51 protein-coding genes and 3 pseudogenes (1 of these 54 cut by a window edge) are annotated in these 55,675 nt (G+C 61.5%); 17 read left to right on the top strand and 37 right to left on the bottom strand.

The features are described from left to right. The 6 genes from ACWKV4_RS07455 to ACWKV4_RS07430 form a co-directional block, all read right to left on the bottom strand. Nucleotides 1-1,303 carry the 5' portion of a mannitol dehydrogenase family protein gene (locus ACWKV4_RS07455; protein ID WP_483831429.1) on the bottom strand. Its footprint begins 218 nt before the window's first position, so only the first 1,303 of its 1,521 coding nucleotides appear in the window; it begins with the start codon at nucleotides 1,301-1,303; the stop codon falls past the left edge of the window. A 14-nt stretch (nucleotides 1,304-1,317) separates the two neighbouring features. Next, nucleotides 1,318-2,421: an ABC transporter ATP-binding protein gene (locus ACWKV4_RS07450; RefSeq protein WP_483831428.1), complete on the bottom strand. Its 1,104-nt coding sequence runs from the start codon at nucleotides 2,419-2,421 to the stop codon at nucleotides 1,318-1,320. 49 nt (nucleotides 2,422-2,470) lie between these two features. Continuing rightward, nucleotides 2,471-3,304 (bottom strand): carbohydrate ABC transporter permease, encoded by an 834-nt coding sequence (locus tag ACWKV4_RS07445; protein ID WP_483831427.1) that lies wholly within the window; start codon nucleotides 3,302-3,304, stop codon nucleotides 2,471-2,473. Nucleotides 3,305-3,314: 10 nt separating this feature from the next. After that, entirely contained in the window at nucleotides 3,315-4,241 is a 927-nt protein-coding gene (locus ACWKV4_RS07440) for a carbohydrate ABC transporter permease (RefSeq protein ID WP_483831426.1), read from the bottom strand. A 55-nt stretch (nucleotides 4,242-4,296) separates the two neighbouring features. Continuing rightward, complete coding sequence (locus ACWKV4_RS07435; RefSeq protein WP_483831425.1) at nucleotides 4,297-5,604, bottom strand: ABC transporter substrate-binding protein; 1,308 nt, start codon at nucleotides 5,602-5,604, stop codon at nucleotides 4,297-4,299. Nucleotides 5,605-5,794: 190 nt separating this feature from the next. Further along, nucleotides 5,795-6,730 carry a class I SAM-dependent methyltransferase gene (locus ACWKV4_RS07430; RefSeq protein WP_483831424.1) on the bottom strand — a complete coding sequence of 312 codons (936 nt, stop codon included), beginning with the start codon at nucleotides 6,728-6,730 and terminating at the stop codon, nucleotides 5,795-5,797. 132 nt (nucleotides 6,731-6,862) lie between these two features. On the opposite strand from ACWKV4_RS07430, the gene ACWKV4_RS07425 reads away from it, so the two are divergent. The 4 genes from ACWKV4_RS07425 (at nucleotide 6,863) to ACWKV4_RS07410 (ending at nucleotide 13,047) form a co-directional block, all read left to right on the top strand. Beyond that, a complete protein-coding gene (locus ACWKV4_RS07425; protein WP_483831423.1) occupies nucleotides 6,863-8,656 on the top strand; it encodes a thiamine pyrophosphate-requiring protein in 1,794 nt (597 codons plus the stop codon). Between the two features lie 104 nt (nucleotides 8,657-8,760). Next, nucleotides 8,761-9,504, top strand: a complete 744-nt coding sequence (locus tag ACWKV4_RS07420; RefSeq protein WP_483831422.1) for a FadR/GntR family transcriptional regulator — start codon at nucleotides 8,761-8,763, stop codon at nucleotides 9,502-9,504. A 205-nt stretch (nucleotides 9,505-9,709) separates the two neighbouring features. Beyond that, a complete protein-coding gene (locus ACWKV4_RS07415; protein ID WP_483831421.1) occupies nucleotides 9,710-12,508 on the top strand; it encodes an EAL domain-containing protein in 2,799 nt (932 codons plus the stop codon). A 59-nt stretch (nucleotides 12,509-12,567) separates the two neighbouring features. Next, nucleotides 12,568-13,047, top strand: coding sequence for a sterol desaturase family protein (locus ACWKV4_RS07410; RefSeq protein ID WP_483831420.1), 480 nt, complete (start codon nucleotides 12,568-12,570; stop codon nucleotides 13,045-13,047). 100 nt (nucleotides 13,048-13,147) lie between these two features. Here the strand turns inward: ACWKV4_RS07410 and crtB are convergent, their stop codons facing one another. Genes crtB through fni form a run of 5 tightly spaced genes read right to left on the bottom strand, consistent with a single transcriptional unit; the run spans nucleotide 13,148 to nucleotide 19,050 of the window. Continuing rightward, complete coding sequence (gene crtB / locus ACWKV4_RS07405) at nucleotides 13,148-14,077, bottom strand: 15-cis-phytoene synthase CrtB (RefSeq protein ID WP_483831419.1); 930 nt, start codon at nucleotides 14,075-14,077, stop codon at nucleotides 13,148-13,150. Further along, entirely contained in the window at nucleotides 14,074-15,564 is a 1,491-nt protein-coding gene (locus tag ACWKV4_RS07400) for a phytoene desaturase (protein WP_483831418.1), read from the bottom strand. The genes crtB and ACWKV4_RS07400 overlap by 4 nt, the downstream gene beginning before the upstream one ends. Continuing rightward, nucleotides 15,561-16,730 (bottom strand): lycopene beta-cyclase CrtY, encoded by a 1,170-nt coding sequence (gene crtY / locus ACWKV4_RS07395; protein ID WP_483831417.1) that lies wholly within the window; start codon nucleotides 16,728-16,730, stop codon nucleotides 15,561-15,563. Before crtY ends, ACWKV4_RS07400 begins: the two co-directional genes overlap by 4 nt. Next, complete coding sequence (locus ACWKV4_RS07390; RefSeq protein WP_483831416.1) at nucleotides 16,727-18,010, bottom strand: glycosyltransferase; 1,284 nt, start codon at nucleotides 18,008-18,010, stop codon at nucleotides 16,727-16,729. Before ACWKV4_RS07390 ends, crtY begins: the two co-directional genes overlap by 4 nt. Then, nucleotides 18,007-19,050, bottom strand: coding sequence for a type 2 isopentenyl-diphosphate Delta-isomerase (gene fni, locus ACWKV4_RS07385; RefSeq protein WP_483831415.1), 1,044 nt, complete (start codon nucleotides 19,048-19,050; stop codon nucleotides 18,007-18,009). The genes ACWKV4_RS07390 and fni overlap by 4 nt, the downstream gene beginning before the upstream one ends. 209 nt (nucleotides 19,051-19,259) lie before the next feature. On the opposite strand from fni, the gene ACWKV4_RS07380 reads away from it, so the two are divergent. Then, a complete protein-coding gene (locus ACWKV4_RS07380; RefSeq protein ID WP_483831414.1) occupies nucleotides 19,260-20,162 on the top strand; it encodes a polyprenyl synthetase family protein in 903 nt (300 codons plus the stop codon). A 29-nt stretch (nucleotides 20,163-20,191) separates the two neighbouring features. On the opposite strand, the gene ACWKV4_RS07375 is transcribed toward ACWKV4_RS07380, so the two are convergent. From ACWKV4_RS07375 to ACWKV4_RS07355, 5 genes are all read right to left on the bottom strand, one after another. Continuing rightward, entirely contained in the window at nucleotides 20,192-20,668 is a 477-nt protein-coding gene (locus tag ACWKV4_RS07375; protein ID WP_483831413.1) for a hypothetical protein, read from the bottom strand. A gap of 73 nt (nucleotides 20,669-20,741) precedes the next feature. Continuing rightward, complete coding sequence (gene csrA, locus ACWKV4_RS07370) at nucleotides 20,742-20,930, bottom strand: carbon storage regulator CsrA (protein WP_483831412.1); 189 nt, start codon at nucleotides 20,928-20,930, stop codon at nucleotides 20,742-20,744. Nucleotides 20,931-21,205: 275 nt separating this feature from the next. Beyond that, nucleotides 21,206-21,442 carry a hypothetical protein gene (locus ACWKV4_RS07365; RefSeq protein WP_483831473.1) on the bottom strand — a complete coding sequence of 79 codons (237 nt, stop codon included), beginning with the start codon at nucleotides 21,440-21,442 and terminating at the stop codon, nucleotides 21,206-21,208. A 6-nt stretch (nucleotides 21,443-21,448) separates the two neighbouring features. Then, entirely contained in the window at nucleotides 21,449-23,272 is a 1,824-nt protein-coding gene (locus tag ACWKV4_RS07360; RefSeq protein ID WP_483831411.1) for a glycoside hydrolase family 15 protein, read from the bottom strand. Then, on the bottom strand, nucleotides 23,265-24,065 hold the full coding sequence (locus tag ACWKV4_RS07355) for an SDR family oxidoreductase (RefSeq protein ID WP_483831410.1): 801 nt from the start codon (nucleotides 24,063-24,065) through the stop codon (nucleotides 23,265-23,267). Before ACWKV4_RS07355 ends, ACWKV4_RS07360 begins: the two co-directional genes overlap by 8 nt. Nucleotides 24,066-24,183: 118 nt before the next feature. On the opposite strand from ACWKV4_RS07355, the gene ACWKV4_RS07350 reads away from it, so the two are divergent. Then, nucleotides 24,184-24,336 carry a hypothetical protein gene (locus ACWKV4_RS07350; protein WP_483831409.1) on the top strand — a complete coding sequence of 51 codons (153 nt, stop codon included), beginning with the start codon at nucleotides 24,184-24,186 and terminating at the stop codon, nucleotides 24,334-24,336. Nucleotides 24,337-24,411: 75 nt separating this feature from the next. Here the strand turns inward: ACWKV4_RS07350 and ACWKV4_RS07345 are convergent, their stop codons facing one another. After that, entirely contained in the window at nucleotides 24,412-25,461 is a 1,050-nt protein-coding gene (locus ACWKV4_RS07345; protein WP_483831408.1) for a DNA topoisomerase IB, read from the bottom strand. A gap of 176 nt (nucleotides 25,462-25,637) precedes the next feature. Between ACWKV4_RS07345 and ACWKV4_RS07340 the strand changes: the two genes are divergently transcribed. Both ACWKV4_RS07340 and ACWKV4_RS07335 read left to right on the top strand, forming a co-directional pair. Further along, complete coding sequence (locus ACWKV4_RS07340; RefSeq protein ID WP_483831407.1) at nucleotides 25,638-26,264, top strand: response regulator; 627 nt, start codon at nucleotides 25,638-25,640, stop codon at nucleotides 26,262-26,264. Continuing rightward, nucleotides 26,258-29,929: an ATP-binding protein gene (locus ACWKV4_RS07335; protein WP_483831406.1), complete on the top strand. Its 3,672-nt coding sequence runs from the start codon at nucleotides 26,258-26,260 to the stop codon at nucleotides 29,927-29,929. Before ACWKV4_RS07340 ends, ACWKV4_RS07335 begins: the two co-directional genes overlap by 7 nt. Here the strand turns inward: ACWKV4_RS07335 and ACWKV4_RS07330 are convergent. Together ACWKV4_RS07330 and ACWKV4_RS07325 are read right to left on the bottom strand one after the other, a co-directional pair. After that, complete coding sequence (locus ACWKV4_RS07330) at nucleotides 29,853-30,308, bottom strand: metallophosphoesterase family protein (RefSeq protein WP_483831405.1); 456 nt, start codon at nucleotides 30,306-30,308, stop codon at nucleotides 29,853-29,855. The genes ACWKV4_RS07335 and ACWKV4_RS07330 overlap by 77 nt on opposite strands. A 37-nt stretch (nucleotides 30,309-30,345) precedes the next feature. Further along, the gene (locus ACWKV4_RS07325) at nucleotides 30,346-31,191 is read right to left on the bottom strand and encodes a CopD family protein (protein WP_483831404.1); all 846 of its coding nucleotides are present in this window, start codon (nucleotides 31,189-31,191) and stop codon (nucleotides 30,346-30,348) included. 252 nt (nucleotides 31,192-31,443) lie between these two features. Between ACWKV4_RS07325 and ACWKV4_RS07320 the strand changes: the two genes are divergently transcribed. Then, nucleotides 31,444-32,625, top strand: a complete 1,182-nt coding sequence (locus tag ACWKV4_RS07320) for a glycoside hydrolase family 5 protein (protein ID WP_483831472.1) — start codon at nucleotides 31,444-31,446, stop codon at nucleotides 32,623-32,625. Nucleotides 32,626-32,632: 7 nt separating this feature from the next. Here the strand turns inward: ACWKV4_RS07320 and ACWKV4_RS07315 are convergent, their stop codons facing one another. Beyond that, a complete protein-coding gene (locus ACWKV4_RS07315) occupies nucleotides 32,633-33,301 on the bottom strand; it encodes a class I SAM-dependent methyltransferase (RefSeq protein ID WP_483831403.1) in 669 nt (222 codons plus the stop codon). Between the two features lie 216 nt (nucleotides 33,302-33,517). On the opposite strand from ACWKV4_RS07315, the gene ACWKV4_RS07310 reads away from it, so the two are divergent. The 3 genes from ACWKV4_RS07310 to ACWKV4_RS07300 all read left to right on the top strand — a co-directional run bounded on the left by ACWKV4_RS07310 (nucleotide 33,518) and on the right by ACWKV4_RS07300 (nucleotide 36,552). Next, a complete protein-coding gene (locus tag ACWKV4_RS07310) occupies nucleotides 33,518-34,291 on the top strand; it encodes an ABC transporter ATP-binding protein (RefSeq protein ID WP_483831402.1) in 774 nt (257 codons plus the stop codon). A gap of 162 nt (nucleotides 34,292-34,453) precedes the next feature. Continuing rightward, complete coding sequence (tcuC, locus tag ACWKV4_RS07305) at nucleotides 34,454-35,761, top strand: tricarballylate/proton symporter TcuC (protein WP_483831401.1); 1,308 nt, start codon at nucleotides 34,454-34,456, stop codon at nucleotides 35,759-35,761. A 14-nt stretch (nucleotides 35,762-35,775) separates the two neighbouring features. Next, nucleotides 35,776-36,552, top strand: coding sequence for a substrate-binding domain-containing protein (locus tag ACWKV4_RS07300; RefSeq protein ID WP_483831400.1), 777 nt, complete (start codon nucleotides 35,776-35,778; stop codon nucleotides 36,550-36,552). On the opposite strand, the gene ACWKV4_RS07295 is transcribed toward ACWKV4_RS07300, so the two are convergent. Beyond that, nucleotides 36,538-37,446, bottom strand: coding sequence for a LysR family transcriptional regulator (locus ACWKV4_RS07295; RefSeq protein ID WP_483831399.1), 909 nt, complete (start codon nucleotides 37,444-37,446; stop codon nucleotides 36,538-36,540). The genes ACWKV4_RS07300 and ACWKV4_RS07295 overlap by 15 nt on opposite strands. 155 nt (nucleotides 37,447-37,601) lie before the next feature. Continuing rightward, nucleotides 37,602-38,438, bottom strand: a complete 837-nt coding sequence (gene yghU / locus ACWKV4_RS07290; protein WP_483831398.1) for a glutathione-dependent disulfide-bond oxidoreductase — start codon at nucleotides 38,436-38,438, stop codon at nucleotides 37,602-37,604. 163 nt (nucleotides 38,439-38,601) lie between these two features. On the opposite strand from yghU, the gene ACWKV4_RS07285 reads away from it, so the two are divergent. Beyond that, the gene (locus ACWKV4_RS07285) at nucleotides 38,602-39,711 is read left to right on the top strand and encodes an L-dopachrome tautomerase-related protein (RefSeq protein WP_483831397.1); all 1,110 of its coding nucleotides are present in this window, start codon (nucleotides 38,602-38,604) and stop codon (nucleotides 39,709-39,711) included. Between the two features lie 41 nt (nucleotides 39,712-39,752). On the opposite strand, the gene ACWKV4_RS07280 is transcribed toward ACWKV4_RS07285, so the two are convergent. Next, on the bottom strand, nucleotides 39,753-40,922 hold the full coding sequence (locus ACWKV4_RS07280; protein ID WP_483831396.1) for a PAS domain-containing sensor histidine kinase: 1,170 nt from the start codon (nucleotides 40,920-40,922) through the stop codon (nucleotides 39,753-39,755). 1 nt (nucleotide 40,923) lies between these two features. Then, entirely contained in the window at nucleotides 40,924-41,730 is an 807-nt protein-coding gene (locus tag ACWKV4_RS07275) for an alpha/beta fold hydrolase (protein WP_483831395.1), read from the bottom strand. A 161-nt stretch (nucleotides 41,731-41,891) separates the two neighbouring features. On the opposite strand from ACWKV4_RS07275, the pseudogene ACWKV4_RS07270 reads away from it, so the two are divergent. After that, a pseudogene (locus ACWKV4_RS07270) lies at nucleotides 41,892-42,164 on the top strand (helix-turn-helix transcriptional regulator); the annotation flags it as partial. A 90-nt stretch (nucleotides 42,165-42,254) separates the two neighbouring features. Further along, complete coding sequence (locus ACWKV4_RS07265; RefSeq protein ID WP_483831394.1) at nucleotides 42,255-42,440, top strand: hypothetical protein; 186 nt, start codon at nucleotides 42,255-42,257, stop codon at nucleotides 42,438-42,440. Between the two features lie 11 nt (nucleotides 42,441-42,451). Here the strand turns inward: ACWKV4_RS07265 and ACWKV4_RS07260 are convergent, their stop codons facing one another. From ACWKV4_RS07260 to ACWKV4_RS07230, 7 genes and pseudogenes are all read right to left on the bottom strand, one after another. Then, the gene (locus tag ACWKV4_RS07260) at nucleotides 42,452-43,750 is read right to left on the bottom strand and encodes a tyrosine-type recombinase/integrase (RefSeq protein WP_483831471.1); all 1,299 of its coding nucleotides are present in this window, start codon (nucleotides 43,748-43,750) and stop codon (nucleotides 42,452-42,454) included. 1,759 nt (nucleotides 43,751-45,509) lie between these two features. Then, complete coding sequence (locus ACWKV4_RS07255; protein WP_483831393.1) at nucleotides 45,510-46,715, bottom strand: amino acid deaminase; 1,206 nt, start codon at nucleotides 46,713-46,715, stop codon at nucleotides 45,510-45,512. A gap of 14 nt (nucleotides 46,716-46,729) precedes the next feature. Further along, entirely contained in the window at nucleotides 46,730-47,494 is a 765-nt protein-coding gene (locus ACWKV4_RS07250; protein ID WP_483831392.1) for an IclR family transcriptional regulator, read from the bottom strand. Between the two features lie 31 nt (nucleotides 47,495-47,525). Beyond that, complete coding sequence (locus tag ACWKV4_RS07245; RefSeq protein WP_483831391.1) at nucleotides 47,526-47,924, bottom strand: RidA family protein; 399 nt, start codon at nucleotides 47,922-47,924, stop codon at nucleotides 47,526-47,528. A 16-nt stretch (nucleotides 47,925-47,940) separates the two neighbouring features. Then, on the bottom strand, nucleotides 47,941-48,723 hold the full coding sequence (locus ACWKV4_RS07240) for an amino acid ABC transporter ATP-binding protein (RefSeq protein ID WP_483831390.1): 783 nt from the start codon (nucleotides 48,721-48,723) through the stop codon (nucleotides 47,941-47,943). Beyond that, nucleotides 48,720-49,286 (bottom strand): annotated as a pseudogene (locus tag ACWKV4_RS07235) (amino acid ABC transporter permease); the annotation flags it as partial. The gene ACWKV4_RS07240 and the pseudogene ACWKV4_RS07235, both read right to left, overlap by 4 nt. Further along, nucleotides 49,280-49,882, bottom strand: a pseudogene (locus tag ACWKV4_RS07230) (transporter substrate-binding domain-containing protein); the annotation flags it as partial. The pseudogenes ACWKV4_RS07230 and ACWKV4_RS07235, both read right to left, overlap by 7 nt. A gap of 360 nt (nucleotides 49,883-50,242) precedes the next feature. Here ACWKV4_RS07230 and ACWKV4_RS07225 point away from each other — a divergent pair. Next, a complete protein-coding gene (locus tag ACWKV4_RS07225; protein WP_483831389.1) occupies nucleotides 50,243-50,623 on the top strand; it encodes a RidA family protein in 381 nt (126 codons plus the stop codon). Nucleotides 50,624-50,702: 79 nt separating this feature from the next. Beyond that, the gene (locus tag ACWKV4_RS07220; RefSeq protein WP_483831388.1) at nucleotides 50,703-51,389 is read left to right on the top strand and encodes a dihydrofolate reductase family protein; all 687 of its coding nucleotides are present in this window, start codon (nucleotides 50,703-50,705) and stop codon (nucleotides 51,387-51,389) included. A 110-nt stretch (nucleotides 51,390-51,499) separates the two neighbouring features. Here ACWKV4_RS07220 and ACWKV4_RS07215 read toward each other — a convergent pair whose 3' ends face one another. The 6 genes from ACWKV4_RS07215 to ACWKV4_RS07190 all read right to left on the bottom strand — a co-directional run bounded on the left by ACWKV4_RS07215 (nucleotide 51,500) and on the right by ACWKV4_RS07190 (nucleotide 55,666). Beyond that, entirely contained in the window at nucleotides 51,500-52,111 is a 612-nt protein-coding gene (locus ACWKV4_RS07215) for a nucleoside/nucleotide kinase family protein (protein WP_483831387.1), read from the bottom strand. A gap of 73 nt (nucleotides 52,112-52,184) precedes the next feature. Further along, nucleotides 52,185-52,910 carry a haloacid dehalogenase type II gene (locus tag ACWKV4_RS07210; RefSeq protein ID WP_483831386.1) on the bottom strand — a complete coding sequence of 242 codons (726 nt, stop codon included), beginning with the start codon at nucleotides 52,908-52,910 and terminating at the stop codon, nucleotides 52,185-52,187. A gap of 112 nt (nucleotides 52,911-53,022) precedes the next feature. Beyond that, on the bottom strand, nucleotides 53,023-53,748 hold the full coding sequence (locus tag ACWKV4_RS07205) for an ABC transporter substrate-binding protein (protein WP_483831385.1): 726 nt from the start codon (nucleotides 53,746-53,748) through the stop codon (nucleotides 53,023-53,025). 90 nt (nucleotides 53,749-53,838) lie between these two features. Continuing rightward, a complete protein-coding gene (locus ACWKV4_RS07200; protein WP_483831384.1) occupies nucleotides 53,839-54,696 on the bottom strand; it encodes an oxidoreductase in 858 nt (285 codons plus the stop codon). A 97-nt stretch (nucleotides 54,697-54,793) separates the two neighbouring features. Beyond that, nucleotides 54,794-55,228 carry a hypothetical protein gene (locus ACWKV4_RS07195; RefSeq protein WP_483831383.1) on the bottom strand — a complete coding sequence of 145 codons (435 nt, stop codon included), beginning with the start codon at nucleotides 55,226-55,228 and terminating at the stop codon, nucleotides 54,794-54,796. A gap of 27 nt (nucleotides 55,229-55,255) precedes the next feature. Further along, nucleotides 55,256-55,666, bottom strand: a complete 411-nt coding sequence (locus ACWKV4_RS07190) for a hypothetical protein (RefSeq protein WP_483831382.1) — start codon at nucleotides 55,664-55,666, stop codon at nucleotides 55,256-55,258. Nucleotides 55,667-55,675 lie beyond the last annotated feature (9 nt).

The raw sequence follows: 55,675 nt of genomic DNA, 5'->3' as shown, positions 1-55,675 counted from the left end.
TGCTGTATTGCTGGCCTTTTTCATCCCGCCCGCGCAAATACAGGGCCCAGGCTGCCACCACCAGGGCCGCGCGACGCAGGTCGCCCTGGTCGCGGATCAGCCGGTTCAAGGTGGGTACGGTGAACTTGGGAAACTTCGATGAGCCATCGGAACACACGCGCTCCAGCTGGTCGGCGATAGCCTGGTTAGAGAACCGCTCGATCAACGTGTCTTTGTAGTGAGCCAGGTCGATGCCCGGCACTGGCGCCAGCTGCGGGGTGACATCCAGGTCCATATAGTCGCGAATGTACTGGGTGAACAGAGGGTCGTTCATGGTTTCGTGAACGAACCGGTAGCCCTTGAGGAAGCCCAGGTAAGTCAGGGCCAGGTGGCTGCCGTTGAGCAGCTTGAGTTTCATTTCCTCGTATGGGCTCACGTCATCGGTGAACTGCACGCCCACGTCTTCCCAGGCGGGGCGGCCATTGCAGAATTTGTCTTCCAGTACCCACTGCACAAAGGGCTCGCACACCACCGGCCAGCGGTCGTCGATGCCGTGGCGATCCAGCAATTGCTGGCGATGGGCCGCGCTGGTCATGGGGGTGATACGGTCCACCATGGCATTGGGAAAGCTGACGTGTTGTTCGATCCACTGGGCCAGGCCCGCGCCATAGGCATCACCGGCCAAATCGGCGAAGGCCAGCAGGGCCTTGCGCGCCACTTCGCCGTTGTGGGGCAGGTTATCGCAGCTCATTACCGTAAAGGGCGCGATGCCAGCCTCGCGGCGGCGCTGCAAGGCGGCGCAGATAAACCCGAACACGCTTTTCGGCGCGCTCGGGTTGGCCAGGTCCTGCTGAATCAGCGGCAGGTGGGCCATAAACTCGCCAGTGCTGTCATCGATGCAGTAGCCGCCTTCGGTGATGGTCAGCGACAGGATGCGAATGTTCGGCTGGGCCATGCGTTCGATCAGCGCCTGGGGCGAATCCTCCGCCAGCAGCATATCGCGCAGCGCGCCGATGATACGCACCTCGGTATCCGGGGTGTCACCCAGTTCGAACAGGGTATAGAAAAAGTCCTGGGCGGCGAGGTCGTGCTGGGCCTTGCGGTCCTCGGCGCGAACGCCTGCGCCGCAAATGGCCCAGTCCAAGGCTTTGCCCTGGTTCATCAAGGCGTCGGTGTAATAGGCCTGATGGGCGCGATGAAAGCCGCCTACACCAATGTGCACGATGCCCTGGGTCAGTAGCGCTGGCGGGTAGGCCGGGCGCTTCACGCCTTCGGGCAGGTCGTCCAAGGCTCCGAGGCTCAGTGTGAGAGAAGTAGTGGTCATAAAGGCTCCGAATGTCAGGCCGCGGCGCGCAGCGGGTTGGGCACGGCCAGGCCGTTGGCGTCGAACAGGTGGCAGTGCTGGGCGTCCAGGTGCAGGCTCAGGCGTTGCCCGTATTGGCTGGCCAGGTCACCACGCAGGCGTAGGGTCAGGGGCTCGTCGGAATCAGTGCGTACGTGGCAGAAGGTGTCGCTACCCAGGCGCTCGCTCACGTCCGCGGTTACTGTGAGTTGGGTGTGCCCTGGCTGCGCCAGCTCCAAGTGCTCGGGGCGAATGCCCAGGGTCACTACGTCGCCTTCGGTCAGGCCCGCGCTAACACGGGGTAACTCCAGGCGCGCACCCGCATCGAGTTGGACCTCGCAGCCCTCGGCGTGAACCTTGCCCACACGGCCCTTGAGAAAGCCCATCTTCGGCGTGCCGAGAAAACCTGCCACGAACAGGTTGGCGGGGTGGTGATACAGCTCCAGGGGCGAGCCTACCTGTTCCACCCGGCCGGCATTGAGCACCACCACCTTATCGGCCAAGGTCATGGCCTCTACCTGGTCGTGGGTCACGTAGATCATGGTGGCTTGCAGCTCTTTGTGCAGGCGCGACAGCTCCAAGCGCATCTGCACCCGCAAGGCGGCGTCCAGGTTCGACAACGGCTCGTCGAACAGGAAGATCTTCGGGTTGCGCACGATGGCCCGGCCGATGGCTACCCGCTGGCGCTGGCCACCGGACAACTGCTTTGGCTTGCGCTCCAGCAGCGGCTGCAACTCCAGGATACGGGCAGCTTCGTTGACCTTGCCCTCGATTTCACGTTTATCACGGCCGGCCAGGTCCAGGGCAAAAGAAAGGTTTTTACGCACGGTCATATGGGGGTAGAGCGCGTAGGTCTGGAACACCATGGCCAGGTCGCGCTTGGCCGGGGTTACCTCGGTGATATCGCACCCGTCCAGTTCGATCTGGCCACCGCTCACATCCTCAAGGCCCGCGATCAGCCGCAACAGGGTGGACTTACCACACCCGGACGGCCCCACGAACACCACGAACTCTTTATCCAGCACATCAAGGTCGATGCCCTTGATGATTTGCAGGTCTTCGAAGCCTTTTTTCAGGTTGCGTACTTTTAGCGTAGCCATGGGCGATTCCTTGTGAGCAAGGCTGGCTTGGCCAGCAAACGGGCCTGGGTCATTTCACGGCGCCGAAGGACAGGCCGCGGACCAGTTGTTTCTGGCTGATCCAGCCGAAAATCAGAATAGGGGCGCAAGCCAGGGTAGAAACCGCCGAGAGCTTGGCCCAAAACAGCCCTTCGGGGCTTGAGTAGGACGCGATCAAGGCCGTCAGGGGCGCGGCCTGGGAACTGGTAAGGTTCAGCGACCAGAAGGCTTCGTTCCAGCACAGAATCAGCGATAGCAGCACCGTGGAGGCCAGGCCGCCCTTGCTGATGGGCAGCAGCACGCGAATCATTTCCTGGGCCAGGGTAGCGCCATCGAGTCGGGCTGCTTCAAGAATGTCCCGAGGGATGTCCTTGAAGTAGGTGTACACCATCCACACTACGATCGGCAGGTTGATCAGGGTATAGATGATGATCAGCCCCAAGCGGGTATCGAGCAGCCCGGCGCCCTTGGCCAACAGGTAGATGGGCATCAACACCCCTACCGGCGGCAGCATCTTGGTAGAGAGCATCCACAGCAAGGTGCGCTTGGTGCGCTTGGTCTCGTAGAACGCCATGGAGTAGGCCGCCGGCACCGCGATCAGCATGCTCAGCAGCGTGGCACTGAACGAGATGACTACCGAGTTCCAGGCGAAGTGGAAGTAATCACTGCGCTCCTGAATGTGCAGGTAGTTTTCCAGGGTAGGGGTGAAGATAAACTGCGGGGGCGTGGCGAAGGCGTCCAGCTCCGTCTTGAAGCTGGTGAGTACCATCCAGAAGATCGGGAAGAACACGATCAGGGCGATCAGCCAGGACAGGGTTCCGAGGGCGGCGCTTTGCAGGCGCCGGGAGGTCTTGAGCGTCATCATTCAGTTGGCCTCAGCCCTTGTCGGTCAGGTTTTTGCCGATCATGCGCACCAGCACGATGGCGGCAATATTGGCGATGACCACGGCAATCAAGCCCCCGGCCGAGGCCATGCCTACGTCGAACTGCACTAACGCCTGGTTGTAGATCAGATAAGCCAGGTTGGTAGAGGCGAACCCTGGGCCGCCGTTGGTGGTAGTGAAAATCTCGGCGAACACCGACAGCAGGAAGATCGTCTCGATCATCACCACCACCGCCACTGGCCGCGCCAAGTGGGGCAGGGTCAGGTGCCAGAAGATCGCCAGAGGCCCGGCGCCGTCGAGCCGCGCGGCTTCTTTCTGCTCCTGATCCAGGGACTGCATCGCGGTCATCAGAATCAGGATCGCGAAAGGCAGCCATTGCCAGGCCACGATGATGATGATCGACAACAGTGGGTATTCAGCCAGCCAGTCCACCGGCTGGGCGCCGAACAGCTTCCACAGCGCCGCCAGCACGCCTGACACGGGGTGGAACATCAAGTTTTTGAATACCAGCGCGCCCACCGTAGGCATGATGAAAAACGGCGAGATCAGCAGCACCCGCACCACGCCACGGCCAAAGAACTCGCTCGCTTCCAGCAGGGCCGCGATCAGCACGCCACCCACTACGCTGATGGCCAGCACGCTGAGCACTAGCACCAGGGTGTTCCAGGCGCCGGGCAAAAAGCCGCTATCGGTCAGGAAGTAGGAGAAGTTCTCCAGCCCCACGAACGCATTTTCGCCGGGGTACAACAGGTTGTAGCGAATCAATGAAAAGTACAGGGTCATGGCCAGGGGGATGATCATCCAGGCCAGCAGCAGCACGACCGAGGGGCTGACCAGGAACCAGCCGGGGTTGCGGAACAGGCGTCGGCGCGGCGAGGGGGTACCCGCCAGGCCTGCCTTGAGCGTAGATGCAGTCATAGTTGCATACCTTGAAGAACCGGGAGGGGCCGGTTGCCCCCTCCGGGAAGGGGCCTTACTTCGGATAGCCCGCGCGTTTCATGTCGCGCTCGGTACTGGTTTGAGCAGTGGCCAGAGCCTGCTCGACCGTGGTTTTACCGGTTAGCGCGGCAGAGAAGGTCTGGCCTACGGACGTACCCAGGGCCTGGAATTCCGGAATGGTCACCAGTTGGATGCCCACATAGGGCTTTCCATCCGACGCCTTGGGGTCGGCCATTTTCAAGGATTCGAGGGTCACCTTGGCAAAGGGCGCGGCCTTCATGTACGCATCGTTGTAGGTAGACGCGCGAGTACCTGGCGGTACATTGGCCACGCCGTCTTTTTCTGCCACCAGCTTGGCGTACTCTTCAGAGGTTGCCCAGGTCGCGAAGGTCCGGGCGGCCTCTTGCTTCTTGGAGCTGCTGGGGATAGCCAAGGCCCAGGAATACAACCAGGAGGTGCCTTTCTCCGTGGTTTCGTGGGGCGCAAAGGTAAAGCCTACGCTGTCGGCTACCTTGCTTTGGGCTTTGTCGGTGACGAACGAGCCGGCCACGCTGGCATCGACCCAGATCGCGCACTTGCCGCTGTTAAACAGGGCGAGGTTTTCGTTGAAGCCATTGCTGGACGCGCCTGGCGGGCCCGAGGCTTTCATGTTGTTCACATAGAAGGTCAGGGCTTGCTTCCAGGCATCGGAATCGAACTGGGGTTTCCATTGGCTGTTGAACCAGGTGCCACCGTAGCCGTTGGCCAGGGTGGTGATCAGCGCCATGTTCTCACCCCAGCCCGGCTTGCCTCGCAGGCACAGGCCGTATTGGTCCTTGCTCTTGTCGGTGAGCTTGCTGGCGAATTCGCCGATCTGGGTCCAGGTGGGTTTTTCCGGCATGGTCAGGCCGGCGGCCTTGAACAGGTCGGTGCGGTAGTAGGTGATGGAGCTTTCGGCATAGAAGGGCAAGGCATAGAGCTTGCCGTTGACCGACAGGCCCTCGCGTACCGACGGGAAGACATCATCGAGCGTGTAGTCGGCCGGGAGGTTTTCCATCGGCGCCAGCCAGTTCTTCGAGCCCCAGAGTGAGGCTTCGTACATGCCAATGGTCAGCACGTCGAATTGCCCGCCCTGGGTGGCGATGTCTGTGGTCAAGCGCTGACGCAGTACGTTTTCTTCCAGTACCACCCATTTAAGGTGAATGCCAGGGTTGTGCTCTTCGAAGGTTTTCGACAGTTTCTGCATGCGGATCATGTCACTGTTGTTGACAGTGGCGATGGTCAGCTCGGTGTCTGCGGCCATGGCTGGGCCAGCCAGTACCAGACCCAGGGTCGCCATCAAGGCGGGTGCCGAAGTGCGCATCATGCTCTCCTCTGGCCCGGGCTTATGCCTGAGCCTGGTTATTGTTTTTTTTAGCCGCAAGGAAGCGGTGGCGGGTGCCTGGCAGGGATTACACGCTTGATGGGCAGAAGAAACAACGCCAAGGGCGCACCTGGACTGATACTTTTTTGCAGCGCGGGGCCTTACCCAGCCCTTGGTAGCAACAGCGAGCTTATGCCTGGAACACCAATGCCTTGAGGCCCGCCTCTGGGTCCGCGTCGGTAAACTCCACAGGGTTGGCCAGGCGCTCGACGAAGGCCAACCCAGGTGCCTGCTCGGCCATGGCAGCTTGCAAAAAGGCCGCGGGCAGCGCCGGGTCGTTCAAACAGGCCAGCGCCTGCCCGCCGGGGGAGAGCAAGGCGGGCAGCTTGCGCAGTACCTTAGGGTAATCCCGGCTCAGGATAAAACTGCCGCGCTGGAAGGAGGGCGGGTCCAGGATGATCAGGTCAAAGGGGCCCTGACGGCCGACCTTGCCCCACGACTTGAACAGGTCGTGGGGCAAAAAGCGCACCTTGGACAGGTCATGGCCATTGGCGCGGTGGTTGTCCCGGCCCCGGGCAAGCGCGCTACTGGCCATGTCCAGGTTGACCACGCTCAAGGCGCCGCCCGCCATGGCGGCTACTGAAAAACCGCAGGTATAGGCGAACAGGTTCAGCACGCGCTTACCTTGTGCGTTGGCCCTGACCCAGCGGCGCCCTTCACGCATGTCCAAAAATAACCCGCTGTTCTGCGCCCGCCCAGGCTCGATCAGGTACGCCAAGCCGTCCTCATGAATTCGCCGAGGGCCGCTGGGCGCGCCGGCCAGCCAGGTCGCGGGGCTGCCCTCCAGGTAGCGCTCTTGCACTAACAGGCCCTGCGCGCCCGAAGCCGACCACGCCGGGCTGGCCAGGGTAGCGTTCAACAGGTTCAGCAGGCTAGCGTGGGCGTCTATTGGCAGGGGCTTGAACAAGGTGACCTGCACCAGGCCTTCGAGCCAATCCAGGGTCAGTTGCTCCAAACCAGGCCACAGTCGCCCCCGACCGTGCAACAGACGCCGTGCCTCCACGGGCGGTTCGGCCAGGGTTTGGGCCAGGCAATGTTGGAGATGGGCGAGGGCAGTGGCGTCCATGGTCAGGGGTTCGCGTTGGGCAAAAAAGGGCCGAGAGTTTACCCAAGCTCGCGCTGGCGCAGGAAAAAAATGGAACCCTTGGCTGGCGCGCCGCGGTCTAGACCGGATACCTACCGGTTAAGGGGAACAACCATGACGAGCATGACCGTCGGCGATTTTTTGGTGGAGCGCTTGTACCAATGGGGCGTGCGCCGCATCTTTGGCTACCCGGGTGATGGCATCAACGGGGTGTTCGGCGCCCTGGCACGAACCAAGGGTAAGATCGAGTTCGTGCAGGCGCGTCATGAGGAAATGGCCGCCTTTATGGCTGCCGCCCATGCCAAGTTCACCGGTGAGCTAGGGGTGTGTATCGCCACCTCTGGGCCCGGCGCCAGCCACCTGATCACTGGCCTGTACGACGCACGCATGGACCACATGCCCGTGCTGGCCATCGTGGGCCAGCAGGCGCGCACGGCCTTGGGCGGTCATTACCAGCAAGAGCTAGACCTGGTGTCCATGTTCAAGGATGTGGCCGGAGCATTCGTGCAACAGGCCAGTGCGCCGTCCCAAGTGCGCCACTTGGTAGACCGGGCCATCCGCACCGCGGTGGGCGAGCGTAAGGTGACGGCGATCATCCTGCCCAATGACTTGCAAGAAGAAGACTACGAAGAACCGGCCCGCGCCCATGGCACGGTGCACTCCGGGGTAGGCTTCAGCCAGCCTCGAGTGGTGCCCTACGAGCACGACTTGCAGCGTGCCGCCGATGTGCTCAACAGCGGTGAGCGCATCGCGATTTTGGTAGGGGCGGGCGCCTTGGGCGCCAGTGATGAAGTCACTCAGGTAGCCCAGCTGCTTGGGGCTGGGGTCGCCAAGGCCCTGCTGGGCAAGGCGGTGCTGCCAGACGACCTGCCCTGGGTCACCGGTGCCATTGGCCTGTTGGGCACCGAGCCAAGCTACAAGCTGATGGAAGAATGCGACACCTTGCTGATGATCGGCTCAGGCTTTCCGTATTCGGAATTTCTGCCCAAGGAAGGCCATGCCCGTGGGGTGCAGGTCGACCTCGCCCCGGACATGCTCAGCCTGCGCTACCCGATGGAGGTGAACCTTACCGGCGACGCCGCCGAAACCCTCACCGCGTTGATTCCCTTGCTGCTGGACAAAGACCGTAGCGCCTGGCGCAAGCGTGTAGAGGGCTGGCGCGCCGACTGGGACGAAACCTTGACCAAGCGCGCCCTGACCACAGCCGACCCTATCAACCCGCAGCGCGTCGTGTACGAGTTGTCACCGCGCTTGCCCGATGAGGCAATCATTACCAGCGACTCGGGCTCATGTGCCAATTGGTTCGCCCGGGACCTGAAGATTCGCAAGGGCATGCAGTGTTCGCTGTCCGGTGGCTTGGCGTCCATGGGCGCCGCGGTGCCCTATGCCATCGCTGCGAAGTTCGCCTGGCCCGGCCGCCCGGTGATCGCCCTGGTAGGCGATGGCGCCATGCAGATGAACAACATGGCCGAGCTGATCACGGTGGCCAAGTATTGGCGGCAGTGGGAAGACAGCCGCTGGATCTGCGCGGTGTTCAATAACGAAGACCTGAACCAGGTGACCTGGGAGCAGCGGGTGATGGAGGGGGACCCGAAATTCGAGGCGTCCCAGAACATCCCGGACGTGCCTTACCACCGCTTTGCCGAGTCTATTGGCCTGAAGGGCATCTTCGTCGACAGCGACGGCGATGTGGCCAGCGCTTGGGAGCAAGCCCTGGCCAGCGATCGCCCGGTGGTGATCGAATTCAAGACCGACCCTGACGTGCCGCCGCTGCCGCCCCACCTGAAGCTTGAACAGGTGAAGAAGCTGACCTCGGCCTTACTCAAAGGCGACCCTAACGAAGCCGGCCTCATTGTGCAGACCGCGCGCCAGGTGCTCGGCGCCGTGCTGCCCAAGCCCAAGTCATAAGCGCGGCAGGCTCGGCGCTCGATCCATGATGCGCGCTCATCCCCGGTGGAGCGCGCATTGAGCTATGATGCGGCAACTTCCCTTTCGGTATAGATAGAACCGTCTTGGCGACCGACTCTCTTCGCTTCTCAGGCCTCGCGCGCCGCTCCCGTAACCTGGCCCAAGCGCTGGTGGATGACTTCTCTCAGCGTATTGGTGAAGGGTTACTCAAACCCGGCGACAAGCTGCCCAGTGAAGTCGAGCTGATGGAAACCGGCGGTGTCAGCCGTTCGGTGGTGCGTGAAGCGCTGTCACGGCTACAAGTGGCTGGCCTGGTGGAAACCCGGCGCGGCATTGGTACTTTTGTACTTAATGCCTCTGGCTCCGCTAGCCCACGGCTTGACCCGACGACCATCGTCACCTTGCAAGACGTGGTGGCTATCTTGGATGTACGCATGAGTTTCGAGGTGGAAGCCGCCGGCATCGCCTCGTTACGCCGCACGCCTGAGCAACTGGCGGCCATGACCGAGGCCCTGGCGTTGTTTTCTCGCGCAAATGATACCGGCAGCTCGCTGGTGGCGGACTTTCAGTTCCACCTGCAAATCGCCAATGCCACCAATAACCGCTACTTCGTGGAAATCATTACCCATTTCGGTACCAGCATGTTCCCACGGGCACGGCTGACCACCAGCGCCATCGCGCGCCTGGACCGCCAGCAAGCTCATGAGCGACTGGTGGGGGAACACGAGCACATCTACAACGCCATCGCCCGGCAAGACTACGACGCCGCTCGCGCGGCCATGCGCGTACACCTGGCCAACAGCCGGGCGCGGGTGATCAAGGCGCACCCTCGACAAGAACAACGCTAGGATTGGAGTACAAAGGGATGAGCAACGGTCGCAACGTGGCATTGGTAACGGGCGCCGGTAGCGGGTCGTTTCTGGCTATTTACGTCGCCTGACTGGCGGCTGCGCGCCTCCTGCCGATACTATGCATAGTCCGCGTTAATGGCTTCTCGCCATAACGCGGCTTGGCGCAGGATCATGGGTATTGTCGGTACAGCTTGGAGCATGCATGAGTTCGCAGGAGTCAACCTTGCCAAGCCTGGCCCGCCTGTTGGCGGACGCTCACGCACAAGCCTTTGGCGCTGCCTGGGCTTTTTACCGAGTAGGCGGGCAGCTACAGCTTACGGGGGAGGGTGGCGCGCCTTGGGCTTGGCCCCACACCCTGAACGAACCCGCCCTGGACAGCTACTGCCAGCAGCAGGGCTTGCACCGGTGGCCCACCGGCCGCGGCGAAAGCGCGCTGGGCTGGTTGCTGGCGAGGGAGAGCGGGCAGGATACTGCCCAGCTCAGCGACCTGGCCATGCGGCTGGGGCTTCGCTTGCAAAGCGACGCGCTCATCCGCGCCCAGCATACTCAGCGAGTTCTGTACGACATCACTAACCTGGCAAGCTCTATCCATGACCGGGCCACCTTTATGGTGGGGGTGCACCGCCAGCTGGCCGACCTCATAGATGCCGAAAACTTTTACCTGGCGTTATACGATCGGCGCTCCGGGCAGGTGACCTACCCCTATTACGTGGATACCACTGATGACGAGGCGGTGGAGGCCGATGCCAACGAGTACCTGGACCCACAGCGGCTCTCGCTGACCGGTTATGTGTTGACCACCGGGCGGCCCATGCTGATCGATGCGGCCGATATCCTCCAGGCTAGCCTGGAGGACCGTTTCCACTGCGTGGGCCATTGCCCGGAATTTTGGATGGGCGCGCCGCTGAAAAACGCTTCTGATCAGGTCTTTGGCATGATTGCCATGCAGGTGTACGACGTGAACCGGGTGTATAGCGAAGAAGACCGCGCGCTGTTTCTAGTGGTCGCCCGGCATGTGGCCATGGCCCTTGACCGTATTTTGCACCGCGCCCACCTGGAACGCACGGTGGCCGAGCGCACCCGGGAGCTGTCCCAGCTCAACGATGCCTTGCGCCAGCAGGTCAGCGAACGTGAACGTGCCGAGCACTTGCAGACCGCCCTGTTTCAGATTGCCGAACTGTCGAGCCAGCAAGGGGACATGGCTGAACTGTTTTCGCGCCTGCATGCCATCGTCGGGGAGCTGTTGTACGCCCGAAACTTTTATATCGCGCTGTACGAATCCGCCCAAGACGAGGTGACCTTTCCCTATTACGTGGACGACGTGCTTGCCCAATGCCCACCGCCCAGATGTGGCCAGCGCGGCTTGACCGAATATGTGATTCGTCAGCGGCGCCCCTGCCTGGTGAACTTCGAGGATGCCAGCCAATTGGTCGAGCAGGGTGAAATCCACAGCACCAAGGAGCCGATACGCTCCCAGTCATGGCTGGGCATCCCTTTGTTCGACGACGGCCAGGTGCGTGGCGTGCTGGTGGTGCAGAGTTATATCCCAAGCGTTCGCTACACCCAACGCGACCAGGAGCTGCTGACGTTCGTGTCTCGGCATATCGACACCGCCCTTGCTCGGCGCAGCGCCGCCGAGGCCGTTCACGCGGCCAACCTGAAGCTTGAAGCACGCGTGCAAGACCGCACTCGCGAGCTGGACCTGGCCAACGCCAAGTTGCAACACGAGAACGCCCACGATGCGCTGACCGGTTTGCCCAACCGTACCCACTTGCAGGACCGCCTGGGGCAGGCCTGGCGCGAGTTTCGCCAGGAGGGCCGGCAATTGGTGGTGATGTTCCTGGACCTGGACCGCTTCAAGCTGATCAACGACAGCCGCGGTCATCACTTCGGCGACCTGTTGTTGATGGAGGCCGCGGCGCGCTTGCGCAGTTGCCTCAGAGAATCAGACCTGCTCGCCCGGCTGGGCGGTGACGAGTTCGCCGTGCTTGCCCCCGAAGCCCCGGTGGACATCGCCGTGGGCATCGCCGAGCGCATTCTGGCGGCCTTTGACCTGCCGTTTCACATCGACGGCCAGGCGGTCTTTTCCTCGTGCAGTATTGGTATCGTCAGCGCCGATGAGCAGTTCCATCAAGAGCCGGCAGACCTGCTGCGTGACGCCGATACGGCCATGTATCGAGTCAAGAACGCCGGGCGCGACAGTTACGCGGTGTTCAACCAGGAGTTGCGCCGGGAGTTCTCCGACCAATTGGAGCGCGAAGGGGCGCTGCGCAATGCCATGAAGGTCAACAATGAGCTGGTACCGTACTTCCAGCCCATCATCGATGTGAGCAGCGGCCGGCTGGTAGCCTTGGAAGCATTGATCCGCTGGCGCCAGCCTAACGGCCAGGTGCTGGCGCCTGGGGCGTTTCTGCCTGCCCTGGAGGGGTTGCGGCTGATCGGCCGGCTAGACCTGTACATGATGCGCTGTATCGCCACCATCCTGGCCCGTCCGGAAAACAGCCACTGGCCCACGGTGCACGTGAACTGTTCCAGTTACAGCATTACCCGGCTGGAGTTCGCCGATGAGGTGCTGGAACTATTGGCCGCCTTCGGCGTGGCCCCAGGGCGGATCTGCCTGGAGTTGACCGAAGGAGCGTTGGTAGCCGAACCGGAGCGGGCCCGCCAGAGCATGCAAAAACTCGCCGACCAGGGAATGTCTGTGGTGTTGGACGACTTCGGCGCCGGCTTCTCATCCTTGAGCTATGTGCATCAGTTCCGCTTCACGGGCCTGAAGATCGACAAGTCGTTTATCCTGGAGCTTACTGCCAGCGCGCGCAGCCGTGCTATCGTCCGGGCCATCGTGCGCATGGCTGAGTCTCTGGGATTATCGGTAGTGGCCGAGGGTGTCGAAGATGCCGCCTCGCTGCATTTGCTGCGCGAGATGGGTACCGGGCAAGCCCAGGGTTACCATTTCGCCAAACCCTTGGCGATAGAAGCCTTGCAGGGCACCTGGTTGTAAACAGGCCGAGGGAACCGTGGCGCGGCGATAATGCCCAAGGCCTATCGAAGGGAGCCTGTATGCTTGAAGCCTTGATCGTGTTCGCTACCGTGGTGGGTATGGAGCTGTTTTCCGTGTTCGCCCATAAATACATCATGCATGGCTGGGGCTGGGGCTGGCACCGATCGCACCATGAACCGCGAACGGGCTGGTTCGAGCTTAACGACCTGTATGCGGTAGTGTTCGCGGGGCTGGCCATTGTGCTGATTGCCGTGGGTACCACCGGGGCCTATCCGCTGCAGTGGGTCGGGGCAGGCATGACGGCCTATGGCGCGCTGTATTTCATCGCCCACGACGGCCTGGTACACCGCCGCTGGCCTTTCAAGTACCTGCCACGACGGGGCTATTTCAAGCGGCTATATCAGGCACACAGGTTGCACCATGCGGTGGGCGGCAAAGAGGGGTGTGTGTCCTTTGGCTTTCTCTACGCACCGCCGGTGAGCCAGCTCAAGGCGCAATTGAAAGCGGCAAAAGCGGCCGGGAACGCGCAGGTACCGTAGCAGCAGGCCTTGGCCGCGACCGGGCTTAACACGGCGGCATGGTCGGTCGCTGGCAAGCCAGGCTGCTACGCCGGTATATATGCGCTGGGGCAAGGCGTGTTTAGCGGCCAGGCGCGGCCCAAAGGCTAGGGGCGCGCGGGGCGTGCCGGGTCATGCGGGCCTTGGCGGCCAGCCCGAGGCCTTCGCCCAGGTACATGAGTTTTTCCCCTTTGCCGGTGCGCTGGCGTTCGTCCCAGGCGGTGGCCCCGGCGGCGCGCACTTTGAGCCCGATGGCTCGGTATACCTTCAGCGCAGTGGCCACCGCCCAGGCGCAGCGCAGTGGTAATTCGCCAACCCCGGCAACGGCCGAGTGGTAATAAGGCTCGGCTGCGTCTACCAGCCGCTCGGCCAGCAAGGCCAGAGTAGGGCGATGCTCAGGCGCGCCCAGGTTCGCAGCGGTCAGTCCACACTCGCGTAACCAGGCCTGGGGCAGGTAACAGCGGCCTACTTCGGCATCTTCAACGATGTCTCGGGCAATGTTGGTCAGCTGAAAACCCAGGCCCAGGTCGCACGCCCGTTCCAAGGTGGCCGGGTCGGTAACGCCCATCACCCTGGCCATCATCAGGCCAACCACGCCTGCCACGTGATAGCAGTATTCCAAGGTGTCATCCAGGGTTTCGTACTGGCGGCCGTCGACATCCATGGCAAAGCCATCCAAGTGGGCGAAGGCATGCCGCTGCTCAATGCCGTGGGCCTGCGCCACCTGTTGAAAGGCGGCGAAGGCTGGGTTGGTCATCGGCTCGCCACGGTAGGCCGCGGCAGTGGTGTTCCGTAGACCCTGCAGCCTGAGCAAGGCTTCTTCTGGCGGAGGAGGCAAGCCGTCATGGCCCAATACCTGGCCATCGATCACGTCGTCGCAATGGCGGCACCAGGTATACAGCAGTAAGGCGCTACGCCGGGTGATGGGGTCGAACAACCTGGCGGCGGCGGCAAAGCTTTTGGAGCCTTGACGCATGGTCGTCGCGGCATGGTCCAACAGCGCCTGGTTCATGGTTGCAGGTCCTCCAGCATCAAGCGGGCGGTGGCCTTGGCCGAGCCGATCACCCCTGGCACACCCGCGCCCGGGTGGGTGCCAGCACCTACCAGGTACAGGTTGGGTATCTCGGCGTCGCGGTTGTGGGGGCGGAACCAGGCGCTTTGCCGCAGGATAGGTTCCAGGGAGAAAGCAGAGCCCAGGTGCGCGCCCAGTTGATCGCGAAAATCAGCCGGGGTGAACAGGCGGCTGGTAACCAGATGCTGGCGTAGGCCGGGCATGTACCGCTGTTCAAGGTAGTCGAAAATCCGCTCACGCAGTAGTGGGCCATGCGCTTCCCAGTCCAGGTCGGCATTGCCTAGGTGGGGCACGGGCGCCAGCACGTAATGGGCGCCACACCCTGGCGGGGCTAGGGAGGGGTCGGTGACACAAGGAGCATGCAGGTAGAGGGAGAAGTCGTCTGCCAGGTGCTTGCCATGGAAGATGTCCTGAATCAGGCCCTGGTAGCGGGCGCCAAAGCACACGGTATGGTGAGCCAGGTTCGGCTGCTGATGGTCCAGGCCAAAGTACAACACGAACAGCGAATTGCTGGCCCGCTTGCCGGACAGCACCTTACCCTGGCGCTCGCCCCTTGGATGGCCAGCCAGCAGTTTTTTATAGGTATTGACTACATCGGCATTGGAGGCCACGGCCACGGCAGGTATCGAACGCCCATCGGCCAGGCGCACGCCGCTGATTCGGCCGCTCTGGGTGTCGATGGCAGTCACTTCGGCGTTGAGCTCCATGCGCCCGCCTAGGTCCTGGAACAGCTTGACCATGGCCTGCACCAACGCGCCGGTGCCGCCTTTGGGGAACCACACGCCCCATTCCCGTTCCAGGGCGTGGATCAGGGTGTAGATCGACGACGCGGCGAAGGGGTTACCGCCTACCAGCAGTGCGTGGAAGGAAAACGCCTGGCGCAGACGTTCATCTTTGATAAAGCTGGCCACCATGCTGTATACGCTGCGCCAGGCCTGGAGGCGCGCCAGGCTCGGGCCAGCCCGCAGCATGTCGCGGAAGGACAAAAAAGGCACGCTACCGAGCTTGAGATAGCCTTCCTTAAATACCTCCTTGGAATACGCCAAGAAGCGCCGGTAACCCTCTACATCTGCCGGGTTGAAGCGGGCAATCTGGCGCTCGAGGGCGTCTTGGTCATTGGCGTAGTCGAAGCGGCTGCCGTCCTCCCAACACAGTCGGTAGAAAGGGGTGACCGGCAACAATTCCACGTAATCGGCCATGCGCTTGCCGCTCAAAGTGAACAGCTCTTCAATGGCCGTGGGGTCGGTGATGACCGTAGGGCCGGCATCGAACACGAAACCCTGATCCTCGTAGACATAGGCGCGGCCACCGGGCTTGTCGCGAGCCTCAAGCAGCAGCGTCTGGCGGCCCGCGGCCTGCAAGCGAATGGCCAAGGCCAGGCCGCCGAAGCCTGCGCCTGTTACCACGGTCATGGGTACGTCTGTCATGGTTTTTCCTGGGCAGGTGGAGCGTAATTGAGCATGGCCCTGATGGCCCGCCCTACCGGCACCGGCGGTTTTCCGCTGAGCAGGCGAGCTTTGTCGGCCAGGGTGGAGGTGCCGGCATAGAACCGCTGGATCAGCCCGGGCGGCAAGCGATGAAAGCGTTCCAGTACCCGCCAGCGTTGGGCAGGTACCGCGGCCTGAAACAGCATACGGTTGAGCAGGCGGAAAAACCGCTGCCGCCGCCAGAGGCGGTGCCGGTGGCGATACAGCACCGTCTGCATGGCATCAGCGCTAAGGTCCTGAGTGCTGGCGAGCAGGTCCGCCAGGCGCGCGGCTTCGGGCAATGAATAGCCCGTGACCGGATGGAACAACCCCGCGCGCAGGCCACTGCGCGCCACGGCCTGGCCCTCGGCGTAGAAGGCTTCGAATTGCCCGGCCAAAATGATAGGCAGGCTGCCTTGCTCTTCGCGCAGGGTCTCCACCACCTGCCAGCCCTGGGCCAGGGCGTACTGGCCAATACGCTGTCGCAACGAGTCGGCGTCTGGCGCGGCGTGTTCGCTGTAGTAGGTGTCCTCAATCAGCAGCCGGTCTGCGTCCAAAGGCAAGACATAGACAAAGCGGTAACCGTCCAGTTGCTCTACCTTGGCATCCATCACGATGGGCCGCTGTAGGCCGTGGGGCTTGGCCAGGCGTACCTCCTGGCCTAGAAAACGCTGGTAGCCCAGGCGCAGGTGGGTACTGGGGGTAAGCCCCCGGCCATCGATCACTGCTCGAGCACAGAGGGTTTCGCCGCTGTCCAGTTGCACCGTGTCTGGCGTCAGGCGCAGTACGGCGGTGCCTAGGAGCATGTTGCGGCCCAGCGCGGCGGTGATGATATCAGCGAAGTGTTCCCCCGCGATGCTGCAATAGGCGCCAGCGAAGGTCCGCTCCAGATTGGGGAAGCGTACGTCGTAACCCTCCCAGCGATGGCTGATCAGGGGTTGCAACCACTGCTGCTGCTCAGTGGACAGGTCGCTTTCGTGGAAGGACCAGGTGTGGCTGCCCCCCAGGGCAGGGGCCTGATCCAGCACCAGTACGGACAACTCCGGGCGCGCGGCCTGCAAGCGCCAGGCGAGCAGGCCATTGGCCAAGCCGCCACCGACCAGAATCAAATCCCAGACGCGCTTCATGTCAGCCCCCCGGCGTAAGCCGGTTGGCCGGTGCTGATTACCTGCTCGATGATTGCCGCGGCACGCTCCGCACCGCCGGCCGCTCGCAGTTGTGCATCCAGGGCACTGAGGCAGCCGCCAAAGCGCTGCTCGCTAAGCAATACGCCAAGGTGCCTGGCTAGGGTCTGCCAGCGGCTACGGTGCCAGCTTTGCAGGCCGATCCCCGCATGCTGCACCCGTGCGGCGACCCCAGGCTGATCGAAGGCGATAGGCAAGGCCAGGATCGGGGTGGCCGCCACTACCGCGTCCATCACCGTATTAAGCCCCGCATGGGTAATCACCGCGCTGGCCTGGCGTAGCACCTGTGGCTGCGCCGCGAAGGAGGTAACCCAGGTGGCCCCGGCAGCTTCGAGCTGATTGGCCTGGGGCTCACTCAAGCCGCCGCAGTGCGCCACTAACAGTTGTGCGTCCAGTGAACGGCACGCCTTGGCGATGCGCTTGAACACGCCCAAGCGATGGCCTTGGAGCGTACCCAATGAGGCAAAAATAAAAGGCTTGGTCGGGTTCACCGGCCAGGGCTGCTCGTCGCTGGTCAGCCGTACCGGGGCGCGTAGCGGGCCAACATGGTGAAAGTGGCGTGGTAGCGCCAGGCGGGGAAACTCCAGCCCAGGCAGGCTTTGGCTGACTTGCGCCAACGGCGACAGGCACTCGTGCAGGCCTGTGCGCGGGGGTAGGCCTAAGGCGTGGGCCTGGCGCGCGATCACCCGCCCGAGGGGAGCCATCAGTGCGTCATATACCCGAGTGGAAGTGGCGTACATCTGCTGCATCTTGGCGTCCGTTCCCCAAGCGAAGGGCATGACCGGCAAGGGTACGCCAGGTTCACGGTTCACCGGAAGGGCACAGGCCACGGAGACGAACGGCAAGCCCATCGCCTCGGCAACCAGGCCGCCGGCGGCTTCCATTTGATCGCAGAGCAACGCATCCACCTTTAAGGCGGTCAACGCTTGGGGGAGTTCAGCGCACAGCATGGTCGTGCTCAAGGCCATGTCCCGGATTACCCGGCGCACGCCTAGCCCCGCTGGCCGGGCAGCATTATGCAACGTGGCTGCCAGGCTCCCGGCAGGGTGGCTTTGCAATCCCAGGGGATGGAAGGCAATGCGCGTATCCCGCAGCAGGGCCGTGGCATCGATTTGCTGAAAGAAGGTCACCTGGTGGCCCAGGTCGATCAAGCGCCCGGCAAGGGCCTGCATGGCTTGGAAATGGCTGAACAGGGGCGGGGTCACCGCGCCAAAATGGCTCACGACTCGGCTGCCTCCCTCACCAGGGGGGCACGACGCAACTGCGCCAGGTTCGCCGAGCCGGTGCAAAAGCAGGCGATACGCAGTTGTTGCAGCGCGGTTTGAAAGTGCTTGATCACCGCGGCGGGAGATTCGGTCGCGCTTTTCAGCACGGCGGCGGCCTGACCGACCATATCCGCCCCCAGAGCTATGGCTTTGGCCATATGAATGCCAGTGCTAATACCCCCAGAGGCAATCAAGGGCATCTGTGGCAAGCGCTGGCGTACCTGGCGCAGGGCCTCGCTAGTGGGAATGCCCCAGGCGCTGAAGGCCATGGCAATTTCGCGCTGGGCAGGGTGGGTGGCCCGTTCGCCCTCGACCGCCGCCCAGTGAGTGCCGCCCAAGCCGGCGATATCCAGGGCCGCCACGCCTAGGCCCGCCAGGCGAGCGGCTACCTCGGCACTAAGGCCACTGCCTACTTCTTTAATGATGACCGGTACCTCTAGCCGGTGCGTGGCTTCGCCAATGGCGTCAGCCACCCCGCGCCAGTCCACGTCGCCACCGGGCTGCACCGCTTCCTGCAAGGGGTTGAGGTGAATAATCAAACCATCGGCGTCGATCATCTCAACGGCCCGCCGGGCGAGGTCCAAACCGCCCGCGGTACGCAGCTGGGCGCCGCCCAGGTTGGCCAACAGCAGAATGTCTGGCGCCCGTTGGCGCAGTTCTCGGGTAAGCCCCCGATCAGCGCCGGTTTCCAGCGCGACCCGCTGGGAGCCCACTGCCATTGCTAAACCCAGCGCTTGCGCGGCATCGGCCAGGTGGTGGTTAATGTCGCGAGCCTGGGCCGCGCCGCCGGTCATGGAACTGATCAGTACCGGCGCGGCCAGGCGTTTGCCGAGAAATTCAGTGCTCAAGTCGATGCCGTTGAGGTCCAGTTCTGGAAGCGCGCAGTGTACGAAACGCCACTGGTCAAAACCGGTACGGCCCAGGCTCACGGCACGCCGGGGGTCCAGTACGATCTGCAGGTGGTCGTTCTTGCGCTCCACCAGATCTTCATCATTCATCGCGGCCTCGGGAGTATTCGAGAAAATCCACTGTCAGTTATGCAGGGTCGGCTACTTTGTAGAGGGTTGGTACATAACCTGTGCGCAGTTAAGGCAGCGCCAGCGTCAAGGCGTTCCCTACGAACATAAGCGTGCCATGGCGGCCTTTATGCGCGAGGATAACCCTGCTTACGACCCTAGCCGTTCATACTCAAGAAGGACCGCACTGCATGACCGCCACGCCCATCGCCCTGCTCGATAGCCCTCAGTGTGCCTGGGCGCCGCTGCGCCAGTCAGTGGAAGACCATTTGCGGCAACTGCTTCCTGAGCCAGGCAACCCGCACGAGCTGCTGGCCCTGGCGATGCGCGAGGGCACCCTGGCCCCGGGCAAGCGAGTGCGGCCTTTGCTGCTACTGTTGGCGGCCGAGGGCTTGGGCGAGGCGAGGCCAGCGATGCTGGACTTGGCGTGTGCCGTAGAAATGGTCCATGCGGCCTCGCTGGTACTGGACGACCTGCCGTGCATGGACGATGCGGCCTTGCGCCGTGGCCGGCCCACGCTGCACTTAAGTTTCGGAGAGGACGTTGCCATTCTGACGGCTATCGCCTTGCTCAGCCGCGCGTTCGGGCTACTGGCTACCGCAAACCTAGAACCTGCTCGCAGCGCATTGCTTGTAGCGGAGTTATCCCGAGCCGTGGGCAGCCAGGGTTTGGTCAAGGGCCAATACGAAGACCTGCGCGACGGCCGGCAGCCGCGCAATGCCGATGCCATCGCCCGCACTAACGAACTAAAGACCGGCGTGTTGTTCGATGCCACCTTGCAGATGGCAGCCATAGCGGCAGGAGCCACGTCTGAAGTGCGCCGCGCCTTGGCGGCTTTCGCCCTCGACCTTGGCCAAGCCTTTCAACTGCTAGACGACCTGCAAGACACGTCCCGGCCTGAGGCCGCCATTGGCAAGGACGTGGGCAAGGACACCGGTAAGTCTACCCTGGTGGCGGTGCTGGGCAGCAGCGGTGTCAAGCACAGGCTTCGCCAGCACCTGCGCAGCGCGGAGCGTCATCTGGGGTTGGTGTATTCGCCCGATCAACCTATTCGAGTATTCGTGGCGGAATTGTTCGCTCAATTCGCTCGCTAAGGCCTTACCAAGGTTTTGCACGCTTGAACTCAGCGCCCGGTGGCTAACCCGTCCAGCGCCTGCCTCAGGGTAATGGCTGCATCGAAGCGCTTTTCCGCCTTTAAAGTGCCCTGGCTAACGTCTAGCCACTGCACACCCTCCCGACCGCCGTCGTAGCGAGGCGCCACGCGGCCCTGGCTGTCCAGCAGAATGCGGTAATTGGCTGAGCGCATGGCAGGCACGGCGATAGCCTTTGCAACAGCGGGCATTCGCTCGATATCGGCAATGTACGCCACACCGCGGCTGTCCAGGTAACCTGCTGGAGCGTCTTCCAAGGCAGCGTTGAGCAGGCGCGCCGCGCTCATGCTCCGTGCCACTAGCACCACTTGAGTATCGGCGCTTAGGGTGTAGGGGCGGTCGAATTGATCAATCAAGGTCCAGGGCGCGAGTGCATCCCCGGGCTGGAGGGCATGGGCGTGCGCGCTGGCGCACACAAGCAGGCTGAGCAGAGCGCCACGTCTGAGCATGGAGGGGGCCGACCTAGGAAAGATGACACGGCCGGGCAAGCCCGGCAGGCATGTACGGTAAGGCGTGGGGGTGTTATTCGCCCTTGGCGGGTGCTGGGGTGCCAGCCTGAATGCGCTCGAAGATCTCTTCACGGTGGACTTGTACGTCTTTAGGGGCGTCGATACCGATACGAACCTGCATGCCCTTGACGCCGAGAATGGTGATTTTGATATTGCCGTTGATAACGATGCTTTCATTGTTTCTGCGGGTAAGAATCAGCATGTAATGCTCCTTGTCCTTGCTAAATATCCGGTCTAGTGACGTACAACGCGCGTGCTAGGGTAAAGACGCGAGTTTGGAGTTTTAATTCCGCATTGTCCTTCGTCACTTTAAGAAAAAGCCTACAAGGCTCCGGGTCAAAATGGACGGCAAGTATCGCTTGTAACGACCGCTGCGCCTAGGGTGATAGGTCCGCAAAGCATGAAAACTCAATAAAACTTGAATTTCGACGCCCCGCCCCCGGTACTGGGGCGCCTGCCTGAGACGGGGCAAGGGTATCAAGCGGGCTTGTAGGCCTTGGCGGCTTCGACGCCCGCTGCGCTGAGTTTTACTGGAAATACCAACTCGCCTTCTTCGGCGCTGTGGATCAGCCCACGGGCGCGCAAGTCCTGAATGCACAATTTAACCTGCTCGGGGCCGTGATGATCGTCCAGTATTTCTTTGCCCAGGCCCCTGGGGTGAGCATTGAGCAAACGCTTGAGTACTGCTTCTTCGAGGTCGTTTTTCATAGTGATCGTCTCTTAGGGTTGCCAGGCGCTGTTGTCACCACTGAGCTTGCGGTCCAGGAACGTGGCCGCGCTGATCAATGCCAAGTGGCTTAGTGCTTGAGGGGTATTGCCCAGGTGTCGACCGTTAGGGTCAAACTCCTCGGCATACAGGCCAACGGGGTTGGCATAGCGGAGAAGTTGCTCGAATTCCAAGTGGGCTTTTTCAAGCCGGCCTGCCCGCGCAAGGCACTCGACGTACCAGAATGAGCACGCGGTAAAGGCGCCTTCATCGCCCTGAAGACCATCGGTGCTGTTCTGGTTACGGTAGCGGTAGACCATGCCATCACGGACCAAGTCGCGCTCGATCACTGCAAGGGTGGCCAGCCACTGTGGGTCGGTGGCGCCCACGAAGCGAAACAGCGGCATCAGCAGCATCGCGGCATCCACTTCGGTGCTACCCAGGCGCTGGACGAAATGCCCGGCGTCTGCATCCCAGAAGTTTTCCCAAATGTCTTGGTGAATCGCCTGCCGGGTCTCATCCCAGAGGGCGAAGGGCGCAGGCAGCGACCGCTTGTAGGCCAGGCGAATCGCTCGGTCCAGGGTGACCCAGCACATCAGCCGCGAATGGAGAAAATGCTGGGGTTCACCACGCATTTCCCAGATGCCTACGTCGGTGGTGTTCCACTGATCACACAAACGGTTGACCAATAACTGGCAATTCTTCCAGCCTTCGTGGGAAATCGCCTCGCCGTATTTGTTCGCCAGGTATACCGCGTCCATCAGCTCGCCGTAGATATCCAGCTGCTTCTGCTCATAAGCCTGGTTACCGATCCGAACCGGACGCGAGCCGAGGTGGCCGCTTAAGTGATCGAGGTGTTCTTCGGGAAACTCCTTTTCGCCGGCAATGCCATACACGATGCGCAGGGGATTGGGGTCCTTGGTACAGGAGCTGACCCGAGCACGAACCCACCGCATGAAGGCGTTGGCTTCTTCGTTGTAACCCAGGCGCATGAACGCATAAACGGTAAAAGACGCGTCGCGTATCCAGCAATAGCGGTAATCCCAGTTACGTTCGCCACCGGGTTGCTCAGGCAAGCCAAACGTACCCGCGGCCAGAATCCCGCCATGTTCGCGAGACGTCAGCAACTTGAGGACCAAGGCGGAGCGTTCTACATACTCGCGCCAACGGCCCCGGTAATTGCTTTTAAGTAGCCAGCGGCGCCAGTAAGCCAGGGTCTGTGCTTCCAGGTCTTCGGCGTTGTCGGGCACCACGCGGTCATCGTCGGCATTGCCGAACACGAATTCGGCGGTCTCGCCCGCCCGCAATTCGAACTGCGCGGTAGCGGTGTGATCGTCAAGCAGTAAGGCCACCGACGCGCTAAGGCGCACGTCAGGTTGACCTGGGGCGCTGAATACCACACTGTTCTGCTCGCCGTGGGCCTGGGTTGGGGCCCGGTTGTAATCGTGCCGTACACGGCAACGCATGCGAATCGTCGCCTGGCCGGATTTAACCGACACGCGTCGCACCAGTAACGGGGGCAGCTCGGCTTCGGCCACTACCGGCATCAGGTCGTTGACCTCAACCACGGCGTCACCGCTCAGCCAACGGGTTTGCAGCACATTGCTGCCTGGCAGGTAGATTTGCAAACGCCGGGCGTCTGGCAGCTTTGGCGCCAGTTCGAAAACCCCTGCCTCGGGGGTATCCAGCAGGGCCGTGAACACTGTGGGGCTGTCGAATTCCGGCCAGCACATGTAGTCGATGCTGCCAGTGTCAGCTACCAGGGCGAGGGCGCGCATGTTGCCAATCACGCCATGACGCTGGATAGGGACTTGGGCGGGTTTGCGTTGTTCAGCCATTGCCGCGGAACTCCGGATAAAGGCTCATACCGCCGTCTATAAACAGTGTGGTGCCATGGACATAGTCTGAAAGGTCTGAAGCCAGCCATACCACCGCATTGGCTACATCCTCTGGGTCACCTACCCGGCCATAGGGGATCAGCTTGAGCAAGTCTTTCAACGCGTCGCCCTGGGTGGCCGCCTCGTTGATGGGCGTACGAATCGCCCCTGGGGCGATACCATTGACGCGAATACGCTGCTCACCCACTTCCTGGGCCAGGGTGCGCATTAACAAGTCCACGCCCCCCTTGGAGGCGGCGTAGTTGGCATGGCCGGCCCATGGGATCAACTGGTGTACCGAACTCATGTGGATGATCTTACCGTTGGCCTTCGATACCTGCGGCCGCGGGCCTTGTTTGTTGAACTGGCGCAGCGCGGCGCGGGCGCAGAGAAATTGCCCTGTCAGGTTGACGTCGATCACCTTGCGCCAATCATCCAGGGTCATTTCCGCAAAGGGGGCGTCTTTTTGCAGGCCGGAGTTGGCGACCAGGATGTCCAGGGCACCGTAGGTTTCAATGGTTTTGGCGAACAGCGCCTCCACTGCGTCTTCCTGGCTGACATCGCCACCCACGGCAATGGCCTGGCCGCCGTCTCGGCGAATCTCTTCAACCAACGCTTCGGCAGGCTCGGCGTGGCTGTTGTAGTTCACCACCACCGATGCTCTAGCGGCAGCCAAGGCCTTTGCCGCGGCCTTGCCCAGCCCGGAGCTGGCGCCCGTGACCAGCGCGACTTGTTTATCCAGCGAAATCTGCATGGGCCATTGCCTCGTTAGCGACACTCCATAAGGTGACTGGCCAACGGCCTTATGAGTTCAGCGCAAACTTTTATAGCGTTGTTGTTGCCTAATGCCTGAACCCAAAGGAGTCACCCTGATGAGCGATAAATCGACCCGCGAAGACCTGGACCACGAACCGGAGAATGCCAGCAAGGTAGGGGAACAACACAAGCAGCTTAACGAAGAAGGTGAAGTGCCCCAGCCGTTGAATAAGAACGATCCAGGCAAGGCCCCTGTACCTAGCCGTTAGTAGGAGCGAGCGCAAGCGCGCGAAGAGGCGGCACGGGCTCATCGCCAGCTTTGCTGGCTCCTACACCCGTACAGGTCACCCGGCCTTGAGCGGGGCGTCTTCGGCCGCGGCGACAAGGTGTTCCAAGAAAGTCGCCAGGGCCACTTCTTCTAAATGCAAGCCTTTGCGTTGGCGAGGCTTAGGCAAAGCCGCCAGTTCCCCCAAGACGAAGCGCTCCAGCACTGCCGGGTGGATATAACAGCGGCGGCAGACTGCTGGAGTATTGCCTAGGCGCCGGGAAACCTGCTTGACCATGTCTACGATATGCTTCTTGGCATCCGGCTCCGGCTGCCAGTGCAGCTCACGCAGCGTAGCCAGTGCCAGGGCGCTGCCTGCCCACGTGCGGTAGTCCTTGGCGGTAAAATCGCTGCCGTGCAGGCTTCGCAGGTACTCATTAACGTCGTGAGAGCTGACCACGTGGCGCTCGCCGTGCTCATCCAGGTATTGAAACAGGTGCTGGCCCGGCAAGTCCATGCAGCGCTTAATGATCCGCGCCAGGCGCTTATCCTTTAGGTTCACCTGGTGTTCTACACCACTTTTACCGCGAAACTGAAAGGCAATCGCGCTGCCTTTGACCGCCACATGTTCGTTGAGCAGCGTGGTTAGCCCATAAGACTGATTGTCCCGTGCGTACTGGCTATTACCTACTCGGATCAAGGTGGCATCCAGCAGCGAAATCACCGCCGCCATCACTTTATTGCGAGACAACCCCGGTGTGGTTAGGTGTTCTTCAAGCTGGCGGCGCACCCGTGGCAGGCTTTTGCCGAAGGCGAGCATGCGCGCGTACTTGTTCTCATCACGCAGCTCACGCCAGCGCTCGTGGTACCGATACTGCTTGCGCCCTCGGGCATCGCGGCCAGTGGCCTGCAAGTGCCCCCGAGGGTCGGCACAGATCCACACATCCTCATAAGCCGGAGGAATGGCCAAGGCGTTGATTCGACCGATCACGTCCGGGTCCTTGATGCGCTCACCCGTGGCGCCAAAATAAGCGAACTTGCCCCGCAGCCTGCGACGGCCAATACCCGGCTGGGTGTCGTCTACGTAATGAAGGTCGGGGGGCAGGGCAGGTACGGCGGCATCGAGCATATTTATCGTCCTTCGGGGCATGAAGAGTGGACCGCGAGGAAAGCCCTATTGCTCCCTGACGGAAATCTTCCCCCTTTCCTACAAATGCCTCGGACGGGTCCTACAGATTCCTCCTATGGAAGGCTGAATAATCCTCCTCCCGCCAGGAACAGGCGGCTATCGCCAAGGAGGTGTTCATGTACCGGGCAATGATCGTCGATGATCACCCATTCATCAGGGCCAGCGTTGGGCTCTTGTTGGCCCAGGATGGCGTAGCCCTGGTGGGCGAGGCAGATAACGGCCGCAACGGCCTGCAAGTCGCCCGCGAACTGCTACCAGATTTGGCTATCGTGGACATTTCCATGCCGCTGCTGGACGGCCTTACCGTCATGCAACGGTTTCGTACCCTAGAGTTGCCCACCAAGGTGCTGGTGCTTAGCTCCCTGCCGGCGGAATTCTATTCCCTGCGTTGCATGAAGGCCGGCGCCTGTGGCTTTGTGGCCAAGAACAACGAGCTGGCCGAGTTGCGCAAGGCCGTGCGCGCGGTACGGGCCGGCTACAGTTACTTTCCGGACGTGACCTACAGCAGCGTGCACCGCAAGGACGCGCTACGTACCGAGCGTGAATGCCTGGCCACGCTCAGTGACCGGGAGATTCTCGTGCTGCACCACTTGGCGCGGGGCTACACCAATCGCTTGATCGGCGAGCACCTGGCCCTGAGCGCCAAGACCGTAAGCAGCTACAAGTACCGGTTGATGGAAAAACTGGGGGTGCCTTCGGTGGTAGCCCTGGCGGAAATCGCCAAGAGGCACCAACTGTGCTGAGGCCGGGCCGCCGCCTGGGCCGGCGCGTGATAGTGCTATTGCTGGCATTGATCGGGTGTCTGGTGACATCGCCCGCGGCGTCGGCGTCACGGCTTCATGCCCGCGTTGCGTTGCCGTCCAGCGTGGGGCCATTGCTGGAGCTGCCCGATGAAGACCGCCGTTGGCTATGGCGGCGGCGCCAGTTGAAGGTAGCGGTTGCCGGCCCGGACACCGCCCCCTGGGACATCTTGGGAAACGGCCAGCATTACGAGGGCATTAGCGCCGAATACCTGAACCTGTTGTCCGAAGCCCTGCGCCTGGAAGTGCAGGTGGTCCATTTCGATACCCGGGCCGCCGCGCTGGACGCTTTGCACGAGGGCCAGGTAGACCTGCTGACGGCGTCCTTCGCCGAAGAAGCGGAGGCGCCCGGGCTAAGCCGAAGCCAGCCCTACGGAATCGACCAGCCCGTACTGATACAACGGGTAGAGGCCGTTCAAGCGGGCGCCTCCGCGGCTGACCCGCTACTGGCGGTACGCGAAGGCTATGCCACCCACAAAAGCGTCCAGGCCTTGGCGCCGGGCTTCACTGACTGGCCGGTGCCCTCGACGCTCACTGGCCTGGCAGCGGTCGCCTTGGGCCAGGCAGAGGCGCTGCTCGGTAACGCGGCCTCGGTTGCGGCTCAGTTGGCCCATAGCCCGCTGTATGGCCGTGAACAGGTACGCTTTTTGCCACCACGGGCCGAGGGGATTGCGTTCGTGCTGCGAGCTGGTGAAGGCCGTTTGTTGGAACTGGTGAACATGGCCCTGGCCCAGGCACCCGCGGCTTGGCGCGAGCAGGTGCGCACCACCTGGAGACGGGGCGCGGCTTACCTGAGCGAAGCCCCAAGCGTGCAGTTGGAGGCTGCTGAGCAAGGCTGGCTGGCGGCACATCCCAAGCTGCGGGTGGGTTACCTGAAAGCCTTCGCGCCCTTGAGTTTCGAAGGCGACCAAGGCCAGTTCCGTGGACTGGCCGCCGACCTGCTGGCGCGCATCGCCCAACGCACTGGCCTGGTAATGGAGCCGGTTGCCCTGGCGTCTCAACCGGCGTTGGTAGAGGCCCTGGCCGCCGGTACCATCGATCTGGCCGCCACCATGACCAGCGACGCCGCGACCCAGGCCGGCGTCTCCCTGAGCCGCGCCTGGCTAAGCGCGGTGCCTGTGCTGGTCACCGCTACCGCCAGCCCTCCCAGGGCCTTGTTGGCCCAGGCTGAGGGGCAAACCGTGGCCATACCCGCTGGCCTGGGGTTGGCACGCGCCCTAAAGGCTCGTTGGCCCACCGTGCACTGGCAAGAGCAGCTTACTGCCCATCAAGCCTTGCAGGCCGTTCAAAACCAACAGGCCGTGGGCGCGGTACTGCCCTATATCCAGGCTCGTGCGCTATTGGCGGGCGAGGCTGGGGGCACCCTGCGCATCAGCGGTGCCCTACCGGTGACCCCACCCAGGTATGGCTTTGCCGCCAGTGCCGCGCAGGCGCCCTTGCTTGGGTTGCTCGACCAGGCCTTGCTGAGCTTCGAGCCCGCCGGTTTGGATGATATGGCCCGGCGCTGGCGCAGCGAGATACACGTGGAGCCGCGCTGGCCTACCCAGGCCCGCTGGCTGGTCCCGGCTTTTACCGTGGCCGGCGCCGGGCTGGTGCTGGCCGTGGTGTGGATCAGGGTGCTGCGCCGACAGATACGCAAACGCCGTGCCGCCGAACAGGCGCTTACCGATCAATTAGAGTTCATGCGCGTCATGATCGACGGTACGCCTCATCCAGTCTACGTGCGGGACCGCAATGGTCATCTGCTCAATTGCAATGCCAGCTACCTGTCGGCCTTGGGGGTGGAGCGCAGCGAGGTCATTGGCCAAGCGGTCACACGCATTCCGCTGGCCGAAGCGCAGGCACAGGAGTATGAGGCGCTTTACCGTACGGTAATCGGCAGCGGGCGGCCCATTGTAGAGGATCGGCAATTGCGACTGCGCAACGGCCGGCAGTTAACGGTATTTCACTGGATGCTGCCCTACCAGGCCAGTAACGGCACCATCGGCGGGCTTATCGGGGGTTGGATCGACATCACCGAGCGCCAGCGCCTGTATGATGCCCTGCAAACCGCTAAGGAGGCCGCCGACGCCGCCAACCGCGCCAAAACCCGGTTCCTTGCGACCGCCAGCCATGAAATCCGCACGCCGATGAACGCGGTGCTGGGCATGCTCGAACTGGCACTGCGCAAGGCCGAGAAGGGTGAACTGGACCGGTTGGCGCTGCGGGTCGCCTCGGACTCTGCCAGTGGCCTGCTCGAACTGCTCAATGACATTCTGGATATTAGCCGTATCGAGTCCGGCCATCTGGCCCTCAACCCACGGCCGGTGGACATCACCGCCCTGGCCGCCCAGGTGGTGCAGTTGTATCAACCCAAAGCGCGGGAAAAGGCGCTGCGCCTGTCGCTCAAAACCGACGTTGTCGCGGGCAAGGGTGTGCTGCTCGACCCGCTGCGCTTTCAGCAGGTGCTGGGCAACCTGCTGAGCAATGCAATCAAATTCACCCAGCAAGGTGAGGTGTCGGTGAGCCTTCAGGGTATCGAGGAAGGCAGTGAAATGGTTTTGCGTCTGGCGGTGACCGACACTGGCATCGGCATTCCCCAAGCCGACCTGCGGCGGCTGTGCAAGCCTTACCAGCAAGCGGGTAACCATGGGCTGTCCGGGCGCGCCGGGGCGGGCTTGGGGCTATCCATCAGCCAGCATGTGTGTCGGCTCATGGGTGGCGGCCTGAGCCTGCACAGCCAGGAAGGCGAGGGCAGCCGTGTACAGGCGTGCCTTCGCTTGCCAGTGTGCGAGTTACCGGGGGCGTTGCCTGAGGCGTTCCCGAGCGAAGTGCCCCTCGAACCCATGGACGTGTTGGTAGTAGACGATCACGAGCCCAACCGGGTGCTGCTGTCACAGCAACTGACCTACCTGGGTCACCGGGTAACGATAGCGGTGGACGGCGCACAGGGCTTGCGGGAGTGGTGTGGCCGAGGCGGTTTCGATGTGGTGATCTGTGACTGTGAAATGCCAGGGCTCGACGGTTACGACCTTGCTCGGGCCATACGTTTGGAGGAGCACCGCAAGGGCTTGGCGCGCTGCCGGTTGCTGGCCTGTACCGCGGATGCAGGCTGTGGCCAGCGGGACCGGTGTCGAGAGGCAGGGATGGACGATTGCCTGGTCAAACCCCTAGGCCTGGAAGCGCTGGCCGCCGCACTGGCGCCTGCCATGGTTGCCGGGGCGCGGGATAAAACGTCGGAATCGGGCCCGGCCAGTACTCAGGAAGGCGCCCAGGCCCTGCTTGGGCTTGCCGGTGGCAACCCTAGCGCGGCGCGCAGGTTGCGTGACAGCTTGCAACAAGCGCTCGCCCAGGACGCCGCGCGGCTAAGCGAACTGCCAGACGCCTCTCCGGAGCTGGACGTGGTGGTGCACCGCATCAAGGGTGGCGCACGCATCGTAGGCGCCGTGCCTTTGGTCGAAGCCTGTGAAGCGGTAGAGGCCGGCAGCGTAGCGGTTTCCGAGCTGCTGGCGGAAATCGAAACCCTGCAAACCCATTTGCGGGGGATGCACTTCAGCTCAGGCGCTGCACGCGAGCCTGGGGCCCGGCCGGGCTCGGCTCCAGCAGCGCAACCGAAACCGGCAGCTTGAACCGACGTGGCCCGGCACTGCCAGGGTTGACGAACAGGACCTGGCCCTGCTGCTCGATCCTCGGCTTATGGGAATGGCCCGTTACAACCACGTCGATGCCGCAAGGCAGGGGTGTTGGCACATCCGCCAACTCATGGGTGAGGTACAGGGTCAGCCCGCCGAGGTGTAGGGTCAGTTCATCGGCCAGGCCTTCGGCCCAGGGCAGGCCCCGGTCGTTATTACCGCGCACCACGCTCAAGGGGGCGATGGCGCGCAGCGCATCCAGAATGGCAGGATTGCCGATATCCCCTGCATGCACGATATGGTCGCAGCCTGCCAAGGCGTCCAAGGCTTCGGGGCGAAGCAACCCGTGGGTGTCGGCGATCAATCCAATTCTCATCCGTCCTTTCCTCTATTGAAATCGGCCGCGCTCGCGGTCAGCCGCCTGGGGGCAGAGTGCCAAGCAATGCCACCGCGGCAAGGGCGCCAAGGCCACAAAGCCATTCGAGGCCTAAGGTAAGGCGCAGGTTCGCTGAGTCTGCCTTTAATGCCCGTGCTCGATGCCAAGCCGCCAGCGCGACCATGCCCGCCACGGCCAACAGCTTCACGCTCAGCACCAGGCCAAAGGCACTTTTCCCGGGCAAGAGGCTGCCGGCAATAGCCCATAGGTTGAACACGCCAGTCAACGCGATGACCCACACCAATGCCAGCCCGTAGCGGCCGAACGCAACAGCCAGGCGGCCTGGATGCAGGCCAAGGGGTTGCGTCGCGACCCAGCCCAGCAGTGCCAGGGCGCCTATCCAGGCCCCAACGGCCGCAAGGTGCAGCACATGGTTGAGCAACAGCAACACGCCTGTGGTGCCTTGTAGCATCGTGGTGTGTCCTACCGGCGCCAAGGTGGCCAGCGCGAGGGTAGATAACGCCAGCGCGGGAGTAGGCGAGCGTTGCCCGGGCAACCGCCACCAGACCAGTTGCATCAGGCAAATCACCACGTGGGCGGCCCATACCCGGCCAAAGTGGGTATCAAGCAGTACCGTGCGCAAGGTGGCTGGTTGCAAGCCGGTGCGCCAGTCACCTGCCATGTTGCCGCTGACACTGGCCAACCAACCCACGGCGGATAAGAGCGCCAGCAAAGCCACCAGGCATAGCACTGGGTCCATGCGCCGACGCAGGGCGGGCAACTGCGGCGCGCCTTTGAGCAGCAGCGGACGAAACAGGCTGATACCAAACAGGCTCAGCACGGCGAAATAATGCAAAAAGCGAAAGACAACCAGAGCAGTCATGGGCGCGGGGCGTTCCGGGGGGTGGCCGTTAGGGCGCGCTACTCTATCAGCCCGGCCGCGCCCAAGGCCATGGAGGGGTGAAATTCCCACTTTCCTACATGGCTTTCGGAAATGTCCTGCATCTACCGGAAGGCCGGCTCGCTAGTGTCTATGGCCTACTTGAGCAAGCGGAGAGTCACCGTGAGGCGTGTCCTGTTCTGTATTCTGGCCCTGTGTTGGCCTTTGGGCCCTGGGCCGTCGGCGGCAGACCTTATGGGGTTCTGGAGCAGTACCCAGCGCGGCGCCAATAGTTTTAACCGGCTGCCGCCCAACCAGGCCTATTTCGATGCCTTGGCAGGCACCGGGGCGAGCTGGGTACGCCTGGCCTATGACAAGTGGGAAAGCGAGGACCGGGACTTTCTGCTGGGCGATGCCGATGTCTATGACAGCCTGAACGTGCATGACCTGGCGACCTTGCTCGACACCTTGGACAGAGCCCACCAGGCCGGGCTGAAGGTGGTCATTGCGCCCCTGTCTTTGCCATTGATGCGTTGGGCACAGAACAATAATGGCGCCTTCGACGACCGCCTATGGCAACACCAGCGTCATTGGGCGGAGGCCGTGGCGTTCTGGCGCGACCTGGCCTTGGCCCTGCGGGAGCATCCGGCAGTGGCGGCCTATAACGTGGTAAACGAGCCCGCCCCGGAACGTGAGAGCGACCTGCCTGAACATGCGCCTGGTGCCCAGGGGGTTTCCTGGTACGCGGCCCGTCAAGGCAGCGGGCGGGATCTGCCGGCGTTCTATGCCCAGGTAATCAGCGCCATTCGCGAGGTAGATCCACATACGCCGGTCATGTTGGACGCTGGCTGGTACGCCGCCGCGGACAGCTTCGGTTATTGGCCCGCGCCTGTGAGCGACCCTCGCACCCTGTACAGCGTGCACATGTACGAACCCTACGAAGCCACCAGCAACCCGGCCATGTTCAAACCCAAACCCGGGCAGCGCCTGTACCCGTACCCAGGGTTGGCGCCGTTCGCTGGCGACATTCAACAGTGGGACCGCGCGCGCGTGGCTGATTACCTGGGGCAGTTCACCCGTTGGGCTAGGGGCGTGGGCCTGCCCGCCCAGCGCCTGGTGGTGGGGGAGTTCGGCTGCTTGAGGCGTTGGCCCGGCTGCGCCACCTACCTGGATGACGTGCTGACCTCCCTGGAGAATGAAGGCGTGCACTGGGCGTTCTATGCCTACCGAGAAGATGCCTGGGATGGCATGGACTACGAACTGGGCACCACACCGGTGCCTTGGGCGTACTGGAAGGCTGCGGACGCAGGCCTGCCAGACCCGGTTCCACGTCAGGGCAGCGCGCTGTTTGAGGTCATCGCACGGCGCTTGCAGCCCACGCCGGGACACCTTAGCCCTGTGGGCCAGGGTGCTTGGCCGCTGCCTGCCAACCAGTAGCCTTGGGCTAGAGTTTCTGAATTAGGTAGCTGTTCTCGAAGCCATGCACGCAGCCCAGGATGTTATAGCCCTTGAAGTAACCTGCCGCCCTGAGCAAGTCCACGGCTGGGCCTACCTCCGGGGAGTGGGTGAAGTCTCGGTAGTCGTCGAATACCACAAAGCCGCCCCGCACCACCGAAGGGGCATAGAGCAGGAAATCCAACAGGACGTTGCGCCCTTCATGGCCGCCGTCGATATGCAGCAAAGCGACCTTTGGGGTCAATTGCTGGAAGCGCTCGGCGCACAGTTCGGAGAAACCTCGAAGGATGTGTGCCTCTGGTAACAGCAGCGCCTTGTAGTGGCTGAACTCTTCGAACTGCTTGGGGAGCACGAAGGGGTCGATCCCGATCACTCGGCGCTCGTGATTGCTCACCTCATTCATCAATACCAGAGATTTTCCTTTCCACACGCCAATTTCGACCAAGTCCCCTGGGGTATCGCCCAACAGTAGGGCCAGGTAGCCCAGTAACCGCACGTGATCATGGAAAGACAGCTCCTTGCGTACCATCGCTTGGTCCGCAGGCAAGGAGGCCTGGGCTTGCTCATAGTGCTGGCCGATCAGGCTCCAGATGTTGGAAATGTCGCCACCGAGTTCCGGGTTAGCGATAAACGTATTGAGCTCTTCGAGAGTGATCATGGCGTGTCCAGGCGGCTAGGAGAGGCTGTAAACACAGGTGCGCAACAACCTTGAATAGGAAGGCTAAAGCTGTAGTGAAAGTAGCCTGTGCAAGGTCTTGCTGCAATCTGAACCTGGCGGCCCTTGCACGCTTTGCTTTGTAGAAAAGCAAGGTTACTTGAACCAGAACTGATAGGCGCCTAACGTTCATCTTCCGTACCGGTGTTTGAGCCAGCCATGATCGAATTTCATAACGTTACCGCCTTTCAACAACAAACCCGCGTGCTGGAAGGCTTTTCTCTACACATTGGCGAGGGCGAAAAGGTCGCCATTCTAGGCCCGAACGGGGCGGGCAAGAGTACCTTGCTTAAGCTGATCACCCGTGAGCTGTATCCGCTGGACCGCGACGAAAGCCATCTGAAGCTGTTCGGCAGCAGCAGGGTGAACCTGTGGGAGTTGCGCAGCCGCCTGGGGTTCGTGTCCCAGGACCTGCAAGACGACTACACGCCCTACACCCCGGCGCTGCAGGTGGTGGTGTCAGGGTTCTTTGGGGCCATCGGCGCCCATGGGCACCAGCAACCCAGCGAGGCGCAGTTAAACAAGGCCCGAGAGCTGCTGGCGGCGGTGGATATGGCAGGCCATGAACACAGTCTGTTCCAGCGCTTATCTACTGGGCAAAGGCGCCGCCTGTTGTTGGCCAGGGCCTTGGTGCACGAGCCTGCGGCCATGATCCTTGATGAGCCGGCCAACGGCTTGGACATGGGCGCCAGCCTGGGCATGCTCACGTTGCTGCGCGCGTTCTGTGGCCAGGGCAGGGCAATGCTCATCACCACACACCATATCGATGAGATCATCCCGGAAATCGAGCGCGTGGTGTTGCTTGCGCAGGGCCGTATCATCGCCGATGGCCCCAAGGCCGAGGTGTTGACTAGCCAGAGCCTTTCCGCCCTGTACGGCACGCAGTTACGTATCACCGAGCAAGACGGCTGGTACCGCTGTTGGCATGCCTAAGGGGCTGTATCAATGCTGGCTGGGCCAGGGCCGCTAGCGGCTATTGATAACCGAGATGCATCAATACATGCAAACTTAGCACTTATCGTTTCAAGATGTGTCAAGCAAACTCCAACGGTCTGAAGCGTTAACAACATATCAATAAGACCGCTGGAGATTTTTATGTCGCACACACCACCTGTATCTCCCGCGCGTGGTACCTCGCGCGCGGGGGCTGTGTTCCGGGTGACCTCGGGTAACTTCCTCGAACAATTCGACTTCTTCCTGTTCGGCTTCTATGCCACTCAGATCAGCAAAGCGTTTTTCCCTGCCGCCAGCGAGTTCGCATCTTTGATGATGACCTTCGCGGTGTTCGGCGCGGGCTTTTTGATGCGTCCACTGGGGGCGGTGATTCTAGGCGCGTATATCGATGACGTGGGTCGGCGCAAAGGCTTGATCGTAACGCTGTCGATCATGGCCAGCGGTACGCTGCTGATCGTGCTGGTGCCAGGGTATCCATCCATCGGCCTGTGGGCGCCGCTGCTGGTGCTGCTGGGGCGGCTGCTGCAAGGCTTCTCCGCCGGCGCCGAGTTGGGTGGCGTGTCCGTGTACCTGGCAGAAATGGCCACCCCAGGCCGCAAAGGCTTCTACACCAGCTGGCAGTCCGGCAGCCAACAGGTGGCCATTATGGTGGCGGCAGCCTTAGGCTACGCGCTCAACCAGTCCCTGGCGCCCGAGGCGGTAACCGAGTGGGGCTGGCGCATACCCTTTGCCATCGGTTGCCTGATCATCCCGTTTATCTTCCTGCTGCGCAGCAAGTTGCAGGAAACCGAAGCCTTCGCTACGCGTGCCCATCGCCCAACGATGCGCCAAGTGATTGCCACCTTGGTCCATAACTGGGCAATTGTGCTGGCGGGGATGCTGATGGTGGCCATGACCACCACGGCGTTCTACCTGATCACGGTGTACGCGCCCACCTTCGGCAAGACCGTGCTGCAACTGAGCACCGCCGATGCTTTGCTGGTGACCCTGCTGGTCGCGGTGTCCAACTTCGTTTGGCTGCCTATCGGTGGGGCGCTCAGTGACCGTTTTGGCCGTAAACCATTGTTGGTGGCGATGACGGTACTCACCTTGCTTACTGCCTACCCCGCGCTGTCGCTGTTGGCGCAAGCGCCGAGCTTTGGTCACATGCTGGAGACCCTGCTGTGGTTCTCCTTCCTCTATGGAATGTATAACGGGGCGATGATCCCGGCCCTGACTGAAATCATGCCCGAGGAGGTGCGGGTGGCCGGCTTCTCCTTGGCCTATAGCCTGGCAACGGCAGTGTTTGGCGGGTTTACCCCGGCGATCTCTACCTGGCTGATTCACCTTACCGGCGACAAGGCAGCCCCGGCCTACTGGATGAGCTTTGCCGCTGCCTGCGCCCTGGGCGCTACCCTGGTGTTATACCGCCAGCTTTCTGTACGGGCGCAACCGGCACTTTCACAATAAAAAGGAGCTACACCATGAAACCTGTGTTTAAACACAACTTGGCCGCGTTGCTGGCCAGCTGCCTTGCACTGAACGCGGCCCAGGCCGAGGAACTGAAGGTGATGATTTCCGGTGGCTTTAGCGCCGCCTACGAGCGCTTGGCGCCACGCTATGCCAAAAGCCATGGCGATACCTTGGACACCCTCTCAGGGCCGTCCATGGGTAAGGCACCGCAGGCCATTCCCAACCGGTTGGCGAGAGGCGAGCCGGCCGATGTGGTGATTATGGTGGGCTATGCCCTGGACGAGCTGATCAAGCAAGGGGCGGTGGACCCGGCCTCGCGGGTCGAGCTGGCGGATTCGCGCATTGGTATGGTGATCAAGGCCGGTAGCGAAAAACCCGCCATCGACACGGACGCCGCGCTCAAGGCGGTATTGCTAAACGCTAAGTCTGTGGCTTATTCCGACAGCGCCAGTGGCGTCTATGTGGAAAAAGAGCTGTTCAAAAAGCTCGGCATACAGCAGGAAGTAGGCCCCAAGGGGACGATGATCGAGCGCACTCCCGTGGCGTCCGTGGTGGCCACGGGTGACTACCAGGTGGGCCTGCAACAGGTGGCGGAACTGCTGCCCGTGCCGGGCGTGACCTTCGTAGGTAAGATCCCCGAAGACGTACAGTCAGTCACGCGCTTTGCCGCCGGCATTCCCCGCGGCGCCCAGCACCCCAAAGAGGCCAAGGCTCTGCTGGATTACCTGGCCTCTACCCAGGTGCAGCAGCAGGTACAGGCCACCGGGTTGGACTCAGTGCCCCGGTAAACGCTGCGGCATCTGCTGTACCAGCCGGTGCAGCTCCAACGCCGCGGGGGTGAGGGTACGCCCGCGGCGGGTGATCAGGCCTACCGTGCGTGCCACCTCTGGCTCTACCAAGGGCACTCCCATCAAAATAGGGTGCCCACCTACCGGCAGTGCGATGGAAGGCACCGCCGCTACCCCCAAACCGGCCTCCACCATACCGATCAAGGTAGTCACATGCCGGGTTTCGCACAGGCTCGGCTTGGGCGGCGGCAGGTGCTTCAAGGCTTGGTCCAGCACCAAACGGTTGCCGGAGGTGCGGTCCAGGGCAATGTAATCGTGCTCATACAGCTCAGTCCAGGTTACCCGGGCTCGGCTCGCCAGGGGATGGTCCCGCCTGCACGCCAGCACATAGTGCTCCTGGAGCAGCGGCTCGAAGTCGACTTCCGGTGACAGGTTCCCTGTGAAGGTCAAGCCGAAGTCCGCCTCGCCCAAGGCCACCGCGCCGTTTACTTCATTGGCGCTTACATCCAGTACCTTGATTCGTATACGCGCATACAACTGATGAAACGTGCCGATGACCGATGGCATGAAGTAGTAGGCTGCTGAAGGCACGCAGGCAATGGTCACGCTGCCAGCGCGCAGCCCGGCCCCATCCGCGACCGTCATCAAGGCAAGGTCCAGATCGTCCAGAATACGTTCAACCTGAGGCAGGAACGCTCGGCCTACGGTGGTGAGGCTGATTTTGCGAGTGGTGCGTTCGAACAGGCGCACACCCAAGGCGGTTTCCAGCTTATCTACCCGCCGGCTGAGTGCCGGTTGAGTGATACGCAGCGTATCAGCGGCCTTGCGAAAGCTGTTGTGCTCGACCACGGCGCGGAAGGCCTGAAGGTCGTTAAGGTCAAATTTAATGCTCATGGGCGCAGGCACAGTGATAAGTACTGTGCATCAATAGCATGGAAGAGGGCAGCAGGAATACCCGGCCTACGCCGCAGGCGTAGGCCGAGCCTCGACGGGTATAAAAGCTAGCGCAGCCATTGTTCATTCACCGCTAGGTTCATGGCATGGCGTGCTCAATCTAAGTCACTGGTTTGATGACGCTCGGGCACCTGCTCGGCCTCATCACCCCACAGGCGATTCACCCGCCGCCCACGTTTGACCGCTGGGCGTTCGGCGATCTTATTCGCCCAGGCCGTTACATGGGTGTATTCATGGGCAGATAGGAACTCGGCAGCATTATAGAGATTGCCCCGCACCAGTTCGCCATACCAAGGCCACACCGCGATATCGGCGATGCTGTAGCTGCTACCGCCCAGCCATGGCTGTTCACTCAGGCGGCGATCGAGTACATCAAGCTGCCGCTTGGCCTCCATGGTGAAGCGGTCGATGGGGTATTTAAGCTTTTCCGGCGCATAGGCATAAAAGTGACCGAAACCGCCGCCCAGGTAGGGCGCGGCGCCCATCTGCCAGAACAGCCAGTTGAGGGTTTCAGTACGCTCGGCATGGCCGGTGGGGAGCAGGGCGCCGAACTTCTCGGCCAGGTACAGCAAAATGGCTCCGGATTCAAATACGCGCACCGGCTCAGGGCCGCCGTGGTCCATCAGCGCTGGAATCTTAGAGTTGGGATTTACGGCAACGAACCCGCTGGAAAACTGGTTGCCGTCGGCAATGCGGATGGGCCAGGCGTCGTACTCCGCGTTTAGGCCCAGTGCCAACAGCTCTTCGAGCATCACTGTGACCTTTACGCCATTGGGCGTTGCCAGCGAATACAACTGTAGGGGGTGTTTGCCCACTGGCAGGTTGGTTTCATGGGTAGGGCCAGCTACCGGCCGGTTGATGCTGGCAAATTGCCCGCCAACCGCGGCTTCGTGCTTCCAGACCTCTGGCGGAACGTAGCTTGAGTCACTCATGGGAGGTTTTCCAGTGATTGAACCGCCCCAGTGTAGCGCTTAGGCCCCCACCCAGGGCTAGTCCCCCGGGACAGTCACCGCTACGCGATCGATGGAACCAAGGCCGAACGCCGAGGCTCAACTCTGCGTGTGTGGTTAACCCTTTAATGTTCTGGAGTGGCTGATGAATTTACGCGCAGGCTTTGCCCCCTTTGCCCTGGCAACGCTAATGGCCGGTATGGCTTTGACCCAACAGGCCGTGGCCGAACCTAGCTATCACCTAGAAAAAGTGGCCAGCTTCGATCACCAGGTCACTGGCGTAACAGCCAGCGAGCAGGGCCGGTTGTTCGTGAACTTTCCGCGTTGGACCGAAGACACCGCAGTATCTGTTGCCGAGCTGATGCCCGACGGTAAATTGAAAACTTACCCAGATGAAAGCTGGAACAGCTGGCGCAATGCCAAGCAAGATAGCCTGACCCCTGGCGACAAGTGGGTGTGCGTGCAGTCTGTAGTGGCGGACAAGCGTGGCAGCTTGTGGGTGATCGATGCCGGCGCGCCAGCCCAGGCACACGTGGTAGCAGGGGCGCCTAAGTTGGTGAAGATCGACTTGGCCAGCAACACAGTAGCTAAGGTTTACCCCTTCGGGCTGGATGTAGCGCCCCAGGGAAGCTACCTGAACGACGTGCGTCTGAGCCCTGATGGCAAGTTCGCCTATATTACCGATTCTGGCACCAGCGGCGCCATTGTAGTCGTCAACCTTGAGACCGGTAAGGCTCGTCGCGCGCTGGATGGTAGCCCCAGCACCCAGTTCGAAAAAGGCGTGCAGGTCAAAGCTGATGGCAAACCTCTGCAACGCCCGGATGGCCGCGGTGTGCAATTCTCAGCCGATGGCATTGCGTTGTCGCCTACCGGAGACAGCCTGTACTGGCAAGCCGTGAAGGGCAACACGCTCTATAAGATCGCCACCGCTGACTTGCAAACCGGTGCGCTGGCAGACCTGCCAGGTAAAGTACAAAAGGTAGGTGAGAACGGCCCTGCCGACGGTCTGCTGATGGATGCCACGGGCCAGCTGTATATCAGCTCGGTAGAGGATCACAGTATTAAAGTGCGCCAGGGCAGCGAGGTTAAGGTTTTGCTTAAGGACAAAGACATGGTGTGGCCGGATACCTTTACTCAGGGCCCGGACGGTACCGTGTATGTGACCGACTCGCGCATCCCGGACATGAGCTTCTTCGAGCCCAAGCAGGCGCCCGCGCTGGAAACCACGCTGTATAAGCTCGTGGGTAAACACTAAGCGCTACCAAGCGCTGCCTCGACCCGGCCGCGGAGGCAGCGTTAAGCAACCGCCAAGGGGAAGCTTACGGTAAAGGCCGTACCTTCCTCTTCGCCAGACACCACCGCCACTGCGCCACCATGGGCCTGGGCGATTTCCCTGACGATAAACAATCCCAAACCCACGCTGCGCCGCTCGCCGTTGGCCTCCCCACGCACCATGGGTTCGAACAGCTCGCCCTGAAGCGCCTCGGGAATGACCGGCCCGAAGTTGTGCACGCACACGCTGGCGCGGCCATTCTCGAAGGCGGTGGTTACCGAGATGGGGCGGCTTGGGTCGCCATAGGCAACGCTGTTCGCGATCAGGTTGCTCGCAACTTGCTGTACCCGGTCGCTGTCCAGCGGCGCCAGGCCGGCACCGACTCGGTGATGAATAAGCACAGCGCGTGGGAAGGCCACTCGCGATTCTTCAAGGCTGTTGTCCACCAGCGCGTGCAGGTCCACCAACCGCGGGCGAATACGGATGCCACTGCCCACCTTGACCTGGGTAAAATCCAGCAAATCCGCGACCATGCGTTCGGCCCGGTTGGCGGAGGCGCGGATGTGTTCGGCAATGCGCACCTCCGCCTCGGACAGCGTGCCCCGGCCCAACAGTTCGCTACCTACCCCGATGGCGATCAAGGGGGCTTTGAGGTCATGGCTGGCGATAGCCACCATCTGTTCCGCGAACACCGCCCGTTCATGGGTGGCGGTATAAGCCCGATTCAATTCCCGCTGGGCTTCGAGCAGCGCCGCTTCAGCACGGGTTTTTTCTTGCAGCGCCTCTTCGGCGGCCTTGCGTGCCCGCAGGATTTCACGCTCGTAGCGGTCTCGATCGGTGGTGCCGAATATCGCCAATTGGTGGTAATACACGCCCCCTTGCTCGCGCCGGGCACCATTGATCAACACCGCAACGGCCTGACGCTGATGGTTGAGCAGTTCGAGCTTTACCTCGCGCACCGAGCCCTGCATGGCCATCAGCGGGTTCCAGTGGGTTTGGTGGAATATCCGCCCACCCATGGTCAGCAGGTCTTGGAACCGCCTGCCCGCCAGCTCGTGCTTGGCATACCCCAGCCACGAGCAAAAGGTGGTGTTGGCGCGTAGGATCAAGCCATCTTCACTGGTAATCAGTAACCCGCAGGCAGCGCCTTCAAACAGGGTTTCCGCGCCCAGGGGCGGTTGCCGGCTCAGCATGTTAGCCCAGCGCCCATTTCGCCAGGAACGCGGTCATGGCTGATGCGCAGGGGCTGGGCGCGCTCAGGTGGGGGCAATGGCCGACGTTGTCTATGATGGTCAAGGTGCTGTTGGGCATAACGCGGTTCAAATACTCGCCCACGGTGACAGGGGCGATCAGGTCTTGATTGGATTGCAGGATGAGCGTGGGTGTGGCCAGGCCTTCGACGTCACGGCGATTATCGCTGAGGAAGGTGGTACGGGCAAATTGCCGTGCGATGTCGGGGTTGGTTTGGCAGAAGCTGTTAGTCAGCTCCTCGCCAAACGCAGGCTCACCGGGCGCGCCCATGATCACCGGGGCCATATTGCTGGCCCAGCCCAGGTAGTTGCTTTCCAGGGTGTCCAGTAGTGACTGGATATCCTCCGGATCGAAGCCACCGATGTAGCTGCCCTGATTGATGTAGCAAGGGGAGGGCCCTACCATCATATGGGCCGCGATCTGGCCGGGTACCTGGCGGTCGGCCAGCACGCCGATCATGCAGCTCACCGAATGCCCCACGTAGATCACCGGCCCCTGGCCATACGCGGCAATCAGTTCGTTCACATCCTCGGCGTAGCCCGCGAGGCTCGCGTATTTGACGTGGTCGTAGGCGTGCTCGTCTGACTGGCCGGCGCCTACCAGGTCATAAGCCACCGTGCGAAAACGCTTGCTGAACACCGGTACCAGGTGCCGCCACATGGTCTGATCGCAGCCAAAGCCATGGGAAAAAACCAAGGTTGCCGGCCCTTCGCCCGCCACCTGTACGTTGTTACGGCGTTGCAGATCCACAGTCACCTCCTCGTTCGGTGCGCGGAGTCTGGCCCGTTGCGTTGTGATAGACAAGAACAAGCCGATGGAAGTACAACAAATAGTGGCAAAATGCCCTTTTTTAGAACCTTGCTAGCCTATAGGCCGTCAAATGCAGCCCTCGTTTGGTTTTGCAGCCCGGTCACCAGCGCATAACCCTGACGCAGCTGACCGGCATCGCCGGCTTGTCGGTGGCCCAATTGGAACGTTACTGCAAGCGGGTGTTTCACCTCACCCCCCGGCAAATGGTCCAGAAAGCCCGCCTGGAGCACGCACATCGCTTGTTGCACACCGACCTGCCTATCATCGAAGTGGCTCTGCAATGCGGTTATACCGACCACAGCGCCTTCACACGACAGTTCAAAGCCCTCACAGGTTTCACGCCGCGCCTCTATAAACAGGCCACTGGCGATTGAACTATTAAGCGCATTCCGCTCGTCCGAGGCCTATCGAATTTGCCCACCCAAAAGGAATTCCACCCAAAAAAGGACGGTCAAGAACTAGGTATGCGCAGTGAACGCAAACCCCCTTGTAGAACCCTTGTAGAGGTAATTGCCATGACCATCGAAGCCGATACACTCAAACAACTGACCCGAGCCTTGCAGAAAAACGGCATAACGCTGGTGTCAGATATTCAGTTCACGCGCGCGCCTTATCGTCACAACCACCGTTGGGTGTGCATCGTTCAATGAGGCCCTCGCAGCTAGCCGTCGCGCTTTACCTTCAACGCCTTAACCGAATGCGCGCGCTGTTCGTCCAAGGAGTTGTAATAGGTGTTTTGCGTCGTGCTCAAGCTGTTGTGCCGCAAGTCCGCCTGTAAGTCTTTCATGTCCCGATGCGCCGCATCAAACGTTGCAGAGGTATGCCGCAGCCAGTGCAACGAGGCAGAGCGCAGTTGATCGATCTCATCGTCCGTCCAATCTTCCTCCTTCATACGCTGTAAAGAGCGATCGAATACTTGTTGCAGCAACAACCGCACATGCCGATCCGATAACCCCGCACGGCCCTTCAGTGTACTGATCAAGGGCAATTTTTCGTGGGGTGAGGGCAGGGGTGACAACTGCCGATAGTGCCGATAGCGCACCAGATAGGTTTGGATGTAATCATCCCGAACGCTGATCTTCGCAGCTTTGTTGCCTTTACCGATTACATGAAACCACCAGTTGCCACGGCTATCCCGACGCAAATCCCCCATGCTAGGCGCCCAGTTATCCCGCCCAACCAAATCTGAAATCCTCAAATACATGGCGTATAAGGTCGCGACGATAAACAGTGTGCGCTCGTGGTCAGGGTCTTCGGCCGCCATGACCTCAGCGGTTTCAATCACAAACGTCCATTGCAGCTGGGTAAGTGAGCGCGAGGCAACATCCAGCGTATTGCGCTGCTTATAAACGGACTTTTGCTTCACCGCCCGAAAGGGGTTGACCTCGGTAAGCCCTTCATCAATGGCATGCTGGAAAAAACTCCCGCACACCGCAAACACCTGGGCGACCGAGCCCTGGCTCATCTTATAGCTGGGTAAGGGCAGGGGCTGCATACGCTCGGCGGCGATTTTCCGCTCCCGCTTAGCGAGGGTGACGCTAAACGGCCGCCAGGCCGGGTTGAGGGTATAGACATCCGACTCCAGCCGCTTGCGGCCACCCACACGCACAAAGCGTGACTTCACTACAGGACCCACCCAGTCAGCAGGGGGGTTGAGGCAAAACTCCATAAAGGCTTCGGCATCCCTGCGCCGTAGCTCCAACAGGGGCTTACCGGCCACCAACAAAGCCCACAGCAGTAAACGCTCCACGTGGGTACGGTAAGAGGTGAAGGTAGCTTCATTACCCGCGTAAGATTTCAAGAAGCCACGCACTGCCTGGTAACTCTCGATAGGGCGAGTCGCCTCAGGGCACTGGGTAAGGTAAGTGACCACCTCGGGCAACTCGCCACTCATGTTCATAAAGTGCAAGTCGAGGAAGCGATCGAAGGGTTCGAATAAAGGTTGAGGGCGCATGGGCAAAACCGAGCAGAGCGAAAGCGTAAGCGTGCGGGAATTGTGGTTAATACGCAATATCCGGGTCTGGTAGTTATCGGATATTGCATTGGTGACTGGGGGTACTCAGGGAGGTAGTAGGTCTACTCTTTTTAGTGAGGAAAAGCCAATTTTATGACGGGCCGGGGTTAAGGGGGATCTCCAAGCGATTTAGGCCCTGGAACAGACCTTGGAAGGCTTAGGGAGTACGCCTGGGCTATTAGGGCGCTAGCATGATCGAGGTTTCTCGTAATAGTAGGCTCAAAATGCTGGGCCTGGGTAATAGGTGTTGCTTGGTCATGTTGGTAGTAAGCCTGAATGCATCCAGCCTGAGGGCTTGGAGCTGTAGCGCGGTGCGTTGTGCATGCTGCCTGGATTGTAACCAGGTTACCGACAACGGGCTAAAGCATAGTTAAGCCAGGCAATAAGGCAGATGGCGCAAGCAGCGCGCGTTGTGTGGGCAGCTGTGGAGTTTCTCGGGGCTTTATAGGGTGACGGCCGCCCAGCGAAGCCCCAGGCGTGTGGTTTGCGTTATAAAAACGTGGCCGCTGGATGGGTGCCTGTGATACGTGCTTTAAAGACAGTACCGCTTGCATTGAGCGGCGGATCACGACGGTCGGCAATTGTTCGGCGCGTCAGTGGTGTTGGGGATTATGGATAGGGAATCGCGTTAGGGGGCTTGTTTGGAAAGGACATAGGCTCTAAGGAGCGTTCTGACTTGAGGGGCGGGCTCATGGCGCAGTGCAGAAATAGGTGTTGATGACCCATCGGCTAGGGGCAGTAAAAGGCAGGATCGAGTCCTTCGTAAAGCGCCCTGCATAGGGCCAGAATGCTGAAATATATTGTTACCTATAATGCACATTATGTTAAATAAGGTATTATTTTCTGAGTTTTTGGGCTGCTTTGGGCCACTGCTTCGACAAAACTGCGCCTGACGTCCGCGCCCTCTACGGACCATGTCCATGTGATGGATTAAATAACGTGGCTGCCTATGTTTCTCTTCAGGCCCATATGGACCGCTGCTGCTGCAAACCTGAGATGCACTGCTGTTGCCCATGCTTATTCTGTCATCTACGTTTAAATCGCGACCTTAACTTTCTACACCTGTGCCAAAAGCATAAATCTGGATATTGATAACCAGGCCTGCCGGTTTAGCAATTCTGGCTTTACGGGACAGATGTCACGGACGCCGTTGAGCGGTGCTTTGAAGCCATGTCATCAATACTCATCCCGAGCGCAATCGTTACCGCGGCCTGACAGATATGCAACTCCAGATCATTCGTACAATCATTCGCCCGGACGCTGCAAAGAACCCGTTTCAGGACCGAATGCCATTGCGCAATTGACTAATGATTAAATTAATGTGGCGGCGGTGCTTAAGGAAAGTTGAAGCTAAAACGTCAAATACGAGCTGCACGGGCGCGAGCTCGTACCTTCATAAGGAATAAATCAGGTAGCACCCTTCTCGGCAGCCCCACGCCCCATCACCCCCCTACCCCTTCAGCTACCTCGATCAAATTCAAATCCGGGCCCCGCACATACACCGAACGAATCGGCCCAATGTGTAGGAGCCAGTGAAACTGGCAAATAGGGGCGGCAAGGCTTGGAACTGGGCATAGAGTGGGTTAAAGCAGCGCGATTCAGGCATCATAGACGCCTTATTCGCCAGCTTTGCTGGCTCCTACAAGCACCCCGCCTTGGGGGATGAGAGCCAAGACGGTATTTTCGGAAACCAGCCCCCGCGCGCCTAGAAGCACGTCTCCAACATCTGCACCACCCGTAATTGCTCATCCACCAAGCACCCTACCCGCCATTTATCGAAGGTCAAGCACGGGTGGGACGTGCCCAGGGCGACGATATCGCCCACCCTCACCTCACAGCCAGGCGCTACCTGCATAAAGGCGTGCTGGTCCATGATGGCGGTGACTTGGCAGGCGCTGATGTCTTGACCTTGGGCGGCGATACCGCCGACGGGGTAGCAGCGTAGGGGGTTGGGCAGGCCGGCGTCGTGGGCTACGTCCCGCTTGCCCAGGGCGAGCACGGCGAAGCCGGGCTCAGGCATGGATTGTACGTAGGCGAACACTTCCAACGCGGGGCGCAGGCCTTCTTCGAGATCGTGGCGGCGGTTCAGCACGCCGACCTGGGCGTCCTTGTAAATGCCATGGTCGTGGGCCACGTAGCTGCCGGGGCGGAGCACGGTGGTGAAGCGGTCGCATACGGCCTGGCGGTCGAATTCCTCGGCGATCAGGTCGTACCAGGCCGAGCCCGAGGCGGTAACAATTGGACGGGGCTGGGCGAATTGCCCTTTGTTCATCAGGGTAACGGCCAGGTACACCAGAGAGGCGGCGAAGGCGCGGATGTCGGTCACGGCCTCAGTGCCATGGATCACCCCCTCGTAGCCTTCGATGCCGGTCAGGGCCAGCGCGGGCTGGCTGTCGATCACGTCGGCCAGGTCGAACACGGCCTGTTCGCTACGGCAGCCGCAGCGCCCGCCGACCACGCCGTATTCGATCATTACGTTCAGGCGCAGGCCGCGGGCCGCGAAGAATTCCCCCAGGGCGCGGGCGTTGTCCGGGTGGTCCACCAAACAGTGGAACTCAAAGCCTGGGTCTTCCAGCAAGCCTGCGATCAGCGCCATGTTGGGCGCGCCTACTAGCTGATTGGCCATCAGCACGCGGCGCACGCCGTGGGCATGGGCGGCCTGGGTTTGGGTAGCGGTGGCCAGGGTGATGCCCCAGGCACCGTGCTCCAGTTGGCGGCGAAACAGTGCTGGCATCATGCTGGTTTTACCGTGTGGGGCAAGCTGTGCGCCAGCGTTGCTAACGAAGGCCTGCATCCAGCGTAGGTTATGCTCCAGGGCGCTTTGGTACAGCACCAGCGCGGGCAGGCTTACATCCTGTAGCAGGCTCTGGCCCGGTTGAGCGGCGCCTTTATCGACGGGGGCAGTGGTCATTGGGGGCTCCAGGGTCAATGCTGGGTACGGCGGGCAAGCCGGTCGGCGCAGTCGATCAGTACCCGGCGATAGTCTTGATAATGGGCGCGGGCGTCATCCCGGGGCGCAACGATGCACAACGTGGCCACGCAGGTGCCCTGGCTGTCCCGCACGGGGGCGGCAAAGCAGTGGGTGAAGGTGTCGGCGATACTGTCGAAGGAGAAAAAGCCCTCGGCGCAGGCGACGCGCACCTCGGCGATAAAGCGTTGCTCGGGCAACTGCTCGCCACTGGGAAGGGTAAAATCTTCCGAATCGATCAGCGCCAGAATCTGCTCATCACTCAGGTGCCCCAGCAGCAGCCGGCCGGAGGCGGTCCAGGGAATGGGCGCGTCTTCGCCGATGTCCGATGAAATGCGAAAGTGCCGGGCGCCCTCCTTCATCAGCGCAACCGTGTACTTGCGGCCGTTGAGCAGGCACATCTGCGCGGTTTCCCGAGTACGCTCAACGATCTCGCCCAGCGCTGCCTCCGCCTCGCGGGTAAAGTCGAAATGGCGCAGGTGCGCCTGGCCGAGAAAGTACAGCTGCCGCCCCAGGTACACTTGGCCGTCCTGCCCCACGGGTTGGAGGATGCCGCGCTCCAACAAGGCGGCTACCAGCTCATAGACGGTGGACTTAGGGCTACCAATGCCCGTGGCGATCTCGTTGGGGCGCAGAGGCGTACCGGTGGCCTTGAGGTGGTCCAGGATGTCGAAGGCGCGGTCCAGGCCGCGGGCCCTGCGTTTGATTGCATCGTCGCTCATGGCGCCAGCATCCCTTGCAGTGAGGCCATGGTCATGCCAAGGGCGCCTTGGCGCGGTAAGCAATGCAGTCCACTTCCACCTTGCAGTCCACCATCATGCTGGCTTGCACGCAGGCGCGAGCGGGCGCGTGCTCAGGGGTAAAGTATTCGCTGAACACTTTGTTGAAGCTGGTGAAGTCTCGCGGGTCGTCCAGCCATACCCCTACCCTAACCACGTGCTCCAGGCCATAGCCGGCCTCGCTCAGGATGGCGACGAGGTTGTGCATCGCTTGGTGGGTCTGCTCAACGATACCCCCGCTGACGATCTCCCCGTCCCGCGCCGGCACCTGGCCGGAGACGTGCAGCCAGCCATCGGCCTCAACGGCGCGGGCGAAGGGCCGAGGGGTTCCGCCGGCAGCCGTGGTGCCGCTGCCGTAACGAATAATGCTCATGTGAAGCTCCTTCCAACTAAAAATGAATGTTCTTGAGGAAGTCTTGCAGGCGGGCCGACTGAGGTCGATCAAACAACGCCTTGGGCGCGCCCTGCTCCTCGATGCGGCCTTGGTTCATAAACACGATCTGGTCGGACACCTCGTAGGCAAAACGCATTTCGTGGGTCACCAGCAGCATGGTCATGCCCTCCTCGGCCAGCCCCTTGATCACGGCCAGCACTTCGCCCACCAGCTCCGGGTCCAGCGCTGAGGTGGGTTCGTCGAACAGCATCAGGCTGGGGTTCATGGCGATGGCCCGGGCGATAGCCACCCGCTGCTGCTGCCCACCGGAAAGCTGCCCCGGGTGGTGGTCCCGGCGCGCCAGCAAGCCTACCCGGTCCAGCCATTTCTCGGCCACGGCCACGGCCTGGTCGCGGGGCATTTTCTTTACCTTGCGCAGCCCCAGGGTAACGTTCTCCGGGGCCGACAGGTGGGGGAACAGGTTGAACTGCTGGAACGCCATACCGGTCATGGCCCGGTGCGCCGCTACCACTGTTTCGGGATGGCGCACGCGTTTGCCGTCGACCTCGCTGTAGCCGATGCTCTGGCCCTCCAGCAGGATGCGCCCGCCCTGGAACTCTTCGAGCAGGTTTACGCAACGCAGCAGTGTTGTTTTGCCCGAGCCGCTGGAACCGATCAGCGTCAGCACATTACCGCGGTCCATGCTCAGGTCCACGCCCTTAAGCACTTCGGTAGCACCGTAAGCCTTGTGCAAGCCCTGGACACTGAGCAGCGGTTGGTTGCTAATGGTTTGATTCATGGCAAGGCCACCCGTTTTTCGATATAGCGCCCGAGCAGCTCGATGGCGTAGTTGATGAAGAAGAACAGCAGCCCGGCGAACAGGTAGAACTGCAAGGTCATAAAGTTGCGGGCGATGATCTGCTGCGTGGTGAGGAGTAGCTCCGCTACACCGATCACCGAGAGCAAGGTAGAGGCCTTGACGATCTCGGTGGAGGAATTGACCCAGGTGGGGAGGATCTGCCGCAACGCCTGGGGCAGCAGCACGTTGACCAGCGATTGGCTAAACGTCAGGCCGATGGCCTTGCCCGCCTCCAATTGCCCGCTGGGGATGGCTTGCAGCGCGCCGCGCACAATCTCGGCTACGTGGGATGCGCAGAACAGGGTCAACCCTAGTGCCCCGGCGCCAAAGGCGCTGATAGCCCAGCCGAAGGCAGGGGCCATATAGAAGCAGGCCAGCACCAGCACGAACACCGGCGTGCCCCGGATCAAGTCAACGTACACCCGGCACGGCAAACGGCCCCACCAGCGCCCATAGGTCAGCACCAGGCCGATGATCACGCCCATCAGAGTGCCGCCGAGGATTGGTCGGTAGCGGCAGCATCGGCACGGCCGGAGTTCACCGCCTGGTACATCAGGTCCACACTGTCGTACTGGTCCACCTTGGCCTTGGGCAACGCCTGGTGCACCAGCTCCTCGGCATACACGTTCTGCAGCACGGCCACTGTTACGTTGTCACCCGCGGTGCGCAGGTCATCGATTTCTTTGTACTTGCTCGCCTCAGGCAGCAGCAAGCCTACACCCTCGCGGTAGTACGGCAGGGTGAACGCGACCTGCTGGGCGCGGCTAGCCGTTACGGTTATGAACTGGCAACTCATGTCGACCTTATCGGTCAGCAGGTTGGGAATACGCGCATCGGAAGACTGCACCACGAACTCGACCTTGCTGGCGTCATTGAACAAACCCTTGGCGACCATGCGGCCAATATCGATATCAAAGCCCTGCAACTTGCCATCGGCGCCCTGGAAGTGCCAAGGCGCGTTGGTGCTGCCGGTGCCTACCACAAGATGCCCACGGGCCAGCACAGTGTCCAACTTGCTGGCATCGGCCGCCTGCACCAAAGGCGTCGTTGCCACGGCCAGTACGGCCCCCAGGGCCAGGGTTTTGAACGAAACAATCATGCGCTGCATAGGGTGCACTCCGCCAAATGTGATTTCCGCTATAGCGGAAGTTAGTTTGCCATAGCGGAATACCGAGCAGAAAGTGTGCCATCTGCCACCTGTGGCATCAGCGCGCGTCAATACCGCTTAGAAATCAGCAAGATGCCCTAAGCGGGCGGATGAATACGCCGCCCGGCAGTTGCTACAGAAGGCCACGGCTGTCGAGAGCGCACGCTAAGGGCGCGTGGCAGAATGAAACGCACCGTTGGGGTACGCAACGGCGGTGGAGGTTTCGCTACAGGCGCAGATCGCGGGCCCTGTTGGGCTATCATAGGCGCCGCCCTGCCTTGTGGCAGCTTATGTCTTACGTTCGAGGCCCTTATGACCCACGCGGATATCAACTTTTTGCCCGACCCCGACCCGGAATCCATTTCCTCGGATGTGGCCAGCTTCCGGGGGCTGCTGGTCACCACCCAGATCCCTACCCGGCCGGACGGCAGCCTGGAGCTCGGTGATATCGACGCCCAGAGTGAGTGCACCCTGCGCGCGCTCAAGGTTGCTCTTGAAGGCGCCGGCAGTAGCCTCGACCGTGTGCTGCACTTGACCATTTACCTGACGGACATCACCGAGCGGGCGCGCTTCAACGAGGTCTACCAGCGTTACTTCCGCAAGCCGTGGCCCGTTCGCGCCGCCGTCGGGGTCGCGGCACTGGGCGTGGAAGGCATGCGTGTAGAGGTGACCGCGATGGCTGCCGCTGGCTAGGTAACTGCGATATTGCGCTGAACCCATAGCGGGCGTGGCTGGTCGGCTATAAGTCGCTTACCTACTAAAGGAGCCGCTTATGCAGCCTTATGTCATCTGCCACATGATGTCGTCGTTGGACGGCCACGCCCTTACCGACGGCTGGGACCGCCCCTTCAAGAAAGCCGCTGGCGAGCGCTATGAAACCCTGGCTCAAACCTTTGATTTCGATGCCTGGGTCTGTGGCCGCGTGACCATGCAGGAAATCGCCCACGACGAGGGTTATCCGAAGGGCCTGGCAAAGGGCCCTATTGCGCGTACACACCATTTCGCGGACCGTAACGCCAAGGCCTACGCCATTTCCATCGACCCCCAGGGCAAGGTGGGCTGGAAAACCAATCAGGCGTTAGATTCCCACGTGGTCGAGGTGCTGACCGAAAGGGTTTCGGATGACTACCTGGCCTATCTGCAATCGATCAATGTGTCCTACCTCTTCGCGGGCGAACAGGAGATCGACCTTAAGCGCGTGCTAAGCATTCTTAGCGAGGAGCTGGGGTGCAAGCGGGTGATCGTCGAAGGCGGCCCCCATGTCAGTGGGTCATTCCTTAACGCCGGGCTGGTAGACGAAGTAAGCGTATTGATATTGCCCCTGGTCGATGGCCGTGGCGAGCATCCGGCGTCCTTCGAGGTGTCCTCCACGGCGTGGAAGCAGCCGACTTACTTGAAACTGACCGCCGCCGAGGCGCAGGAGGATGGCGGCGTGTGGTTGCGCTATACCAAGGCGTAGCCCCTTAGTGGGCTCACATCGCCTGTAGGGGTGAGCGTAAGCTCGCGAAGGTACGGCACAAGCAAGCCATGACGCACTGTTCGCCAGCTTTGCTGGCTCCTACGGCAGGATCAATCGGCTGCGCGATACACCTGCGCAACCACATGTGCCACCGCCTCTTCAATGCCCCCTTCATTACGGCACAGCACCCAGCCCTGCTCCGCAACCGCCCGCTCGAATGCTTGGGTGCAGGCAATCTGTTCTTCCAGGTTGAACATCACGGTGCTGCTGAGCCCGCGCCGCCGGGCTGCCGCCCTGGCCCAGGAAATGTCGGGGCGGGTCACAACGCCTACATGCAAATCGGGCACGCGCACCTGGCGTTCGAGGTTCATGCGTAGGATGTCTGTAAAGGGCACTATCCGGCGAAAGGCTGCTTCGGAGGGGTACCAGCGGTCCATCAGGAGGATGCAGCCTGGGGCCTGCTCGGCCAGCACATGCCGGGAAATCCAGGCCCGGCTTTCGGCGAAACGCCGGCACACCTCGAATTCCAATGCTTCGCTGGGGTGTCTGACCAGCCGATTGACCAGGGCCATGGTGGCAGCCCTATTAGGGTCCAGATTCCGTTCGGAGAAGCGAATCACCTTCTTGCCCTCTGCCCTGAGTACTTGGGCAACGGCTTCCAGCAGTGTGGTTTTCCCGGTGCCCTTGGGCCCGTCCAGCGAAACGAACAGCGCGTGCTTCATTGATCAGGTAACGCCTTGTACAGGGGCTTGGGCGCCCACTCTACCAAGGAAGTGGCAGCCACGCGGGCGGTGTTCAACACCCCAGCGCGTCGGCAGCTTCAGTCAAGGATTCTGCGATCACATCCCAACCCTCGGTTGCCTGCAGGTTATCGGCTTGATTCGGACCGTATTCGGTGGGCCGCCGAATAAAAACGGTTCGCATGCCCACTTCACGGGCGGCAGCCAGGTCAGCATTATGGGCGGCAACCATGGCCGTTCGCTCTGGAGAAAGGCCTACCGCCGCTAGTGTCCTCAGGTAGGTGACCGGTTGGGGCTTGTAGGACTGGCTAAGCTCCGCTCCGCCGATCACGTCCCAGGGTAAGCCTGCATATTTAGAGAGGTTAAGCATGCCGGCGATATGGCCGTTGGAAAGTGGGCCGATGGCGAATTTGCGTTTAAGCCGGGTAAGGCCCTGTACCGAATCCGGCCAGGGGTCCAGGCGTTCCCAGGCGGTATTAAGGGTCACCAGCCGGGCCTCAGGGATGCTGCTTACATCAGCATCCAGATGAGCTAAAACGGTTTTCAGGTTTTCCAGGTTCAATACATCCAGGGTTACGAACGGCCGTTCCCCTGAGCGAACGCGCTCCATAGACGGCTGATACAGGGCTCGCCACCGGTCAGCGAACGCCAGGGGGTCCACCGGCACCCGGTAGTACTCAATAAAGGGCTCGGCGATGCGCGCCACGCTGGTTCGCCAGTCCACCACGGTGCCGAATACATCAAAGCCCAGGAATCCTACTGTGTCGGGGATGGCGTTCATGTTCTGATCTCGGCCGCTGCACCGAAGACCGCCTTCGATGCCAAGTATTGCTCGGTAGACCCGCTAGCTGGGCGGCGGTTTTACCGGCGTGCCGAAGCAGGCGTACCCTAGGTCAGCTGGCCACCGTCACGTCAGCCTGGCCAGTGGCTGCCAACGCGCGGTGGATAGCACCCTCTGCTTTTTTGCGCTCAACGAAGTCCCTCACATAGGCAGCGCCTGACACCTGCCTCTTGGGTACAGCCATCGCTTGTCGAATCGAGGTAAAGGCGCCCTTGAGCACACGCACGCGAGGGTTCGATGCGGCGACCTTTTCCAAAGGTTGACGCACCCCCGCGGCGGCATCCAACCCCTGCTCTAGGAACAGCGTGACTGCCGCGGCAGAGGTCTCAGCCCGTACCAGCTCTGCATGCTCAAGCGTGCGGCTTAAAAACAGGTCATACGCAGCGCCTTTGCCTACTGCAAGCCTCAGCCCTGGTTGGTCCAGCTCGCCGACCTCCTGATAAGGCGCATCAGCCGCGACCAGGTAGGTGCCTTCGATGATCACATAGGGGCTGCTGAATGCAATCTGTGCTTCCCTCACCGGTTCGATGGCCAGAAACGCTATATCCCAGGCGCCGCTCTCCAGAGCCGAAAACACCTTGCCTGCCGCATCGAAGGGTATCAGTTCCAGTGGTACCCCTAACTCTTCCGCCAAGGCCTGGGCCAGGGTGACCGAAACCCCCGTCAGAGCGCCCCGTCCGTCACGCTGGGCCAATACAGGATTGCCCAGGTTGATGGCGGCGCGTAGTACGCCCTGCGGGGTCAAATCTTGCAGTACCGCAGGGCTGATCAGGCTCATTGGTTCTCCAGTCGTGCGGGTTGGCTTCAGATACAGGTGACAAGCCTATGGGCCAGGCGGCTCACTTACCTGGCTGGCCGCCTGCAAGGCTTAATCGCCTTTAGGAAAGTCCGTTCCTACGCTGATTTCCCGCAGCTGCTCGATCTGCTTCAGGCGCGCCTGGCGATCGGCGACCACGGCTTCGTACCCCCAACTGCCCAGCACCAAGTGGCGCGGCGGCGCTGGCAGTTGGGTCAGCGCGATCATGGCCTCGCCCGCGCGCACCGGGTCACCAGATTGCGTACCACTCGACTGTTTGGTGGACGCCAAGCGTTTACCGGCGGTGTCTTTGTAGTCGTCGATCCGCGAGGGGGTCTGTTGCAAGGAGCGCCCCGCCCAATCGGTGCGGAACGGCCCCGGCTCAACGCACGTAACGGCAATGCCCAGTGGCGTAACCTCGGCACTCAGGGCGTCAGAGAAGCCTTCTACGGCATGTTTGGACGCAGCGTAATACCCGGAGCCAGGAAAGCCGATCAACCCGGCCACTGACGTGATGTTGATGATATGGCCGCTGCGCTGGGCGCGCATGATGGGCAGCACCGCGCGGGTGACCGCGAACAGGCCGAACACGTTGGCGTCGAATTGCGCCCGGATTTGCGCCTCGTCGCCTTCCTCGATCGAACTCTGGTAACCGTAGCCGGCATTGTTAACGAGTACATCTATCCGGCCAAAGCGCGCCTTGGCGGCGGCCACGGCTGCTTCTACCTGAGCCGGCTCGCTTACGTCCAGCTCTAAGGCCAGGACCCGGTCCTCGGCTGTTTCAGCCAAGTCAGCCACGCGGCTTTTATCCCGCGCCGTGGCCACCAAGTGCCAGCCTCGGTCGATGACCAACTTGGCCAATTCGCGGCCGAAGCCGGTGGAACAGCCGGTGATTAGCCATACAGGGGTGTGGGTTGTGTGAGTGCTCATGCTATTGCTCCATCAAGAGGGCCTGATGGTTGCGACAGGGGCTAAGGGTGGTCGTTTCATTGGGTGTAGGCTTTTAGGTGCATTTGCTCAATACAGGCTAGAGCCGAGCGTGTGTTGCATTGTGTATTCGGATATCAAACAACGACCGACCCAGTTGGCCATGTGCATACGCGTGAAAGTCCATCTCCGAGGCTTGCATTTTCATAGGCAGGCCGTTCTTGTCCAAATGCACAATGACATCCATCATCGTCGCGATCGCACCATTGCCGGGCTTCCAACGGGCCCTGTACACCGCATGTTTTTCGCCTCCACGTCCTGTAAATACCCTCACCTGGCTGAAAGGCTTGCAGCCTTGCTCGAACGCCGCCAGTGACTCGCCGCTAAGCGGCATGCCATTGCGACGCGGAGTAATCGAATACGTGTTGCCAAGCAACGTTAGGGGAACGCTCGACGCCCGCTGTTCGACGGGGCGGTTAATGTCTAAAGCGGCTGGACCAATGCGCGGGAGGGAGTTGCTGCGAGAGATATCCACGGGTAGAGGCGTCCTTGATCAGGCGGGCTAGGCAGGGTTCGGCCCTGTAAGGGCGAATTGGCCAGCCGGCTCGTTGGCCACGGCCGGCGGCAGGAAGGCCGCGAACGTCAGTGTCTTGGCCGGCAATCCATCGTAGGCGGGCCTAAACGCGCGCAACTTAAGCAGGTGCCCCTCGGTGTTTACCACCACCGCGACCTGGGCGTCTTCACCCGCCAATGACACGATATAGAGCCAGGCGTTATGGCCGCGGCTATCGCTCTGAGGGTGCGGCCAGTCCAGCCTCAGCGGCCTAAGGGCAGCCAGGAACAATGCCCGTTGCGGGCCGTCCAGTGGCGTCATGCAGCGACCGGCCACGGTGAAGTGCATCGCGTCGCAATTCACCTCGATGGGTAGCTCAAAGGTTGCCACGGGCGTGGGGCGCTTGATTGGAAGTGGCATGCAAAGCCC

Source organism: Pseudomonas artemisiae, assembly GCF_057128685.1.
The sequence above is the reverse complement of the archived record's forward strand: the minus strand, read 5'-3'. Positions and strand labels throughout refer to the sequence as shown.

Excerpts from the sequence above, each read along its gene's own strand:
- ACWKV4_RS07215 (WP_483831387.1), bottom strand. The coding sequence starts at position 52,111 with ATGAAGCACGCGCTGTTCGTTTCGCTGGACGGGCCCAAGGGCACCGGG.
- ACWKV4_RS07250 (WP_483831392.1), bottom strand. The coding sequence starts at position 47,494 with ATGAGCGACGATGCAATCAAACGCAGGGCCCGCGGCCTGGACCGCGCC.
- ACWKV4_RS07320 (WP_483831472.1), top strand. The coding sequence starts at position 31,444 with ATGGGGTTCTGGAGCAGTACCCAGCGCGGCGCCAATAGTTTTAACCGG.
- ACWKV4_RS07330 (WP_483831405.1), bottom strand. The coding sequence starts at position 30,308 with ATGAGAATTGGATTGATCGCCGACACCCACGGGTTGCTTCGCCCCGAA.
- crtB (WP_483831419.1), bottom strand. The coding sequence starts at position 14,077 with ATGAACCAGGCGCTGTTGGACCATGCCGCGACGACCATGCGTCAAGGC.
- ACWKV4_RS07415 (WP_483831421.1), top strand. The coding sequence starts at position 9,710 with ATGAGTTCGCAGGAGTCAACCTTGCCAAGCCTGGCCCGCCTGTTGGCG.
- ACWKV4_RS07430 (WP_483831424.1), bottom strand. The coding sequence starts at position 6,730 with ATGGACGCCACTGCCCTCGCCCATCTCCAACATTGCCTGGCCCAAACC.
- ACWKV4_RS07295 (WP_483831399.1), bottom strand. The coding sequence starts at position 37,446 with ATGAGCATTAAATTTGACCTTAACGACCTTCAGGCCTTCCGCGCCGTG.
- ACWKV4_RS07240 (WP_483831390.1), bottom strand. The coding sequence starts at position 48,723 with ATGAATCAAACCATTAGCAACCAACCGCTGCTCAGTGTCCAGGGCTTG.
- ACWKV4_RS07245 (WP_483831391.1), bottom strand. The coding sequence starts at position 47,924 with ATGAGCATTATTCGTTACGGCAGCGGCACCACGGCTGCCGGCGGAACC.
- ACWKV4_RS07220 (WP_483831388.1), top strand. The coding sequence starts at position 50,703 with ATGCAGCCTTATGTCATCTGCCACATGATGTCGTCGTTGGACGGCCAC.
- ACWKV4_RS07255 (WP_483831393.1), bottom strand. The coding sequence starts at position 46,715 with ATGACCACTGCCCCCGTCGATAAAGGCGCCGCTCAACCGGGCCAGAGC.
- tcuC (WP_483831401.1), top strand. The coding sequence starts at position 34,454 with ATGTCGCACACACCACCTGTATCTCCCGCGCGTGGTACCTCGCGCGCG.
- ACWKV4_RS07325 (WP_483831404.1), bottom strand. The coding sequence starts at position 31,191 with ATGACTGCTCTGGTTGTCTTTCGCTTTTTGCATTATTTCGCCGTGCTG.
- ACWKV4_RS07445 (WP_483831427.1), bottom strand. The coding sequence starts at position 3,304 with ATGATGACGCTCAAGACCTCCCGGCGCCTGCAAAGCGCCGCCCTCGGA.
- ACWKV4_RS07355 (WP_483831410.1), bottom strand. The coding sequence starts at position 24,065 with ATGCAGATTTCGCTGGATAAACAAGTCGCGCTGGTCACGGGCGCCAGC.
- ACWKV4_RS07350 (WP_483831409.1), top strand. The coding sequence starts at position 24,184 with ATGAGCGATAAATCGACCCGCGAAGACCTGGACCACGAACCGGAGAAT.
- ACWKV4_RS07200 (WP_483831384.1), bottom strand. The coding sequence starts at position 54,696 with ATGAGCACTCACACAACCCACACCCCTGTATGGCTAATCACCGGCTGT.
- yghU (WP_483831398.1), bottom strand. The coding sequence starts at position 38,438 with ATGAGTGACTCAAGCTACGTTCCGCCAGAGGTCTGGAAGCACGAAGCC.
- ACWKV4_RS07280 (WP_483831396.1), bottom strand. The coding sequence starts at position 40,922 with ATGCTGAGCCGGCAACCGCCCCTGGGCGCGGAAACCCTGTTTGAAGGC.
- ACWKV4_RS07425 (WP_483831423.1), top strand. The coding sequence starts at position 6,863 with ATGACGAGCATGACCGTCGGCGATTTTTTGGTGGAGCGCTTGTACCAA.
- ACWKV4_RS07225 (WP_483831389.1), top strand. The coding sequence starts at position 50,243 with ATGACCCACGCGGATATCAACTTTTTGCCCGACCCCGACCCGGAATCC.
- ACWKV4_RS07440 (WP_483831426.1), bottom strand. The coding sequence starts at position 4,241 with ATGACTGCATCTACGCTCAAGGCAGGCCTGGCGGGTACCCCCTCGCCG.
- ACWKV4_RS07360 (WP_483831411.1), bottom strand. The coding sequence starts at position 23,272 with ATGGCTGAACAACGCAAACCCGCCCAAGTCCCTATCCAGCGTCATGGC.
- csrA (WP_483831412.1), bottom strand. The coding sequence starts at position 20,930 with ATGCTGATTCTTACCCGCAGAAACAATGAAAGCATCGTTATCAACGGC.
- ACWKV4_RS07435 (WP_483831425.1), bottom strand. The coding sequence starts at position 5,604 with ATGCGCACTTCGGCACCCGCCTTGATGGCGACCCTGGGTCTGGTACTG.
- ACWKV4_RS07315 (WP_483831403.1), bottom strand. The coding sequence starts at position 33,301 with ATGATCACTCTCGAAGAGCTCAATACGTTTATCGCTAACCCGGAACTC.
- fni (WP_483831415.1), bottom strand. The coding sequence starts at position 19,050 with ATGAATGATGAAGATCTGGTGGAGCGCAAGAACGACCACCTGCAGATC.
- ACWKV4_RS07450 (WP_483831428.1), bottom strand. The coding sequence starts at position 2,421 with ATGGCTACGCTAAAAGTACGCAACCTGAAAAAAGGCTTCGAAGACCTG.
- ACWKV4_RS07340 (WP_483831407.1), top strand. The coding sequence starts at position 25,638 with ATGTACCGGGCAATGATCGTCGATGATCACCCATTCATCAGGGCCAGC.
- ACWKV4_RS07300 (WP_483831400.1), top strand. The coding sequence starts at position 35,776 with ATGAAACCTGTGTTTAAACACAACTTGGCCGCGTTGCTGGCCAGCTGC.
- ACWKV4_RS07310 (WP_483831402.1), top strand. The coding sequence starts at position 33,518 with ATGATCGAATTTCATAACGTTACCGCCTTTCAACAACAAACCCGCGTG.
- ACWKV4_RS07210 (WP_483831386.1), bottom strand. The coding sequence starts at position 52,910 with ATGAACGCCATCCCCGACACAGTAGGATTCCTGGGCTTTGATGTATTC.
- ACWKV4_RS07345 (WP_483831408.1), bottom strand. The coding sequence starts at position 25,461 with ATGCTCGATGCCGCCGTACCTGCCCTGCCCCCCGACCTTCATTACGTA.
- ACWKV4_RS07285 (WP_483831397.1), top strand. The coding sequence starts at position 38,602 with ATGAATTTACGCGCAGGCTTTGCCCCCTTTGCCCTGGCAACGCTAATG.
- ACWKV4_RS07410 (WP_483831420.1), top strand. The coding sequence starts at position 12,568 with ATGCTTGAAGCCTTGATCGTGTTCGCTACCGTGGTGGGTATGGAGCTG.
- ACWKV4_RS07190 (WP_483831382.1), bottom strand. The coding sequence starts at position 55,666 with ATGCCACTTCCAATCAAGCGCCCCACGCCCGTGGCAACCTTTGAGCTA.
- ACWKV4_RS07375 (WP_483831413.1), bottom strand. The coding sequence starts at position 20,668 with ATGCTCAGACGTGGCGCTCTGCTCAGCCTGCTTGTGTGCGCCAGCGCG.
- ACWKV4_RS07380 (WP_483831414.1), top strand. The coding sequence starts at position 19,260 with ATGACCGCCACGCCCATCGCCCTGCTCGATAGCCCTCAGTGTGCCTGG.
- crtY (WP_483831417.1), bottom strand. The coding sequence starts at position 16,730 with ATGAAGCGCGTCTGGGATTTGATTCTGGTCGGTGGCGGCTTGGCCAAT.
- ACWKV4_RS07265 (WP_483831394.1), top strand. The coding sequence starts at position 42,255 with ATGCGCAGTGAACGCAAACCCCCTTGTAGAACCCTTGTAGAGGTAATT.
- ACWKV4_RS07400 (WP_483831418.1), bottom strand. The coding sequence starts at position 15,564 with ATGACAGACGTACCCATGACCGTGGTAACAGGCGCAGGCTTCGGCGGC.
- ACWKV4_RS07205 (WP_483831385.1), bottom strand. The coding sequence starts at position 53,748 with ATGAGCCTGATCAGCCCTGCGGTACTGCAAGATTTGACCCCGCAGGGC.